The 57,671-nt window shown below is 33.9% G+C and carries 42 protein-coding genes (2 of these 42 running past the window's edge); 27 read left to right on the top strand and 15 right to left on the bottom strand.

Features of this window, described 5'->3' with window-relative positions; all coding sequences use genetic code 11:
- Positions 1-461, bottom strand: partial view of an ATP-binding protein gene (locus PQ463_RS11990; protein WP_274253911.1) — the 5' portion only. The gene continues 1,234 nt to the left of window position 1, outside the view; the window shows 461 of its 1,695 coding nt (coding positions 1-461); it begins with the start codon at positions 459-461; the stop codon falls past the left edge of the window.
- A 65-nt stretch (positions 462-526) separates the two neighbouring features.
- Positions 527-715, bottom strand: coding sequence for a hypothetical protein (locus tag PQ463_RS11985; RefSeq protein ID WP_111426756.1), 189 nt, complete (start codon positions 713-715; stop codon positions 527-529).
- A 330-nt stretch (positions 716-1,045) separates the two neighbouring features.
- On the opposite strand from PQ463_RS11985, the gene PQ463_RS11980 reads away from it, so the two are divergent.
- Complete coding sequence (locus PQ463_RS11980) at positions 1,046-2,149, top strand: hypothetical protein (RefSeq protein WP_274253910.1); 1,104 nt, start codon at positions 1,046-1,048, stop codon at positions 2,147-2,149.
- Between the two features lie 113 nt (positions 2,150-2,262).
- On the top strand, positions 2,263-2,679 hold the full coding sequence (locus PQ463_RS11975; protein ID WP_274253909.1) for a lipocalin family protein: 417 nt from the start codon (positions 2,263-2,265) through the stop codon (positions 2,677-2,679).
- A 122-nt stretch (positions 2,680-2,801) separates the two neighbouring features.
- Here the strand turns inward: PQ463_RS11975 and PQ463_RS11970 are convergent, their stop codons facing one another.
- Positions 2,802-5,264 carry a PAS domain-containing sensor histidine kinase gene (locus tag PQ463_RS11970; RefSeq protein ID WP_274253908.1) on the bottom strand — a complete coding sequence of 821 codons (2,463 nt, stop codon included), beginning with the start codon at positions 5,262-5,264 and terminating at the stop codon, positions 2,802-2,804.
- Between the two features lie 12 nt (positions 5,265-5,276).
- A complete protein-coding gene (locus PQ463_RS11965; protein WP_111378223.1) occupies positions 5,277-5,723 on the bottom strand; it encodes a response regulator in 447 nt (148 codons plus the stop codon).
- A 527-nt stretch (positions 5,724-6,250) separates the two neighbouring features.
- Between PQ463_RS11965 and PQ463_RS11960 the strand changes: the two genes are divergently transcribed.
- On the top strand, positions 6,251-7,696 hold the full coding sequence (locus tag PQ463_RS11960; protein ID WP_274253907.1) for a glycosyltransferase: 1,446 nt from the start codon (positions 6,251-6,253) through the stop codon (positions 7,694-7,696).
- 71 nt (positions 7,697-7,767) lie between these two features.
- Here the strand turns inward: PQ463_RS11960 and PQ463_RS11955 are convergent, their stop codons facing one another.
- A complete protein-coding gene (locus PQ463_RS11955; protein WP_274253906.1) occupies positions 7,768-8,481 on the bottom strand; it encodes an AAA family ATPase in 714 nt (237 codons plus the stop codon).
- Positions 8,482-8,510: 29 nt separating this feature from the next.
- Positions 8,511-9,242, bottom strand: a complete 732-nt coding sequence (locus PQ463_RS11950) for a YggS family pyridoxal phosphate-dependent enzyme (protein WP_274253905.1) — start codon at positions 9,240-9,242, stop codon at positions 8,511-8,513.
- Between the two features lie 159 nt (positions 9,243-9,401).
- On the opposite strand from PQ463_RS11950, the gene PQ463_RS11945 reads away from it, so the two are divergent.
- Positions 9,402-9,665 (top strand): DUF2024 family protein, encoded by a 264-nt coding sequence (locus PQ463_RS11945; protein WP_274253904.1) that lies wholly within the window; start codon positions 9,402-9,404, stop codon positions 9,663-9,665.
- 156 nt (positions 9,666-9,821) lie between these two features.
- Here the strand turns inward: PQ463_RS11945 and pdxR are convergent, their stop codons facing one another.
- Positions 9,822-11,231 (bottom strand): MocR-like pyridoxine biosynthesis transcription factor PdxR, encoded by a 1,410-nt coding sequence (gene pdxR / locus PQ463_RS11940; protein ID WP_274253903.1) that lies wholly within the window; start codon positions 11,229-11,231, stop codon positions 9,822-9,824.
- Positions 11,232-11,433: 202 nt separating this feature from the next.
- On the opposite strand from pdxR, the gene PQ463_RS11935 reads away from it, so the two are divergent.
- The 23 genes from PQ463_RS11935 to metQ all read left to right on the top strand — a co-directional run bounded on the left by PQ463_RS11935 (position 11,434) and on the right by metQ (position 43,465).
- On the top strand, positions 11,434-12,027 hold the full coding sequence (locus PQ463_RS11935; RefSeq protein WP_274253902.1) for a murein L,D-transpeptidase catalytic domain-containing protein: 594 nt from the start codon (positions 11,434-11,436) through the stop codon (positions 12,025-12,027).
- A 510-nt stretch (positions 12,028-12,537) separates the two neighbouring features.
- Complete coding sequence (locus PQ463_RS11930; RefSeq protein WP_274253901.1) at positions 12,538-13,131, top strand: RNA polymerase sigma factor; 594 nt, start codon at positions 12,538-12,540, stop codon at positions 13,129-13,131.
- 156 nt (positions 13,132-13,287) lie between these two features.
- Complete coding sequence (locus tag PQ463_RS11925; RefSeq protein WP_274253900.1) at positions 13,288-14,436, top strand: FecR family protein; 1,149 nt, start codon at positions 13,288-13,290, stop codon at positions 14,434-14,436.
- A gap of 173 nt (positions 14,437-14,609) precedes the next feature.
- Positions 14,610-17,924, top strand: a complete 3,315-nt coding sequence (locus tag PQ463_RS11920; protein WP_274253899.1) for a SusC/RagA family TonB-linked outer membrane protein — start codon at positions 14,610-14,612, stop codon at positions 17,922-17,924.
- A 5-nt stretch (positions 17,925-17,929) separates the two neighbouring features.
- Complete coding sequence (locus tag PQ463_RS11915) at positions 17,930-19,375, top strand: RagB/SusD family nutrient uptake outer membrane protein (protein WP_274253898.1); 1,446 nt, start codon at positions 17,930-17,932, stop codon at positions 19,373-19,375.
- Between the two features lie 15 nt (positions 19,376-19,390).
- Positions 19,391-20,161 carry a DUF4843 domain-containing protein gene (locus PQ463_RS11910; RefSeq protein ID WP_274253897.1) on the top strand — a complete coding sequence of 257 codons (771 nt, stop codon included), beginning with the start codon at positions 19,391-19,393 and terminating at the stop codon, positions 20,159-20,161.
- A 34-nt stretch (positions 20,162-20,195) separates the two neighbouring features.
- Positions 20,196-21,716, top strand: a complete 1,521-nt coding sequence (locus PQ463_RS11905; protein ID WP_274253896.1) for a PKD-like family lipoprotein — start codon at positions 20,196-20,198, stop codon at positions 21,714-21,716.
- A gap of 64 nt (positions 21,717-21,780) precedes the next feature.
- Positions 21,781-22,650 (top strand): thioredoxin family protein, encoded by an 870-nt coding sequence (locus PQ463_RS11900; protein ID WP_274253895.1) that lies wholly within the window; start codon positions 21,781-21,783, stop codon positions 22,648-22,650.
- A 6-nt stretch (positions 22,651-22,656) separates the two neighbouring features.
- Entirely contained in the window at positions 22,657-24,129 is a 1,473-nt protein-coding gene (locus PQ463_RS11895; RefSeq protein ID WP_274253894.1) for an aspartyl protease family protein, read from the top strand.
- 27 nt (positions 24,130-24,156) lie between these two features.
- Positions 24,157-25,539 (top strand): TlpA family protein disulfide reductase, encoded by a 1,383-nt coding sequence (locus PQ463_RS11890; RefSeq protein ID WP_274253893.1) that lies wholly within the window; start codon positions 24,157-24,159, stop codon positions 25,537-25,539.
- Positions 25,540-25,550: 11 nt separating this feature from the next.
- Positions 25,551-28,367 carry a M16 family metallopeptidase gene (locus tag PQ463_RS11885; protein ID WP_274253892.1) on the top strand — a complete coding sequence of 939 codons (2,817 nt, stop codon included), beginning with the start codon at positions 25,551-25,553 and terminating at the stop codon, positions 28,365-28,367.
- Positions 28,368-28,511: 144 nt separating this feature from the next.
- Positions 28,512-30,554: a protein-disulfide reductase DsbD family protein gene (locus tag PQ463_RS11880; protein WP_274253891.1), complete on the top strand. Its 2,043-nt coding sequence runs from the start codon at positions 28,512-28,514 to the stop codon at positions 30,552-30,554.
- Positions 30,555-30,916: 362 nt separating this feature from the next.
- Complete coding sequence (locus PQ463_RS11875) at positions 30,917-31,321, top strand: hypothetical protein (RefSeq protein ID WP_111426496.1); 405 nt, start codon at positions 30,917-30,919, stop codon at positions 31,319-31,321.
- Positions 31,322-31,422: 101 nt separating this feature from the next.
- Positions 31,423-33,078: a peptidase domain-containing ABC transporter gene (locus PQ463_RS11870; protein WP_274253890.1), complete on the top strand. Its 1,656-nt coding sequence runs from the start codon at positions 31,423-31,425 to the stop codon at positions 33,076-33,078.
- 2 nt (positions 33,079-33,080) lie between these two features.
- Positions 33,081-34,433, top strand: a complete 1,353-nt coding sequence (locus tag PQ463_RS11865) for an HlyD family secretion protein (RefSeq protein ID WP_274253889.1) — start codon at positions 33,081-33,083, stop codon at positions 34,431-34,433.
- Between the two features lies 1 nt (position 34,434).
- Positions 34,435-35,832, top strand: coding sequence for a TolC family protein (locus PQ463_RS11860; protein ID WP_274253888.1), 1,398 nt, complete (start codon positions 34,435-34,437; stop codon positions 35,830-35,832).
- Positions 35,833-36,056: 224 nt separating this feature from the next.
- On the top strand, positions 36,057-36,860 hold the full coding sequence (locus PQ463_RS11855) for a DUF2490 domain-containing protein (protein WP_111426492.1): 804 nt from the start codon (positions 36,057-36,059) through the stop codon (positions 36,858-36,860).
- An 87-nt stretch (positions 36,861-36,947) separates the two neighbouring features.
- Positions 36,948-38,069: an N-acetylglucosamine-6-phosphate deacetylase gene (nagA, locus tag PQ463_RS11850; protein WP_274253887.1), complete on the top strand. Its 1,122-nt coding sequence runs from the start codon at positions 36,948-36,950 to the stop codon at positions 38,067-38,069.
- A 155-nt stretch (positions 38,070-38,224) separates the two neighbouring features.
- Positions 38,225-39,439, top strand: coding sequence for a hypothetical protein (locus PQ463_RS11845; RefSeq protein WP_274253886.1), 1,215 nt, complete (start codon positions 38,225-38,227; stop codon positions 39,437-39,439).
- Between the two features lie 14 nt (positions 39,440-39,453).
- On the top strand, positions 39,454-40,458 hold the full coding sequence (locus tag PQ463_RS11840) for an NHL repeat-containing protein (RefSeq protein WP_274253885.1): 1,005 nt from the start codon (positions 39,454-39,456) through the stop codon (positions 40,456-40,458).
- Positions 40,459-40,929: 471 nt separating this feature from the next.
- Positions 40,930-41,961, top strand: a complete 1,032-nt coding sequence (metN, locus tag PQ463_RS11835; protein WP_274253884.1) for a methionine ABC transporter ATP-binding protein MetN — start codon at positions 40,930-40,932, stop codon at positions 41,959-41,961.
- Positions 41,954-42,607 carry a methionine ABC transporter permease MetI gene (locus PQ463_RS11830; protein ID WP_274253883.1) on the top strand — a complete coding sequence of 218 codons (654 nt, stop codon included), beginning with the start codon at positions 41,954-41,956 and terminating at the stop codon, positions 42,605-42,607. Before metN ends, PQ463_RS11830 begins: the two co-directional genes overlap by 8 nt.
- 45 nt (positions 42,608-42,652) lie before the next feature.
- Positions 42,653-43,465: a methionine ABC transporter substrate-binding lipoprotein MetQ gene (metQ, locus tag PQ463_RS11825; protein WP_274253882.1), complete on the top strand. Its 813-nt coding sequence runs from the start codon at positions 42,653-42,655 to the stop codon at positions 43,463-43,465.
- 381 nt (positions 43,466-43,846) lie between these two features.
- Here metQ and PQ463_RS11820 read toward each other — a convergent pair whose 3' ends face one another.
- From PQ463_RS11820 to PQ463_RS11785, 8 genes are all read right to left on the bottom strand, one after another.
- Positions 43,847-45,337, bottom strand: coding sequence for an aminotransferase-like domain-containing protein (locus tag PQ463_RS11820; RefSeq protein WP_274253881.1), 1,491 nt, complete (start codon positions 45,335-45,337; stop codon positions 43,847-43,849).
- Positions 45,338-45,632: 295 nt separating this feature from the next.
- Positions 45,633-46,904, bottom strand: coding sequence for an acyltransferase family protein (locus PQ463_RS11815; RefSeq protein ID WP_274253880.1), 1,272 nt, complete (start codon positions 46,902-46,904; stop codon positions 45,633-45,635).
- Positions 46,905-47,010: 106 nt separating this feature from the next.
- Entirely contained in the window at positions 47,011-50,007 is a 2,997-nt protein-coding gene (locus PQ463_RS11810; protein ID WP_274253879.1) for a serine hydrolase domain-containing protein, read from the bottom strand.
- A 75-nt stretch (positions 50,008-50,082) separates the two neighbouring features.
- On the bottom strand, positions 50,083-51,591 hold the full coding sequence (locus PQ463_RS11805; protein WP_274253878.1) for a sodium:solute symporter: 1,509 nt from the start codon (positions 51,589-51,591) through the stop codon (positions 50,083-50,085).
- Positions 51,592-51,943: 352 nt separating this feature from the next.
- Positions 51,944-52,771, bottom strand: a complete 828-nt coding sequence (gene murQ, locus PQ463_RS11800) for an N-acetylmuramic acid 6-phosphate etherase (protein ID WP_274253877.1) — start codon at positions 52,769-52,771, stop codon at positions 51,944-51,946.
- Between the two features lie 296 nt (positions 52,772-53,067).
- Positions 53,068-54,270, bottom strand: a complete 1,203-nt coding sequence (locus PQ463_RS11795; protein ID WP_274253876.1) for an exo-beta-N-acetylmuramidase NamZ family protein — start codon at positions 54,268-54,270, stop codon at positions 53,068-53,070.
- A gap of 255 nt (positions 54,271-54,525) precedes the next feature.
- Positions 54,526-56,262: a RagB/SusD family nutrient uptake outer membrane protein gene (locus PQ463_RS11790; RefSeq protein WP_274253875.1), complete on the bottom strand. Its 1,737-nt coding sequence runs from the start codon at positions 56,260-56,262 to the stop codon at positions 54,526-54,528.
- A gap of 32 nt (positions 56,263-56,294) precedes the next feature.
- Positions 56,295-57,671 carry the end of a SusC/RagA family TonB-linked outer membrane protein gene (locus PQ463_RS11785; RefSeq protein WP_274253874.1) on the bottom strand. 1,908 nt of this gene lie beyond the right edge of the window, so the window shows 1,377 of its 3,285 coding nt (coding positions 1,909-3,285); the start codon falls outside the window, past its right edge; it ends in the stop codon at positions 56,295-56,297.

The raw sequence follows: 57,671 nt of genomic DNA, 5'->3' as shown, positions 1-57,671 counted from the left end.
TTTAGAGGAGAAAATTTAGAAACATTATTTTCAGCATCTTTTATTGCCTCGTTGTAATAATAAATAGCATCATCATAAAGTGCGAGTTCTTTGTCTGCAATTCCGAAAAAATTATTTATGGAAACCGTATAAATATCTTTCTTTTTGACATATGGAAGAGCTTCTGTAAGTGTTTCTTTGCTTCCATAATAATCCCCATTTATCTGTTGGATAGAAGCCATCTGAATTAAATTGTAAACGATATTGGCGCTGTCTTTTAAAATTTCAAAATCTAATTTTGATTTATTAAAATTGAAAAAAGCACTGTTGTAATTTTTGTTTTGCAGATTAGTAATGCCTAAATCTCTTAATTTAAAAGCTTTCTCACGGTTGAGGTCTACTTTAGCAGGTGCAATTGTTTTTTCTTTGCAAGAAAAGAAAAAGAGAATGATTAGCAGATAAAAAAACGGGGATCGTAACATAAATCTTACTTTCCCCGAAAATAGTAATTTATTATAAACTACAGTTTTTTTTCCAAAATTTTAAATTATTTTTTTGGCGGTGGTGGCACCACAACTGGATCGTCGTCTGGTCCGGTAGCCTGCATATCTTTCGCCGGAGCTGTATCCTTTTTTACTTCCGTTTTGTCTTTAGCTGTTTCGAATTCATCAGCAGTGCAAGAAAATAATGTAGTTGTCAACAGGGTAAATGCTCCCCATAAAAAAATCTTTTTCATAATTGAATTTTTTAGATTGGTTATAGGCATTGCTGTTCAGAACTTTTCTGAATTATGCCATTTGATGGGAAGTGAGGAGTATGTAGGGCCGTAAGATTTTCATCTATACTTCCCAGATAGAATCTATCTTACGGTTTTCCATACTCGTTGACTAAACTAGTTTTGTACATTTGTTTTGACCTGCAGATCAAAGCGCTAACTAATTTTGTTGAGGCAAAGTAACAATGGTTTTGAGCCTGTGTTGATACGGATTTCCGGGATTTCCGATTAAGTTTTATAAAATCCCTATTGATCCTTATAAATCCTTAAAAACCCAAAAAAATGAAGCCTATGAATAACAATACTTTGGAAGATTTATATAAAAAAGCCATTAAAGAAAAATATGAAGAAGTAAAAAATGGTGATGACTTTTATTTTTTGAACGCTCCAACAAGAGGAAAACTAAATAAGTTATGTTGGGAAAAATTTGCGAATAATGATATGCATTCAAATGATTTGAATGTGTTCAATTCTTTACTTGGGCTTTCTTTTGATATTAGTGCAAAAAAAAAGTTTAAGCAAGAGACTGATCTATTTAGACCAGTAGAAAAATTTTTTAAAGGAGAAACAGATCCAGATAAAATCGATGTTGTTGATATGGCAGCAATTTTGGTAGATTTTAATCCTAGACCTTTTAATAAATTTAGAAAAGAAATTGATCCAGAGAATTTGAAATTGATTGAAGAGTTAAGAGACACCAAACATTATAAACCTGAATTTTCTTCTGTTGGTTTTAGTAATGATGCCGACATCGAAAAACTTCCTAGTTCGAAAAATGAGGAAGAAGAAAAAGAAAAACCATACGTACCTCTGCCATTTATTACCAACGACAGTTATGCTTTTAATAGAGTAGGACAAGAAAATGTAAAGACTACTAAATCTGAAGTAAATTTTAAAGAGATTGATGATGTTAAAAGAGATCAATCTAAATGGAATGATCCTGAATCACAGAAATCCGAAACAAAGAGAGAAAAGTTTTTTAGGAGAATGAGGCAACTCCTATTTGAAAATTTTCTAAAGCGATTAGGAAAAACAGCAATGATTACTGTTTTAATTTTTTGCTCAATTGGAGGTGTGGTCTATTTTGCCTTCTTTCAAAAACAATGTATGCAATGGTCAAGCGATCATTATGAAAAAGTAAGTTGTGATTTGGAAGTGAATGGTTTAGGAAGTTTTAATGTTGTAGAACCTTTTGATAAAACTGTTTTTGATTTAAAAAAGATAAAAGTATGTGACACGACGCCATTTTTTGACAAAAATGGAGAAGCTATTGTCTGGTATGGCAAAACAGCAAATGGAATAGACTTCTTTAATGGACATGGAAGACATCCTGAGAATAATAGCTCTTTAAAACCTGTAACGAGATATATTTTGAATAAATATGTAAAAAAGTAAAAAACTATTAAAATGCGATTTATGTAAAATATTCGCAGAATCATGAAATTTTTTGTAAGTATATACTTTTAATTTAGCATTATTGAATTAAATTAATAAAAAACAAAGAAATCATGAAAAATAGAAACTTTTTATTCGTATTAGCCTTAAGCGCGGGAATGTTCGTAACCTCTTGTAGTAACGACGATAATGAAGGAGAAACAATAGTTCCAATTCAAGGGAAATATAATCTAAGCCAGACAGGAACAATTGTTAATGGACAGGAAGTGTTAGTTGATGCTCCGCAGAATCAAGCAGGATGCAACAGAGATTATTTAGACTTAAGATTAAGTAATGCAGCAGTTATTGGTGATTATGATGGAAGTAATTGTGCTTTGACAGAAACTACGGGTACTTATGTAAGATCTCATAACGATTTGACTATTACTGTTGGAAATGTAAGTTCTACTAGCGATATCATGAATCTTACCAACAAAGAGCTAAAAATTAAAGACAAAACAACAGGTGTAATTACTGTTTATACTAGATAAAATTTGTTTTGTGATAATTTCAATTTCCTTTGAAATGGAAAAACGGAAACCGCTTATTTGCAGTTTCCGTTTTTTTATGGAATTTGGAGTTTAGAATTTGAAATTTGAAATTTGAGAAACTTTTATTTTGCAGGAATATAAATATCAAAAGAAGCTCCTTGATTCTGAATACCCGAAGCAGTGATGATTCCGTTATGGTTTTCAATAATCTTTTTCACAATTGCCAGCCCGATTCCAGTTCCATTGTAACGATCTCTGCCGTGGAGGCGCTGGAAAACTTCGAATATTTTTTTGTTGTATTGTGCTTCAAAACCAATTCCGTTATCTGAAACTTCTATGTGGCAATATTTTTTGGTAGGAATCAGTTTTTCATTTTCTAAATCTTTCCCTAAAGCAATTTTACTTCTAATTTTAATTACAATCGGAATATCAGGATTTGAGAATTTTAGCGAATTACTGATAAGGTTATACAATAGTTGTTTGAATTGAAACGGAATAATATTAACTGCAACACTTTGTTCAATTTCAATTACAGCACTTTTCTGATCCAATTCTTCGGTTAAATCTTCTTTTACCTCATTTATAATTTGGGCAAGATCTGTTTTTATAAAAATACGTTCTTGAACGTTTGTTCTAGAATAAGCTAATAAATCATTAATCAAAGTCTGCATTCGCTGTGCAGCGTTTTGCATTCTTTTAAATTTATCTTTTCCGTTTTCTGATAAATTTTCAGCTTCTTTCTCAATAATCTGAGAAGCAAAAGTCTGTATTTTTCTCAGCGGTTCCTGCAAATCATGACTTGAAATATAGGCAAAAGACTGGAGTTCTTTGTTCATTTCTTCTAACTCATTGTTTTTTTGAGCCAGTTCTAATGCATTCATTCTTAGTTTGTCTTCGTCTTTCTTTTTTTCGGTTAAATCGTGTGTTACTTTAGAGAAACCAATAACTTCTTTTTGTTTATTATGAACGGCTGTTATTACAACACTTGCCCAAAATAGACTTCCGTCTTTACGTGCGCGCCAGCCTTCATGTATAACTTTTCCTTTTTCTCTCGCAGTTTGCAGCAGTTTTTGTGGAAGATTGTTTTTCTGGTCTTTTTCGGTATAAAACACAGCAAAATACTTTCCGATGATTTCTTCGGCTTTATAGCCTTTTATTTTTTCGGCACCAGTATTCCAATTTTCAATAATACCATGGCTATTCAAATATAAAATAGCATATTCCTGAACCTCTTCTACCATCAAATGGTAACGCTCCTCACTTTTACGAAGCGATTCATTAATCTGGATTAGTTCTCTAGTTCTGGCTGTAACCTGCTGTTCAAGTTCATGTGTAAAAGCTTTCTCGGTATGAATATCAGTAAAGGCACCGACCCATTTTACAATTTTATTATCGGGGCCAAATACGGGCTCTCCAATAACTGTATGCCATCGGTATGAGCCATCTTTTCTACGCATTCTCACGTCACAGCGGTACATTTCTCCCGTTGCGAGTGAATGCTGCCAGATTTTGATATTTTCTTCGAAATCGTCGGGGTGAATCATTTTCTGCCATGATCCTTCTATTCCAGGTTCAATTCCAGTATATTCAAGCCATCTTCCAGAAGTGAAAAGAGCATTTCCATCGGCATCGGTTTCCCATATTAATTGCGGAATACTTTCAGTAAGCAATCTGAATCTCTTCTCGCTTTCTTCTACTTTTGTACGAGCCAAGACTTGAGCAGTAACTTCTGTGGCAATTGCGGCAACGCCAGAAATAGTGCCATCTGCTTCTCTTAAAGCTTCGTAAACAAAATTAATATAAGTGTTTTCGGTTTGACCATTTCTATTTAAAGGAACAAAAAGTTCTTCTGTAACGACTTTTTTGCCAGAGATAAAAACGCTTTGAAGAATTTCATCAAGTCCTTGTTTTTTCAATTTAGGAAGAGCCTCAAAAATAGGTTTGTTGATTATGTTTTCTGCTTTTGCGTTCCAAAGACGAAGCATTTGTTCGTTGGCAATTTCAACAACATGATTTTCACCTCTAAAAATGCACATTGCCACAGGAGCCTGCATAATATTATTGACAAATCGGGCATTACTTTCCTGTAAAGCATCTGCAACAATTTTCTTTTCGGTGGTTTCGATAACTGTAACGAGAATTCCGCCAATAGAACCGTCTTCTACTTTTATGGGGCTATACGAAAAATCAAAAAAACAATCTTCTGTATAGCCATTTCGATGCAAAGGAACTTTAAAATCAGGAAAACTCACAGCATGTCCTTTCATAACATCAGAAAACATTGGTCCGATGGTATCCCAGATTTCTGCAAATGTATCTTTAGAACTTCCGCCCAAAGCATCAGGATGTTTTGAAGTGCCAAGAATAGGACGAAAAGCATCGTTGTATAATTGAATGTAATTTTTTCCCCACGCAATGTACATTCCAAACGGATTGCCGAGCATCATTGCGGTCATTGTTTTCAAACTTTGCGGCCATTTTTCGGGATCACCCAAAGAGGTTTTGCTCCAATCTGTAGAACGAATTAATTCTCCCATTTCTCCACCTTCGGAAAGAAAATAATGTTCCTTTTTTTTATGGCTCATTTCCAAAGAAGATTAAGGTTGCAGTATGAAATTAGCTCTTTCGGGCTGTCTAAAGTTATTTTCTGATGCAATTGTCAGTGCTTTTTCGATTACGTTTTTAAGCTTAGAAAAATCACCCGGTTTTCGAATATAATAAGAAGCGCCTTTTTGATAAAGTTTGTTTACTATTTCACTATCAAGCGAAGTAGAGAAAATAATTATAGGCAGATTTTTTAGATTTTCGTCATCTTTTATTTCATCCAAACATTCGATGCCGTTTTTTCGTGGCATATTTAAATCCAAAAAAAGAACTTCTGGAAGATTAGAAATATTACTTTGTAAATAATCCATTAATTGTACGCCGTCATGAACCGTTAAAAGATCGGCGCTGATAGCTATTTCGTCGAGAGCTTCTTTAAAGAAAAGACAATCGTCTTCGTCATCGTCAGCAAGTAAAAGATAGTAATGCTCTTTACTCATTTTTTAATCTCCTTATTTTAAGTTTGCTTCGATAAATTTAACTTTTTTCGGCAAGATTTCCTGATTTTTTATGAAGAATGTTTTTCAAAAGCTCAAAAAAAGCTGCTTTTAAATCTATATTTCTTCCTTCTAAACAATTTTATTTCAACAATGACGTTTTATTAATTCTTACCATTTTTTCGTCAGAAAATTATTTTGAAACTTCGTTTCTTTTTCGAAAAAGCAAAAGTAAAAACGCTCTGAAGCCTTTTAAAATCTAGTCTTTTCAATTCCAAATTCTACAATTTTAGTGTATACCGTATCCAGAAAGTGTGAAATAATTACACACTATTTTTTATGCCTTTTTTTCTAAAATGCTCTATACCAGTTTGAAAACGTATTGGCACGTCGCTTGCAAAATGTGTTAATGTCAAAATCTTTGATGTGTTTGTTTTTTTATTGTTTCTCAAATAAGAGTCGCAAATAATTAGAAAAGAAAAGATTTTTACTAAAAGCCACATTAAGCAAATTAAAAAAGGAGTATAAGCATGGAAAGCGAAACAATTATCTCAGAACAATTTTACGCGAACAGCAGTTCGGCGATCAGCGAAAAAACAATAAACGGTTCTTTTTTTGGAACTAAACAAAAATCACAAAAAATACATGTAGAAAGACCAACAAGTCCGTTCGGGTTGGCAGTTCTTATCGGAACTTTTTTATTACTACTAGCAGGTGTTGGAGTAGTATATTTATTGCAAGACGATTTTGAACAATTTCATTTTGAAAGAATTGCTTCAACTTGGGGATTACCATTCTTAATCATAACTACCATTTTATTCTTTTATCAGGCAGGTGTTTTCTTGTATAGCTCTTATCTGTATTTAAGATATAAAGCAGTTCCATCAGTATCAGATGATTTGTTGCCAACTTGTACGATTATCGTTCCAGCTTATAATGAAGGAAAATTAGTTTGGGACACTTTATTGAGTCTTGCAGACAGCGATTATCCAGCAGAAAAACTACAGCTTTTGGCTATTGACGATGGAAGTAAAGATGATACTTGGTACTGGATGCAAGAAGCAAAAGCAAAATTGGGAGATCGTGTAACGATTTTTCAGCAACCAAAAAATCAAGGAAAACGTCAGGCATTATACAGAGGTTTTAAATTAGGAACAGGAGAAATTTTTGTCACTGTAGATAGCGATTCTATTGTAAAAAAAGATACTTTAAGAAACTTGGTTAGTCCGTTTGTGGCAAACAAAAAATGTGGTGCCGTTGCAGGAAACGTTCAGGTTTTGAACAATAAAAAAGCGATTTTGCCAAAAATGTTGAATGTGAGTTTCGTAATGAGTTTTGAATTCCAGCGTTCTGTTGAAAGCGAGTTAGGTTCTGTATTATGTACTCCTGGTGCCTTAGCAGCGTACAGAAGAGATGCTGTATTTAACTGTCTTCCAGAATGGATCAATCAAACTTTTATGGGCGAACCATCAGATATTGGAGAAGACCGTGCTTTGACTAATATGATTTTGAAACAAGGTTTTGAAGTTAAATTTCAAAGAAATGCAGTGGTATTAACAAATGTTCCTGAAGAATACAAAGGTCTATACAAAATGTTCATAAGATGGGCGAGAAGTAACGTTCGTGAAAACCTTATGATGGCAAAATATGTTTTTACAGATTTTAGAAAAGGATCAAAATTTGGCGCGAGAATGCTATTCTTAAACCAGTTCTTTAAAATTGCAATGACATATCCGTTTTTATTATTTATGTTTTACTTTATTGCAGTTCACCCAGTATTATTTTTAAGTTCTACATTATTGGCAATCTTAATTTTTTCAAGTTTTTCAATGGCGTTTTACGCAAAAAGATACACGCTTTCAGAATCATTCTGGGCTTATTCATACAGTGTTTTTTACACTTTCAGTTTATTCTGGATTGCGCCTTATGCCATTGCAACAGCCAACAAAAAAGGCTGGTTGACAAGAGGTTTATAAAAAGTACACTTTCACTCTATATAAAACTCCACCCAAGAAGATTCCCGTTGCAAACTTTTGCAGCGGGTTTTTTATGCGTTTTTATTTGAATCCAAAGTTGCAATAATTTGCTTTTTCATGGTCGTATTGATATAATCTAAAGCCTCAGCATAAGAAATCGAATAACGTCTTTCTATATTCTGAAAATGTTCTGGAAAACTGCTTAAAATTTTATCATAATAAATATTCAACTGTTTTTCTGAAGGCATTTCATATTTCAAGCGAAGCTGAAATCTTCGCAATAAAGCACTGTCAATTATTTCGTAATGATTAGTGGCACAAATCAATAAACTATCAGAAGGGAAATAATCAAAAAGTTGAATAATGGTATTGACCAAACGTCTCATTTCGCCTACGTCTTTATCGTCGCTATCTCGGCTTTTTCCGATCTGGTCAAATTCATCTAAAAACAAAACCGCCCTTTCTCTGATAGCTTTATCAAAAATAGCTTTCAGATTCTTAGAAGTTTCGCCAATTCTAGAATCGACAACCGTACTTAGGTTTACAATAATAATGTTTTTGCCTAACGTATTGGCAATCGCTTTTGCCGTTGTCGTTTTACCGCAGCCAGAACTTCCGTGCAATAAAATTTTATTATCAACCTTAAGATTGTATTTTTTTAATTCTTCGATATATTGATGTTCTTTGATAATCTGAAGCAAAGCGGCTTTATTTTCATCACTAAAAAATAAATCGTCTAAAGCAATTTTTTCAGTATCAATTACGGTAAGATCATTCAGGTTCATCTGCGTATTATTTGCTGCAAAATTAAGTTTTATTCTGCAATGTTTTCGTTCCAGATTTCTTTTCCTAAAAAGCGGTTTCCGAATATCGAAGTGCCAATTCGTACCATATTAGAACCCTCGGCAATGGCAAGCTCCAAATCTTGTGACATTCCCATAGAAAGCTTTAAATCGGTTAAACCTTCAATTTCTTCTGAATAAATTTCATCGCGAATAGTTCTTAAAAGTCTTAGAGACGGAATCATTTTCTCTTTCTCAACATCCAATAAACCAATTGTCATTAAACCTTTAATATTGAAGGTTTCGTAAGTTTTAATTTTTTTAATGAAAGATAAAACTTCTTCTGGTGGTAATCCAAATTTGCTTTCTTCGTAAGAGGTGTTGACTTGCACAAAAACATCTAATTTTCTATTCTGGTTCTGAAGCTGTTTATGCAATTCATCAGCAAGATTTATTCGATCCAACGACTGAATACAAGTCGCATATTTCAAAACATCTTTTACTTTATTAGTTTGAAGATGTCCAATAAAATGGCGTTCGACTGGAAGATTTTGCAAAATATCATTTTTATCTCGCAATTCTTGCATTTTGTTTTCTCCCATTAAAGTTTCTCCGGCTTCAATCGCAATTCGAATTTTTTCTGCAGGAACCGTTTTGGTCGCCAATAAAAGCTGAACATCATCAGGATTTCTGCCAACAATTTTGCAAGCATTTTCAATACGCTGATGCACTTTGATTAAATTAAAAATTATATCGTTTTTCATACTGCAAAACTATGGCTAAACTAGAAAAACCAACTGGACCAGTACATCTCAAAAAATGAAAAAACTGGATGATTTTCAACTTTTAAATCCAATGTAAATTTGCACCATAAAACAATAAACTTAGTCCCTTAGCGACTTAGTAACTTAGAAACTTAGAAAATGAAAATAGCAGTTTGGGATACTTATGTAACCCGCAAAGACGGAAAAATTATGCACTTTGATATTTTGGTTGATGAAAATATTAACGATGCAGAACAAGTATATGAGTACGGTAAAATATACTTGAAAAGTGTTTCACAGGAAGGACAGACTTTATCTTCTAAAGAATGCCGTTTCTGCCACATAGACAAAGCGCCGATTGAAGTTGAAAATCAGATTCGGGCAAATGGGTTTTCTATTATTGAAATGGAAAATTGCAATTAAATTAATTTAAACACATAGAAACATAGATTAATATATTTATTTGAAAAAGGTTTAAAAAAAAATGACTCATCATTTAACACATAGACTATGTGCTTTAATATAAGGAAACGCCTTTCAACAGTAACAAAACTATGTTTCTATGTGTTTAAAAAAAAATTATAAAAGTTTAGCAAGCACTCTAATTCCTTCTTCCATTTGTTTTTCTGAAAGAGAAGCATAACCCAGACGAAAACCTTTAATGGTTTCATCAAAACTAAATCGGCTTGGGCTCATGATCTGAATTCCTTGTAATTTTAGCTTTTCGAAAATCTCAAGAACATCAATTTCTTCTTTTGGAACAATCCAAAAAGCAAGTCCGCCTTCAGGTTTTGTAAAGGTGATTTTATCTTGAAGATATTGATTTAGCAAGCTTTCAAAATAGTCTCTTTTGTTTTTGTAAACCAAATTGGCTTTTTTAAGATGACGTTTTATTTTACCTTCGTTGATGAGGTTTAAAATTGCTTCTTCCATAATGTTATCGCCTTGAACATCAATGATTTTTCTGTGATTTCCAATCTTCTGAATATTTTCATGAGAACTGGCTAAATATCCAATACGAAGCGCTGGCGCAACAATTTTACTGAAAGTGCCAATATAAATATAGTTTTTCAAAGCCGAATAGCTCGAAATAGGAAGTATTGGGCGCTGTCCAAAATGAAACTCATTATCATAATCGTCCTCAATAATCGTAAAATTATATTGATTAGAAAGTTCAATAAGTTTTAATCTCTTTTTTAGAGAAAGCGTTACCGTGGTAGGAAATTGATGATGAGGGGTAACATAAATGGCTTTAATGTTTTTATGCTGCAGATATTTTTCGACCTGATCAATATCCAATCCGTCCGAGTTTACATTTACGGGAAGTAATGTTGCGCCAGCATTTTCAAAAGCTTCCCAAGCAGGTTTATAACCTGGATTTTCGACCAAAACATAATCGCCAGATTTTAAAATACAATGTGAAGCAAGATACATAGCCATTTGGCTTCCGCGTGTAATACAGATTTGATCTTGCGAAATACTCATACCACGTTTGAAGTTCAGCATTTGAGCAATAGATTTTCTAAATTCCAAATTTCCCAATTCACTGCTATAACCCATAATCTGCCAGCGCGATTTTCGGCTGAACAATTCTCGATACGCTCTTGCCAAATCATTCATTGGTGCAAGACGGCTGTCGGGAAGTCCATCATCAAAAACTAAGAAACTTTTAGGTTCTTCAATAACAATTTTCGGATCTATTTTATTTTCTGATAAATGATTGATGGTTGGAAGTGAATCTGTTACAAATGTTCCTTTTCTATCAATTGTTACGAGCCAGCCTTCGGCAGTTAGAACATCTAAAGCTTCTACAGCCGTATTTCGATTTACTTTCAATAACTCGGCTAGCTGTCTGCTGCCTGGAAGTGCATTTCCACTAACTAGTTTTCCGGTTTTTATAGCATCAATTACAGCATCGGCAATTTGCAGATAAATGGCTTTATCTGATTTTTTATCAAGCTGAATTTCTAAAGGCCAAGGGCGAAGCATCTGGACTGTTTGCTATTGGTGAAATGAGTTTCTTCGGTAGTCCAAAATTAACTTTTTTTAACGAAAAAACGATATTATTTGTATTGAAAAAAAATCTTATTTTATTGTTTTTTAGACTTTTACGAAACATTTTTTTAGAATTCTCATTTTAATTTTACACTGTCAAATAATTGATTTGTAATGGTTTAAAAATGGAAGTCTTATGAAAATAGTGAATATAATATTTCTGATAACAGCATGTGTTTTTGGAAATCCAAAACCAAAAGAAAAAAATGCAATAAACGGTTCTGAAGAAGAACGTTTTAATCAGGAGATAGAAAATGTTAAAAAAATGATTGCCTCTGGCGCTTATAATTCTAAAACCGCATTCTTTATCGATATGAGAATTAAATCGGGTAAAAACAGATTCTTTGTTTATGATTTAGAAAACAATACAGTAATTGATGAAGGTTTAGTTGCAAATGGTGCAGGTTCTGAAACAGGTATAAAAGGAGAGTTGAAATTTAGCAATGAGCCCAATTCAAAATGTACATCGCTTGGGCGCTATGCCATAGGAAAATCGTATAAAGGAATGTTTGGTAAAGCCTATATTTTAAAAGGATTGGATCAAACCAATAATAACGCGGTTAAGAGAATGATTGTTCTGCATTCATATTCTGCAGTTCCAGAAGGAGAACAGGACCATTATATTTCCCTTAGCCAAGGTTGTCCAATGGTAAGTGAGGTATTTTTTAAAAGGCTCGAAAAAATAATAGACAGTTCGAAGTCGAATATTATCCTGAACATTTATTATTAAGCGGAAAGAATGTTTTTTAAGGGAAACTAGATTTGAACGCAGATAAAGCAGATTCGCTATCGCGAAAACGCAGATTAACGCAGATTTTTTAAATCAGTTTTTTTCCGTGTCTTCGCGATAGCGAATCTGTTTTTATCCGTGTCTAATTTTGTGTTTTTTTTTTATTTAGGAAATTTTGAGTTAAAAAAGAAAGTCTGAAAAAACTCAAATTTAGATTTAAAGAAATTGGCTACGTCATTTTTTTGAAATTTAATAAAAATACAATTTTAACGTAACAGCAATTTAAATCTGATATTTTAAAAAATTCATTTTATTTTAATCATGAATCTTACTTAAGCTTAAAAAATAAAGAAGTTTCGTAGTTAGAATTGAAAAATATACAAAGTTATTCCACTTGTAAAATTAAGGTTTATTGCAAAGATAAAAAGGTGTTGTCGAGAACAAATTAGGATTATTAACGGAATTTATTAAGTTTGTTGCGAATTATTCAATCTCCATAAACCGCTATCATTGCCAAATTCCGTCTTAAATCAGGATCAGATATTAATCGATCGTCTTCGTGACGGCGATGAATTGGCATTGACAGAATTGTATAATAGATTTTGGCAGGCACTTTTTATGTCTGCTTACAATGTGATTAAAGACAAAGAATTGTGTGAAGATATCATTCAGGATATTTTCATGAATATCTGGCACAATCGTGAAAAAATCGAAATTCATATTTCGCTAAAAGGGTATATGTATGCTTGTGCGAGATATCAGGTTTTTAATCATTTGAGAAAAAACAAAGACAAAGTTCATGTCGAACTTTTTGATGATTTAGAAAAGCGTTTCTTATCTACAACTCCAGAAACACAGTTAATGCACAACGAATTGGTGCAACAGCTGAATTTAATTATCGAATCGCTTCCAGAAAAATGCCAGGCCGTTTATAAATTAAGCCGTGAAGAACAGCTGAGTCATAAAGAAATTGCCGAACGACTTAATATTTCTACCAAAACAGTCGAAAACCATATTACAAAAGCATTGCACACCATTCGATCTTCTATGGGGGAAAGCATGAGTATGGCGATGATTTTATGGCTCTCAAAAAATATCTTTTAGCAAAATTAAAAATGAAGTGGTTGGGTTGACGATGTATGGTTTTTCTTCTTTTTTAATTCTTTTTCAAAAAAAATCAAAAAAAATACAATTTGGACTAGGGGGTATATTCCTTTTTGGTTACTTATCTCATATACTCCCGAAATAATACAATAAAAAATGAAAAAAGAGGATTTCTTACTGTTACTAAATAGATATCTTTCCGGTGATACCAATCTCGAGGAGAATAATAAATTATTGAATTATTATGAAAGTTTTCAGACAGATAAGGATTGGGACGAAACTTTAGGATCTAAAGATGAACTTGAACTCAAAATGAGAACCCGTCTGCAAAACGCCATTCAATCTGAAGAAACTCCAATAATACCAATTCAGCCATTCTATACCAAAACAGCTTTTAAACTGACTGCAATGGCGGCGTCATTGTTATTGCTGATTTCAATTTCATTAATAGTAAGCAAAACAAATCCGCTTAAGATTGAGACTCCGCAAGTAGCGCACAAAGAAATCTTAATCGGAAGCGATAAAGCGACTCTGACTCTGGAAGACGGTTCTGTAATTGCATTAGAAAAAGGAAAATCATATACCAAAGGAAATGCTTCTAGTAATGGAGAAAAACTAGTTTACAATTCAAACGGAAAATCTGTAGCGATTGCCAATAACCTTTTGACGATTCCGAGAGGCGGACAGTTTTTTGTACAGCTTGCCGACAGCACAAAAGTTTGGCTAAATTCTGAATCGCAATTAAGATATCCTGTTGCTTTTGTTGACGGGCAAACCAGACAAGTAGAATTGGTTTATGGAGAAGCTTATTTTGAAGTATCGCCAAGCACCAAACATAAAGGTTCAAGATTTAAAGTGAAAACCCAAGAGCAGAATGTTGAGGTTATAGGAACCGAATTTAATATTAAGGCTTACAGAGACGAACCTGCTATTTATACCACTTTGGTAGAAGGAGTTGTTGCTGTGAGTAATGCAGCCAAAAAGCAAATTCTGACTCCGAACCAGCAGTCTAAAATAACTGAATATAACGGAAATATTAATGTTTCTGAAGTAGATGTTTACAATGAAATTTCTTGGAGAAAAGGCTTATTTGTCTTCAAAGGAATGCCACTAAAAGATATTGCGAGAGTATTGTCAAGATGGTATGATGTAGATATTGTATTTGCAGATCCAGCGCTTGGCAATGTTAAGTTTAATGGGGTTTTAAACAAGAATCAGAAATTAGAAGACATATTAACCACGATCAAGAATATTAATTTTATTAATGCCTATGAGAAAAAAGACAATAAAATTATAATTAAATAAAAAAGAAAAGGGATTAAAGTTTAGACCTCTCACCGTACTGCGCTTTATCCCTTTCTGTGTATCAACCAGTAAGTCAGTTTTATTAACCAACCAACCAATTAACATGTAAATTTATGAAATTTAAATTAACCAGTGCCTATTTCTATTTTAGAAAGCGGCTAATTATTAACATTATGAGAACTTTTATCTTCTTGTTTTGTACTACAATTTTTGGTTTTTCGCCCGTAAATCTATTTTCACAAAACACGAAAGTTGTAATTGCAGCTGATAAAACAGTATCTGTTGACGAAGTTTTTGACATCATTACAAAACAAACCAACTATACTTTTATTTATCAGGAAGATTTATTTAAAAAATTACCTAAAGTACATTTAAAAAAGGGAAAAATTAAAGTGAATGATTTATTGGAAGCCAGTTTTTCTAATAAGGATTTTGATTTTAGTTTTTCTGCTGGAAATACGATTATAGTAAAAGAACGAAAAGTTGAGAAAGTAGTCGTTGAATCTAAATTAATAGAAATTAAAGGAACGGTCACGAATGATAAAGGAGAGCCTATTCCTGGAGTTAACATCAGGGTAAAAGGTACAGGAGCTGCTGCTCAAACCGATTTTGATGGTAAATATAGCATCATGGCTCCAAACGACGGGCAGATTTTATTTACATATATAGGACATCGCGCGCAAATTGTTGATGTCAATAACAGAAAAGTAATTAATGTAAAACTTCAGGAAGAGCGAAAAGAACTTGAAGGAGTTGTTGTAAATACGGGAGTTACAGTTCGAAAAAAAGAATTGATAACTGGTGCAGTAACTATTTTTAAGGGAGAAGAATTAAGGCAGATTTCTACGCAAAATGCGGTACAAGCTCTAAAATCATTAGATCCGTCTTTTATTGTTATCAATAATAATATTGCAGGTTCAAACCCAAATATTCTGCCAACAATAGAGGTGAGAGGGCAGACAAGTTTAACAGCCAATCAGGTTGATAGCCAATTTAGAGATGATCCAAATCAGCCTTTGTTTATTTTGGACGGATTTCCAACCACTTTACAGCAGGTTGTCGATTTAGATATTAATAGAATTGCCAGCATCACTTTATTAAAAGATGCAGCTTCGACTGCGTTGTATGGTTCTCGTTCTGCAAATGGAGTTGTGGTTATTGAAACGAACAAACCTATCCCTGGAAAATTGCAATTTTCTTATGTATATAATTCATCTTATGAGTTAGCCGATTTGAGTGTTTATCATTTAATGAATGCAGAGCAAAAACTCGAATTTGAAAGACTTTCTGGAGTATATACCACTTCTAACCCCGCTTCTGAATTTGACTTTAAAGTACAAAAAGAATATCAAAGACGTTTGGCAGGTGTACGCAGCGGAATCAATACGTACTGGTTAAATGAGCCAATCCAAATGGGAATTACCTCTGGACATAGTTTGAATTTTGGTGGTGGAAGTGATGAATTCCGATTCAATATTGCCGGAAATTATAAAAAGCTTACAGGAACTATGAAAGGAACAGAGCATAACACTTGGGGTTACAACGCTTCTTTGACTTACCGAAAAAATAAATTGAGTATCAATGATAACTTTTTTGTTTCTGGAGGAGATAATCAAGAATCGCCTTATGGCTCTTTTGAAACTTGGGCAAAAGCAAGTCCCTATTATCCAAAATATAATGAAGATGGAATTATAACTCGTTATTTGGATGGTTCGTCATTACCATTAGAAGCAAAAAATATTGTGGTAAATCAGGCTCCTAATCCCCTTTACAATGTTTTCTTGGGAAGTTATGATAAATCAAACGTCTTCAATTTTACCAATAATTTTGCTATCAATTATGATGTAAGTTCACATATCAAAGCAACTGGAGCTTTATCGGTAACTAGAAATAGTACAATTTCAACTGTTTTTGTATCGCCAGATGACACTAGATATATTAAGGATATTGCAACTGAAAAAGGATCATACTTTAAAAATGAGGCAATTACTGATAAATGGAACGCCAATCTTGGTGCTACTTATTCTAATGTTTTTAATAATGTCCATTCATTCAATTACACTATTAGAGCCTCTGCATTAGAAACGAGAAACAATGCTTTTGGTACAACTCTAAGAGGATTTCCATTAGGTGTTGGAGGGAATCCTGCATTTGCTTTTGGTTACGAGCCAAATGGAAAACCTAAAGTATATACTGAGTTAATTCGAAGCGTTGATTTAACCAATCAGGTCAACTATGCTTACGACAGAAAATATTTGTTTGATTTCACACAGACAATTTCGGGAGCAACCAACTTTGGAACTAATAAAAAATATTCTCCATACTGGGGTATAGGTTTTGGATGGAATATTAATAATGAATTCAAAATGAACGAAAACATTGTCAATATTTTAAAACTTAGAGGAAATATTGGACAAACAGGAAATCAGAATTTAGTTGGTTTTGCTTCTTTTGATGTTTATAGTTATGATATTAATACTAATATTTTCGGTCCTGGATTAGCCATTTCTCAATTGGCAAATCCTAATCTGGAAGCGCAGAAAACGAAAGATTTATCAGTTGGATTAGACTTAGGAATGTTCAGAAACCGATTGACCGCAACATTGGGGGCTTACAGACGTAAAACTTCTCCACAAATTGTGGCTATCGACATGGCTGCTTCAACAGGAGTAAATTCATATCCATTAAATATTGGTTATTTAACTACAGAAGGAATAGAATGGAAAGTGAACTATAACTTTATTTATGACCTTCAAAAGAATTTTATCTGGGGTATTGGTATAATGGGAGCTTCGGGCGACAATAAATTAGGAGGTTTTAATAACGCTCTTTCTTCTCTAAATGAGGCTGCTCAAAAAACAACAAGTCTTACACGTTATTATGATGGGGCAAGTAGCAATGACCTTTGGGCTGTTCCTTCACTAGGAATTGATCCTGCAACAGGAAGAGAAGTCTTTTTGAAGAAAAACGGACAATCGACTTTTACATTAGACAAAAAAGACGAGGTGGTAATGGGGAATTCAAGAGAAATTGCTACTGGAGTTGTTTCGACAAACGTGAACTATAAAGGTTTCAGTTTCGGATTATTTGTACGATACAGTTTTGGTGCAGAAAGATTTAACAGTGCCTTATACAATAAAGTAGAAAATATTTCGAAGGATAACATTTTTGATAATCAAGATGCGAGAGCTTTTACAGATCGTTGGACTACACCAGGACAAATCGCACAGTTTAAAGCTATTGGTTTGACAAATGCTACTCCAATATCTTCTCGTTTTATTCAAAAAGACGATTATATCGCAGGAGAATCTATTCGTTTAGGATATCGAGTAACTGATAGAGCTTGGTTAAAAAGAGCAGGATTAACAGGATTAGGATTTAATGCTATTGCAAACGAGTTTTTCCTAGTGTCTTCTATGAAAGCAGAACGCGGTATCGATTATCCTTTTTCAAGAATTTATTCACTTAATCTAAACTTATCATTTTAATTAGTATGAAAAAGTATATATATAAAATTTCATTCCTTTTTCTAGTATCTCTTATAGCTGTTGGCTGTAGTGATTTTCTAGATGTGGTACCTCAGGATAAAATCTTAGAATCACAGATGTACAGTTCAGAAACAGGTGTTCAGAATGTGCACAACGGACTTTATCTGCAATTGGCTTCTAATAATCTTTATGGCAAACAGCTGACTATGGATGCCGTTGAGATTTTGGCACAGCAGTATAATATACAGTCAAATCATGACAAATATACTATGGCGAGTTATAACTATGCAGAAAAAACACCTAAGGCAACTTTCACGAGTATTTGGGAAACAGCATTTACAACCATTTTATCAGCCAATAAATTTTTGGAAAGCATAGAAGAGCATGCGGGTGTAATTTCTACTGATAAAGCGGATATGTTAAAAGGCGAAGCGATTGCGATTCGTGCCATGCTTCATTTTGATATGCTGCGTCTTTATGGGCCTATTTATAAAGTCGCTCCTGCCGATCCGGGAATACCTTATTATGATAGATATGTCACAACCAACAACCCAATTTTGCCAGCTAAAGATGTAATCACAAAAGTGCTTGCAGATCTTGATCAGGCTTTAACTCTTTTGGCAAACGATCCTATTTTGACTACTGGAAGATATGTAGGTTCAGGAGCTTTTGGAGGTAATCCGTATTATTCTGTAAACAGAGGAAACAGGATGAATTATCTGGCAGTAAAATGCTTAAAAGCTCGTGTCCTATTGTATTCTGGAGATAAGACAGGTGCTTCGACTATTGCAAATGAAGTGATAAATTTTACAAAGTCAAATACTCTTTTTCCGTGGACAACTTTTTTAGATGCAACTAATGCATCAGATCCTGACCGTACTTTTTCTTCAGAAAATTTCTTTGCTCTAAGCGATTATACTTTGTACACCAAACAAAAAGATTTGTTCGATTCTAGTTTGGCAGATGGTAAAATATATTCTCCGTTATTAACTAGGATTAATGCCGTTTTTGAATCTAATGATAACGATTATAGAAGTCTTCCAAGTTGGAAAATTCCAATTGTTGGAGGTAAAACTCAGAAAACATTCTTCAAATATGAAGATGTTACTGATAAGACTAAAGTGTTTCGTCTGCAGATTCCGATGTTTAAGCTTTCAGAAATGTATTTAATAGCCGCCGAAACTTCAACTGTTTCTGCAAACGGAATTTCTTATTTAAATACACTTCGCTTTAACAGAGGTCTTGGGAATTTGGCAGCAACAGCCGTTTTAGCAACTGAAGTTACAAAAGAATACCGAAAAGAATTTATTGGAGAAGGACAGTTGTTTTTCTATTACAAAAGAATCAATTCTGCAAATATACCAAACGGTGCTGCGGCATCAGGAAATTTGACTATGAATGCCACTCAATATGTAGTACCGTTACCAGATTCTGAAATTAACTTTCAATAATTTAAAAGATTAAATATGAATAAGATATTGATTTTAAGTATAATCTTCGTTTCTTTTTTAGGATTTACATCTTGCGAGAAAGAAGAAATCGAAACATACCAAGAGACTGATAATATTTATTTTTCTAATGCCTTGTATGCTCCTAATGGAATCAGCGAACCTGTTCGTGATAGTACAGGATTTAGTTTCAGTTTAGATAGACCAGCTATTACAGGAAGAATTTTCAAAATTCCAATTAGGGTTCAAGGAAACCTAAGCGATGTAGATAGAAAAGTAAAACTTACTGTAGATCCATCAAGCACAGCGATTGAAGGAACTCATTTCTCTCTTCCTAAAGAAATTTACCTTCATGCAGGAAAACATGTGGATACAGTCGATGTTACTTTTTTTAGAACTCCAGATATGAAAACCAATCAGTATACATTGGTTTTAAATCTTGAAGAAAATGAATGGTTTACCACAAAAATGCAGACAAAAGTGGTGAATTCTATTACAGGGAAAACCATGAGTTTTATTCGATCTAAAATAACTTTCGATGATAAATTAACACAGCCTCCAGGATGGTTTGCCGCTTATTTGGGGGTTTTTACCGCCAAAAAATTCTTTTTAATGTGTGAGCTTATGCACTTGGAGCCAGAAATGTTTGCCCAGAAATTGGGTTCTCCTGGATTAACGGTTCCAGATGTTACGTATTATCAAAATTTTATGAAACGTTATTTAGCAGATCAGAAGAAATCTGGAAATACAATCTATGAAGAAGATGGCACAGAAATGTTCCTTCCATAAATTATCAAATTCATTTCATATAAAACATATTAAAATGATTAAAAAGATACAAATTAAAATCGCTGCGTTGCTCCTATTAATCTTAGCGAACAGCTGTGTAAGCGATGAAGGCAATTACGATTATACTGATATTAATACCTTAAATGTAACTGGTATCGAAAATGAGTATACTGTTTATACTGGAGAAAATTTTAAAGTATCTCCAAATTTGAATCCTACCAAAGATGATGGGACTGATCCTAATCGCTATACATTTGAATGGGTTGCGTTAAAAGGAACTAGAACCGTTATAGGAACAACAAAAGATTTTGATGCCACAATAAAATTGTCTCCTGGACAGTACAAGATTTATTACCTAATTACAGACAAAGTTACTGGAGTTACTTGGCAACAGGATTATTTAGTTACTGATAAAACTACTGGAGTTAAAAAGCAACAGGACTATTTTACGTTAAATGTAGTTTCGGCAATTTATGAAGGCTGGCTTGTAATAGGCGATGCTGATGGAAAACCTAGATTAGATATGGTTTCTATAATACCAAATGGTCCTACACGCATTATTAATGATGTTTTAGACGCTGTTGGTTCAGATCTAAAACTTGGTGGGAAAGCCGTTGATGTAGAATGTTTTGGGTCTGCCCTTGCAACTTCCAATGCTTACGGAATTTATGTTACTTCTACAGAAACAGGTACAGCAAGATTGGAACCAGATTCTTTTGCTTGGGAACAATCTCAAAATATTGCTTACGAAAGTGTTGGCAGTGCTTTTGATACCAATTTTGGCGTTGATTTTATGAAATCGGCCGGTCCTGCGGAAAATCTTATTTACAGCAAAGGAAATGTTTATAGTTACGTAAAAGTGCAGCAAGTTAAATATGGTTTGCCTAATAATATTTTTGATACAGAAACGAAACCATTTTATGCAGCACCCTTTATAGCAGATAACCAAGGATACGGTGGTCCGCCAGTTTTATTTGATAAAGATTTGCGTCGTTTTGCCCGTTTGAATGTTGTTAAAGGAAATTGTTCTATAATGCCTCCAGTTTCTGGTTCTACAACTGTTTTGGATTGGAACAATACCAACTGCGATTTAGTGTTTATGACAACTTCTGCATATAATTCTTTTGAAAATTTTGCAGTTCTAAAGAATGTTACAACAGGTAAATACCATTTACTGCGATTCAATAAAGCTTTAGCGCAAACTTATTATAAAGAAATCTTGAACGCACCAGATTTTGATAAAGCTACAAAATTTGCTGTAAGTCCAGATTCTGGTTACTTGTTTTATGCAGTTGGAGGAAAACTATATGAATACGATAACGGAACGCAGTCTGCAAAATTAATGCTCGACAAAGGCAGTGAAGAAATCACTTATCTAGATTGCAATGCAAGAGCTAATAAGTTGTACAATAAAAAAATAATTGTTGGAAGCTACAATGGTTCATCAGGAAAATTAGAATTATTTACAGTTCCTCCTGTAAATGGAAATTTGATACTTGACTATAGCTACTCTGGTTTGTGCAGAATTGTTGATGTTGCTTACCGAGCGAGATAATTAAAAATTGTTAAATCAAAGCCGAATGAATTTCAAAATTCATTCGGTTAAATAACCACATTTTATGAAACGATTTATTAGAATCGCAAGCGCAGTTTTGCTGCTTGCCTGTCCGTCTATTGCCGTAAAAGTACAAGCGCAATCGACCCAAGAAAGTTGGGAACAAGCCAAAAAGCAAGCACAAACAGAGAAAAAATTAATCTTTGTCGATTTGTATTTTACAGGCTGTATGCCATGCGCACAAATGGATAAAGAAGTATTTCCAGATCCAAAAGTTGCAGCAGTTTTAAATGCTGATTTTGTCACTTTCAAATCAGATATTTTGAAAGAAGAAATTGGTAAAAAGCTATGCATGAAATATGGCGTTACAGGGTTTCCGACTTTTTTATTGATGAATGCAGAGGGAAAAGTAATTGATATTGCAGGCGGTTTTCATAACGTAGAGCAATTTACAGCCTTGCTTCAAAACGCAAAAGAAGCGGCTAAAAAAGGAAATTTCAAAAAGTATACCCCAGAAATTCAGGAAAAAGAGTATCCTGATTTTTACAAACAAGCCTATCTAGACGGAAAAAGAAATGTTCCATTTGATGTTATCGATACATATTTAAAATCTGGAGCAGCTTCTGACGAAATTTCTTTCGTAATTATTACAGGTTTAAGAGTAGGGAAACAATATGATGATGCATTTCTTTTTAACAGTAAAAAATTAGCAAAAGATTACGGAACATGGAATGTGACAACTCATGTATTCGGTATTTTACAGCGCAAGAAAAAAGAGTTCGAAAAAAAGAACGATTTGAAAGGATTTACAGAATTGGTAAATGATTCGAAAGAACTTTATACGCCAGAAGAGTTTGCCAAATATTCGGGTATTTTATTAAAAGATTTTGGAGTAGAAAAAGTTGTAGTGAAACCAAATGCAGCACAAAAGTAATTCGAAATGAAAAAGATACTATTCTTTTTAATGCTGATTTTTGGCTGTACAATTCATGCTCAAAATAACATTCAGAAATCTATTAAAACTTTCGAAAAAGCTTTTCAGAACAAAAATTATAATGAAATGAAAGATCTTCTAGCGCCGCAGTTTACTGTTGGCGTTGGAGATTCTTCTTCAAACGAATTTTATCTGAATGGTATTTTTAAAGCATTTCCTGCTTTAGACTCAATTCAGATTGGAAAGTCTGTGGCGATTAAAAATGAAACTTTTGTCTTGGTAGATTTTTGCTTTAATGGAAAAGAAAAAAAGCCCTCTCAAATTGTTTTCAACTCAGAAAATAAAATGCTGTACGTGACTTTTTTCGATTCTTTATACAGAGTTGACCGACACGCACAAGTAAAAGAAGTAGCAAGCATTCCGTTTGAAATTATCGAAAACGGAATCGCCATTAAAATAAAACTAAACAAAGCTGATCGTGAATTTTTAATGCTTTTTGATACTGGTGCAGACGGAATGGCGCTTAATCCAGATAGCGCATACAAAGCTGGAGTTGTGGTTACCAAAAGCAAATCGGCTTCTGTAGTTGGCGGAAGTCAGAAGGTAGATTATTCTGCGGATAACACTATTTATATTGGCGATCAAGTTCTGAAAAATCAAGGTTTGGTTATTTTTCCAAAACATGGAGTTTACGACGGATTGTTTGGTGCGAATCTGCTTCGCAATTTTATTACTTCTGTCAATTTTGATACGATGACGATTGACTTGTACAATTTCGGAAATTTTAAGTATTGGGGAAAAGCAAAGCCATTGGTTTTTGATTATAAATCGGGACTTCCGGTAGTAAAAATGAATCTGACTTTTGAAGATAAAAAAACAGTCGAAGGCAGTTTCACTTTTGATACTGGAGCAGGTTACGATTTAATTGCTTATGGGCCTTTCAACCATAAAAATAATCTCGAAGCAAGTCTAAAGACCGAATATAAATCAGTCAATTTCAGTTTAGGGAAACAAACGGGAATTGTTGGTGGCGCTATTCCAAATGTTGGTTTAAACGGAAACAATTTTCCAAACGTAACAATTGCTTTGCAAGAATATGACGAAGCCAATAAAAATTGGGCTTTCGCCGATGGTTCTCTCGGAATTGACTTAATCAGACGATTCAATTTTACAATCAATTTATTGGATAAAACGGTTTATCTAGAACCCAATAAAAATTTCAAAAAGACTTCTTCTTTCTATTTAAGCGGACTCATTTTAGATTTTGACGAAAACCAAAATCTTCTGATAAAGAGAATTATCGATCAGGAAAATGAAGATTTGAAGAAAGTCAAAATTGATGCAAAAGTCACACAAATCAATGATTTTGAGACCAAGGATTTATTGAATCCTGAAAATATTAAAAAACTGAAAGAAACTAAAGAAAGCAAAGATTTTATTATCGAACAAGGAGATCAATCCATGAGAATTTCAATTTAAAACTATCAACCAAAAAACAAAGAAACAATGAAAAAACACATTTTTTATTTCATTTTAACCTTCATCATGGTTCAAATGAGTTTTGCTGCAAACCTTTCAGAATATGCAGTAATTAGAGGAACAATTTCAATTCCAGATTTCAAAGCAAAAGAAATTACACTTTACAATGTTGAAGATGGAAAGCCAGCTGTTGCTGCTACCGCAAAAGTTAATTCGCTGGGGGAATTTGGCTTTATGACACCAGTTTCAGCTGCTGGCTTTTATTATGTAGATTACGGTCAATTTAAAAGTAGAAACCAATTAATTCGTTTGTATTTAGAACCTAAATTAGATATTAATCTTGTAGTTAATAAAACAAATTATGTTTTAAGCGGAAAGAATATTGGACAAAATGCTTTGGTGCAAAAAGCAAACGAAATTTACAATGAGTTTGCTCCTTTTGCCCGTTTGGGTGAAAATATAACGTATTTGCAATTTTACCCATTTATTGATAAAGGTCTTGCCAAAGCAGATGAATTTTCAAAATCTATTAAAACGAAAGATGCTAATTTCAATAAATTATTAAAATTAGCCGTTGCAACAGATGTCGAAGAATTAACATATACTTTTTTCAGAATGCCAAGAACCGCATTCCCAGACAAAGACGACCGTCCAGCAGTAATCAAAACATGGATGACAGACAAGAAATTTACAGATCCAGATTTGTTGAAATTAGCGAATGGAGTTTCTTTAATGACAAATTATTTTTTCTACGTAACCATTAATGGTGGTGAGAAACCAAAACGTCTAGATTTAACAGAATCAATTACGCATATTACAGATCCAGCTTTAAAAGATGTTTACCTTCGTGAAGAAGTTGCCACTTCAAGAATGAAAATTGAAGAATACGAAAAAATTGCGCCAAGCATTAAACCTTTCATGATTTCTGATGCAAGCAAAGCATTTTTATTAGAATATGAAAAAGTATTGCATAAAAATGTAGGACAGAAAGGTTTAGATTTTACATACAATGACATTAATAATAAACCAGTTTCTTTCTCAGATTTTAAAGGTAAATTTGTGTACATCGATTTATGGGCAACTTGGTGCGGACCTTGCAAAGCAGAGATTCCTCACATGAAAAAAATCGAAGAAGATTATCACGGAAAAAATATTGTTTTTGTAAGTCTTTCGTTAGATAAGCCAAAAGATGCTCAAAAATGGAAAGATTACGTTACCAAAGAACAATTAAAAGGAATTCAGTTAATGGCTGATAAAGATTTTAGTTCTGATGTGGCTAAGAATTATGATGTAAATGCAATTCCGAGATTTTTATTGTTTGATCCAAAAGGAAACATTATCAATGCAGATGCACTTCGTCCGTCAAATCCAGAGTTGAGAGAGCAACTGGATAAATTATTGAAGAGTTAATTAATAGCTTTATGAAATACAGCAAAAAAATATCAGTTTTACTGCTTTTTATCGGAAGTTTAACTTTCGCGCAAGCACAAAACTTTAAAGCAACAGATCCGATTGCAGTCAACCAAAAAATAAAAAAAGGTGTGCTGCCAAACGGAATGACGTATTATATTTATCCGACAGATGTCAATAAAAATACGGCAAGTTATTATATCATTCAAAACGTTGGTTCGATTTTAGAAAATGACCAGCAGAAAGGTCTGGCGCATTTCTTGGAGCACATGGCGTTTAACGGAACGAAAAATTTTGAAGGAAAAGGAATCCTGAATACGCTTCAAAAACAAGGTGCTGTTTTCGGGAGAAATATCAACGCATATACAAGCACAGATGAAACCGTTTACAACCTAGACAATATTCCGTCAAAAGATGGCGGAGTAGTTGATACTTGTTTATTGGTTTTGCACGATTGGTCTAATTTCTTATCGCTTACAAATGAAGAAATCGATGCCGAACGTGGTGTAATTACCGAAGAATGGCGTACGAGACAAAATGCAAGAGCTAGAATTTACAATCAGCTTGCACCGTATTATTATAACAATTCGCTTTATGCAGATCGTATGCCGATTGGCGATATGGATATTGTAAAGAACTTTAAATATCAAGTTTTAAAAGATTTTTATAAAGATTGGTATCGCCCAGATTTGCAGGCAATCGCCATTGTAGGAGATATTAATGCAGACGAAATTGAAGCAAAAATCAAAAAGCTTTTTGCAGATATTCCGACGCCAGTAAATCCTAAAAAGCGTTTTGAAATTGCGATTCCAGAAAGAGTAGAACCAACTTTTAAATTGGCTTTAGACAAAGAAATTTCGGCTTCGAATATTAGCTATATGATTCGTCATACAGCTGAAAAATCAACAAATACTTATGCTGAATTAGAAAAATCTACCCAAAGAAGTCTTGCTTTTTCTATCCTAAATAATCGTTTGGCAGAACTGGCGCAGAAACAAGAATGCCCATTTAAAAGTGCCTCAATTGGATATCAAAACTATACTCGTTTAAATGATATCTGGATTTCGAGTGTTTCTCCAAAACCAGAAAAACAAGCCGAAGCTTTTGCAATGGTAATGAACGAATGGGTTAGAGCTTATAAATTTGGTTTTTCTAAAGGAGAAATCGAAAGAGCCATTACAGAGACTATTTCGGGCTACGAAAATTATTTAGAAAAGCTAAATGAGATTTCGCATAAGCAAGTTATCGGAATGGTAAAAGATGATTATTTGAACCATGAGGTAATTGCCGATCCAAAAGCAGAATTTGAAATGGTAAAAAATATTTTGAATAATGTTGATACAAAAATTCTTCAAGAGCAAATAAGTAAATTATATACCGCACAAAATCGTGTTGTAACCGTTACAGGTGTAGAAAACGAAAACAATCTAACGGAGGAAAAAGCTTTTGATATTATTCAGAAAGCAGAAAATGATGCTTCGTTACAGCCTTATGTGGACACTTTTGAAGGAAAAACACTTTTAGGGGATCTGAAAATAAATTCAGGGAAAATTGTTTCAGAGAAAAAAGAAAAGGCAATCGATGCGACAACTTTTGTATTGAGCAATGGCGTAAAAGTGCATTATAAATTTGCTGATAAAAATAAGAAACAAGTTTTGCTGCAAGCAAAAAGTCTTGGAGGATCTTCTCTATATGAAGCTAAAGATTTACCATCAATTAACTCACTTTCAGATTTCGCAGCAATGTCAGGAGTTGGAGAGCTATCTAATGTAGAACTGTCAAAAGTATTAAAAGGGAAAATTCTTGGGGTATCTGCAGATGTTTCTAGCTTAACCGAATCAGTTTCTGGTTCTTCCAATACTAAGGATATAGAAACATTTATGCAACTGGTTTATTTAAAATTTGCAAAACCAAGATTTGATGTCGATCAATACAATTTGCTGAAACAGAGAATGCAAAATTCTTTAAAAAATAGACAAAACGATATTTCATCTAAAATGAAAGATAGCCTAACTTTTGCAATTTATGGAAAAAACAATCCAAAAATTCGCATCATGAATCAGCAGTTCATTGATGATTTGTCTTTTGAAAAAATGAAATCATTTTATTTAGATCGTTTTTCAGATGTCTCAAATTTTGAATTTTTTATTGTTGGTGATGTAACTCCAGAAGTTTTAAAACCATTGCTGGAAAAATACATTGCAAGTATTGAAGGAATAAAACGTAAAGAACGTTTTAAAAATGATACACCAAATTGGATTGCACCTAAAATTGACAAGGATGTTTTTATTAAAATGGAAACACCAAAAAGTTCTGTTCGAATTGCATTTTCTAAAGAGTACGCTTTTAGTCAAAAAAACAGAATTCTGACTTCTTATTTGGCTGATATTTTAACCTTGCGTTATACAGAAAGTCTCCGCGAAAAAGAAGGCGGAACTTATGGAGCGCATGTATCGGCAAGCTTAGAAAAATTCCCAATTTCTAAAATTGGAATGAATGTTATTTTTGATTGCGATGCAGATAAAGTAGAACACTTATTGCCAATTGTGTATCAAGAAATTGATAAAATCAAAAAAGGAGAAATTCCTGCAGAAGATATTGAGAAAACCAGAACTAATTATTTGAAGTTAAAAGAAGACAGTAAAAACTTTAATACTTACAGCTTGAATCTTCTTCAGAATTATTTTGAGAATAAGTATGACATGAATGATCCAAAAAATTACGAAGACATTGTAAAAAGCATTACTGCAAAAGACATTCAAGAATTTGCCAATTCATTTTTGAACAAAGCAGATTCTTATGAAGTAGTTTTTAAACCATTAAAATAATCTGACCCTTTTTATTTACTAGAGTTTAATTTGTATTTCCCTATCAAATAATTATTTTGGATTAGTAAGCAATTTAGTTTGTATAGCGGATTACTTAGAGGGTTGTTTTTTGCTATTCAACCCTCTTTTTAAAGATTTTTACCCATGAAAAAGAATATTTTTTTACTGGGCTTTTTCCTGCTGTTTTCCATATTCGTAAAGGCTCAGATATACAATCCCATAAAATGGAAAACCAGTGTCGAGAAAATTTCTGATACTGAATACGAATTGCAGGCAAAAGCCATTATAGAATCGGGCTGGCATTTATATAGTCAGGAAGTTGCAGACGGAGGTCCGATTCCAACTCATTTTAATTTTATTAAAAGCGCAGATTTTCAGTTAACGGATGCTGTAAAAGAAGAAAAGGGGAAAACGGTTAATGATCCTGTCTTTAAAATGCAGATTAAGTTTTTTGAAAAAGAAACGACTTTTAGACAGCGAGTTAAGATACTTTCGTCCAGACCTTTCAAAATCAAAGCTGAGGTTGAATTTATGGTTTGTAATGATGAAAACTGTCTTCCGCCAAGTTCAGACGAATTGGAGTTTACCGTTAGCCCTTCCGCGAAAGCGAAAACTTTAATAGAAGCAGCAGTAAAAGAAGAAATAAAAACAGCTGTAATTGATTCTTCGGTTACCGAAATAAAAGAAAAAACAGAAGAAATTGTTCCTGCTGAAACTGTAATAACACCTCAAAAAGAAATCAAAAAAAGAGAACCAAAAACTGAATCTAGAAGTTTATGGACGATTTTTCTATTGTCATTTTTCTCTGGATTTGCGGCATTGCTAACGCCTTGCGTTTTTCCGATGATTCCGATGACGGTGAGTTTCTTTACCAAACAAAGTAAAACTAAATCGCAGGGAATAAGAAAAGCCGTTTTTTACGGAATCGCCATTATTGCCATTTATATCTTTTTGGGTGCTGTCGTAACTTGGGTTTTTGGAGCAGATTCGCTTAATGCGCTTTCTACAAACGTTTGGTTTAATTTGATCTTTTTTGTGCTTTTAATGATTTTTGCGTTTTCATTTTTGGGCGCATTCGAAATCATGCTTCCAAATGCATGGGCAAACAAAGTCGACTCGCAAGCTGATAGAGGCGGAATCGTCGGAATATTGTTTATGGCTCTAGCTTTGGCAATTGTATCTTTTTCTTGTACAGGACCAATTGTTGGCACTTTATTGGTTGAGGCAGCTTCTCGCGGAGGAATTGCTCCGTTTGTCGGAATGTTTGGATTTTCTCTGGCTTTGGCTTTACCATTTACTTTATTTGCCGCTTTTCCGGGCTGGCTGAATTCGCTTCCAAAATCGGGTGGCTGGTTAAATTCGGTTAAAGTATTTTTAGGATTTTTAGAAATGGCTTTGGCGTTTAAATTCCTTTCTAATGCCGATTTGGTTCTGCAATTGCATTGGCTGGAAAGAGAAACGTTCCTGGCAATTTGGATTGCTATTTTTGGAACACTGGCTTTTTATTTATTCGGAAAAATTCAGCTGCCGCATGATAGTCCGGTTTCCAATATAAGCGTTGGAAGACTAGGATTAGGAGTTTTGGTTCTAGCTTTTACCATTTATTTAATTCCAGGTATTTGGGGCGCGCCTCTGAAAATGATTAGCGGTTTTCCTCCGCCAATGCATTACAGCGAAATTCCGAATGGTTTGAATAATGTTTCTTCAAGCGAAATAACGCAAAATCTTCCAGAAGGAGCAGAGCTTGGACCGCATAATATTATGGCTTTTACTGACTATGATTTAGGTATGAAATATGCCAAAAAAATAGGAAAACCAGTTATGATAGATTTTACAGGTCACGCCTGTGTAAACTGCCGAAAAATGGAGGACAATGTTTGGTCTGACGAAAAGGTTCAGAAAATATTAAAAGGAGATTTGGTTTTAATTTCACTTTATGTAGATGACAAAAGAGAACTGAATCCGAGCGAACAGATTACTTCTCAGATAACTGGGAAAAAATTAAAATATATAGGACAGAAATGGAGCGAATTCCAAACGCTGACTTACAAAACCAATGCACAGCCTTTTTATGTTTTAGTAGATCATAACGGAGAAACGCTCAACGAAACTTCAGCTTATAATCCAGATATTGAAGAATATTTGAATTGGCTTAAAAAAGGGGTTTCTAATTTTGAGAAAAGCTAATATTTACGTTTTATCAATAAAACATTCCTATGGAATGATTCCTTGCCGTAAGGCAAAAAAGCGGTTATCACAAAATGTGATAACCGCTTTTTTGCATATTTCCATGTTCCGTTAGTAACATTTCATTGGTAGAAAATAGAATTGCCATTGATCTTTACATAATACCGATAACCCTGTAAGAATGCCTTGTTAATATAATTTTAAAGTTTTGAATGATTCTAAATTCTAATGTTATTTTAATGTTCCAGAAAAAAATTGGGTATAACTTGCGCGCTCATAAAAATTACAGTAAATGCCTTAAATCATTGGAGATTTTGATTCAAAACGATGTGATTTAATTAAATTTTTAGCCTTTTTAGAGTATGTTGAACAAAATTAAAAATAGCTTTTTATGTAAATGCCTTCAGGCGTTGCTTGTAGGCTATTTTCTAATTAGTAGTTTAAATATTTCTAATAGCGTTGGGAGAATCTTAAGCGATAATGCTGAAACTTATACCGTAAAAGGCATTACTTGCAACTTCTTGAAAAAAATCTTTAAATGTGACGGAATCCCAGAAGAATTGGACGATTACAAAACAAAAGATACTAAAACGGCTAAATTGGCAAAAGGAATTCCTTTAATGGAATATCTGGTTTCATCAGAATCGCTAATGCCTAATTTTTATTTTTTAATAGAATCTGAAGGGAAAAAGTATATTGATAATACAATCTTCTCGTTTGGGTTTCATGGTAAAATAGACATACCGCCTCCTCGGTTGAATTCATAAATACTTGTTTTTTAAGGATTAGGGTAAAAATCTTAATCCATTAATGCGGTTTTTGCCGTATATTTATTCTATGTAATAATCTTGTATTTATACTTAAATTCATGACACCATTCAAACGATTTTACAACTTATTGCAGCTAGATAAGCGCGATGTGTATCAAATTATCTTCTATGCTGCGTTTGCAGGGTTAGTAAATCTTTCTCTGCCTTTGGGAATCCAAGCTATTATTAATTTTATTCAAAGCGGACAGCTGAGCGTCTCGTGGATCGTTCTTGTGTTTCTAGTGACGGTTGGCGTTGGTTTTGGAGGAGTGCTGAACATTTTACAGCTGCGTATTGTGGAGAATCTGCAGCAGCGAATTTTTGTTCGTTCTTCATTTGAATTTGCTTATAGGATGCCCTTAATCAAATTTAAAGAAATGTACTCAGAGTATGCTCCCGAAAAAGCCAATCGCTTTTTTGATACGCTTATGGTGCAGAAAGGAACAGCCAAACTTTTATTAGATTTCTGTACAGCATTTCTTCAGGTTGGTCTGGGGATCATTTTATTGGTTCTTTACCATTCTTTCTTTATGGTAATCGGACTCCTTTTTATTGTCATATTATATGTCATTTTTAAATTTTCGTACAAAGACGGTTTAGAAACTAGTTTAAACGAATCAAAGTTTAAATATAAAGTTGCAGCATGGCTTCAGGAAATTGCAAGAAATAGAGAAAGCTTCCGCAGAAAAGGAGCTTTTGAATATGCCTTGGAACGAAATGATGGTTACGTAACTAACTATGTCAATTACCGTGAAAAGCACTTTCAGGTAATGAAAAAACAATACATTCAGCTTACTATTTTTAAAGTAATTGTTACTGCTGCCTTATTATCGATCGGTGGTTTTCTGGTAATTCACCACCAAATGAACATAGGGCAGTTCGTAGCAGCTGAGATTGTAATTGTATTATTGATCAACTCGGTAGAAAAAATCATCTTCGGATTGGAGTCTTTCTATGATGTATTGACTTCTGTTGAAAAAATAGGGCAGGTGACCGATATGGAAATTTCGTGCATTCCGCAGACTTCAGACAAAACAGAAAAAGGAATCAATATCGAAACCGAAAGCATCAGCTACATTTATCCAGAACACAATAAAAAATCGCTTAAGAATATTAATTTGAAAATTTCTCAAGGAGAAAAAATCATTCTTACAGGAACAAATGGTGCAGGAAAAAGTACCTTGTTACGACTTCTTTCGGGTGTATTAGAACCAGAAAGCGGAGCCATGTATGTGACTGATAATTATATGAATCGTCTTAATGAAGATACGTATAGAGCACAAGCAGGAACATATTTGCAAGGTGATACACTTTTTGCAGGAACCATTCGCGAGAATATTGTTTTTGGAAATGAAGAATTAAATAGTGATGATTTAAAATGGGCTTTAGATAATGTTGGATTAACTCCGTACATTAAAACTTTTGAGAACGGACTGGAGAATCAAATCCATCCCGGTGGTCGAGAACTTTCTGCTTCTGATGTTCAAAAGATTCTTTTGGCAAGAAGTATTGTAGGGAAACCAAATATCTTATTCTTAGAAGACCCAGTTGATAAAATGGACGAAATTACTTCGAGTAAAATTGTTGATTTTTTACTTTCTGATGAAAATGACTGGACAGTTATTGTAACTTCTAAAAATGATGTTTGGAAAAGCAAATGCAGTCGTATGATTACGATTGATGACGGAAAAATTATTAACGACATAAAGCTTTAATCATGCTCAACCTATCTAAAGATAACAACGTACTTATAACGCCGGGCAAATACAAATCGATTACAAGCGTTGCCCGAAGACCTCATTATGAAATTTTAAATAAAGTTATAATCGGATTTTTGATTTTTTGTGTTGCATGCCTTTTTCTGCCTTGGACACAGAACATTTCGGGAACAGGTTCTGTTACCACTTTAAAACCAGATCAAAGACCGCAAACGGTGCATAATGCCATTGCTGGACGAATCGAAAAATGGTTTGTTAAAGAAGGCGATTATGTAAAAAAAGGAGATACGATACTTTATATTTCAGAAATCAAAGAAGATTACTTAGATCCTAATTTGGTTGACAATACCAAACAGCAGGTAGATGCCAAAAAAATGGCAGCAGAATCGTATAGCGATAAAGTAAATTCTCTTGATGTTCAGGCGCAGTCTTTAAACGCAGAAAGACAATTGAAACTGCAGCAGGCACAGAATAAAATTCGTCAGTCGCAGCTTAAAATAAAAAGCGACAGTATGGATTTGGTTGCGGTAAAAACACAGCTTCGAATTGCAAAAACGCAGTTTGACCGTTCGACTGCTTTAAACAAAGAAGGTTTAAAACCAATGACAGATGTTGAGCAGAAAAGATTGAAACTGCAAGAGTCTGAAGCGTATGTAATTACTCAGGAAAACAAATTGCTGAGCAGTAAAAACGAATTGATAAACGCAAAAGTAGAAATCAGTAGAATTACGGCTGAATATGCTGAGAAAATATCAAAATCGAGAAGCGATAAGTTTACCGCTTTAAGCACGCAATACGATACAGAAGCTCAGGTTAACAAACTAGAAAACCAATATACCAATTACAGATTAAGAAATGGGTTGTATTACATTACAGCGCCACAAAGCGGATATGTAAACCGCGCTTTATTGGCTGGTCTTGGAGAAACAATCAAAGAAGGAACTCCTGTAGTAAGCATCATGCCATCTAAATATGATATTGCGGTAGAAACGTATGTAGATCCAATCGATTTGCCACTGGTACATAAAGGTGCAAAAGTTCGTGTTTGGTTTGACGGTTGGCCTAGAATCGTGTTTTCTGGATGGCCAGGATTGTCTTACGGAACTTACGGAGGTAAAGTGGTAGCGATAGAGAACTTCATTAGCCCGAACGGAAAATACAGAATTTTGGTTTCGCCAGATGGAGAAGATCGCCATTGGCCAAAAGAATTGAGTATTGGTGCAGGAGCACAAAGTATTGCATTGTTAGAAACCGTTTCGGTATGGTATGAGATTTGGCGAAACTTAAATGGTTTCCCGCCAAACTATTATAATTCAGGAGAAAAAGAAGAAAAAGGAAAGGAGAAAAAGTAAAATGAGAAATCTTGTAAAATTGTTTTCTTTCTTATTTCTATTGAGTTTTTCTACACTGCAGAGCCAGAATTTTAATCAAGAGGAACTTACTTTTATCGAGTATTTGGGATATGTAAAAAAATACCATCCGCTGGTAAAACAAGCCAATCTTGAAGTCACAAATGCTCAGGCAAAATTGATGCTGGCTCGAGGCGGATTTGATCCAAAAATTGAAGTAGATTACAATAAGAAAGAATTTAAAGGCACAGAATACTATTCGTTATTAAACAGCAGTTTCAAAATCCCTACTTGGTACGGAATTGAAATTAAAGCAGGTTTTGACGATACAGAAGGGCAATATTACAATCCGCAGAACAAAACGCCAGAAGCAGGTTTAACTTCGCTAGGAATTAACGTTGCTTTAGGTCAGGGAATGTTCATTAACCAAAGAATGGCTGATGTGCGTGAAGGAAAGCTTAATGTAAAACTAAGTGATGCTCAAAGAAAACTAAGAGCTATCGAAGTTTTGTACCAAGCAAGTGAAGCTTATTTTGAATGGAGAAAAAGTTATAACGAAGCCGAACTGTATAAAAACTACCTAGGTTTTGCCAGCACTCGTTTTGAAGGAGTTAAAAAACTAATCGCTGCTGGAGACGCACCAGCAATTGACAGCGTTGAAGCCAAAATTACGGTACGAAACAGAGAACTGAACGTTGAAAACGGAAACCTGAAATTAGCAAAAGCAAAACTGAAACTGGCTAATTTTTTATGGATTGAAAATGTTCCAGTTGAGTTAGGAGATTTGGTGAAACCAGAGCAGAATCTAATTCAGACTATAGAAGAAACTCTAAAGACAGATGCCATGATGGTCGATGTGGAATCGTTAGATTCGCATCCAAAAATTCAGTCTTTAGAAACAAAAATGGATATTCTAGAAGTTAATCGCCAGTTGAAAGCCAATTCGTTGCTTCCGAAAATAAATGTAGGTTATAACTATATTTCAGAACCCAATTATTGGAATAATTTCAATGCCGATGATTATAAGTTTAATATCGATTTCAGTTTCCCGATTTTCTTAAGAAAAGAACGCGGAAGCTTGAAAATGGCAAAACTGAAAATTCAGGATATGCAGTTTGATATTGGACAACAGCGCTTGGAGCTTAAAAATAAAATTAAAGCACAGCAGACCGAAATTGCATCATTAAGAAAGCAGAAAGTTGTAATTGACAATCTTGTAAAAGATTATATGACAATGCTAAACTCAGAAGAAAAATTATTCTCGTTTGGCGAAAGTTCAATTTTCTTGATCAATTCAAGAGAAAACAATTTGGTCAGCGCAAAATTGTCGCAAATAAGTTTAGAGAATCAGTTTTATCTGTCGAATGCCGAATTGTACAAAATATTGGCAAATCCAGATTAAAAAAAAATATGTAGCCTGTACAATCTGCATCATATTAATTTTCAGAATTTGAGTTTAAAAAAAGCTTTAGATATTTTTCTAAAGCTTTTTTGTTTTGAAAAAATGTTTAAAAAGCGGTTTCATATTATAACATGAAACCGCTTTTTTTTAAAGTAAAAAACATCTTTATTTAAATTTGATAGACTTTCTTATTTCGAAGCCGTGTAATTTAATATTGACGAATTATGAGTTTATTAAAAAAGAGTTTTCTTTTATTCTGTTGCATCATCCTTTCTCAAGTTTTAAAAGCCCAAGATGCTCCTTACACAATGGGATTTATTCCAGCATCTATAAGCGAAGTTGATGTTGCGTTTCCGTTAATAGAAAAATGGCATTTGAGCGGTCAGGCAGATATGCAGCTCGTTACTCAAGGCGCTTACACAAACGGCAATCCTTTCGAATATACACAGCGAAAAGTAATAAGACCGTGGATTGTTTATTCTGGTTTAAAAAATATGAAGCTTTGGCTCGGATATGCACACAATCAGAAATATGCAATAGAAGAAGCGGGAAATTACAAAACTTTAGAAAACAGGCTTATTGTTATGGGAACCTATACACAGGAAATGCCCAAAGGATCTCTTTTTGAACAAGTGCGATTTGAAACCAAGTTTTTTGATGACAGAAACGGCAATCACCAGACAATACCTAGAATAAGAGCACGTTTTGGAGTCAATCATTATTTAAGACAAAGCAAAGAAAAACCAATTTTTCTAGCGCCAAATATTGGCTATTATACCGAATTGATGCTGAAATTTGCCTCTAAAGATTATGCCGACGAACATTTTGACATTTTTAGATTATCGGTTTATTATACTGCTGGAATTACGCCAAATATCCACTTCTTAGCAGGCGTGATCGGACAAATGCAGCTAAGAACCAACGGAACGCAATTTGATGTTTACTACGGACCAATGGTTTCATTAAAATATAGCGTAAAACCAAAAGAGCGCGAAACATTTGATAGCGTTGACGGAGGCGCAGATTAACCAAATTATTTCTAGTGATTTTAAAATAGTTTATTTTGCTTAAAGCTTATAATATTTAACTTTGGAACGTTATAAGAAATAAACAAAATGAAACAAGCGATTATAAATGCTGTCGTACATACAGGAGAAGAAATAGTAGAAAATGGAGTTGTAGTTGTAGAAAACGGAACTATTATTTCGGTTCAAAAAGAAATTCCAAATGATGTTGAAATAATTGACTTAAACGGAAATCATCTTTCAGCAGGATTTATAGATATTCAAATTAATGGCGGGGAAAAATATTACTTCAGCCAGACTCCCAATGAAGAAACCATTCAGGATATTTACGATGCCAGTATGAAATACGGCACAACGCATATTTTACCTTGTTTGATATCTTCTTCAAAAGAAACCATTTTAGAAGGAATTGAAGCGGTTCGTTCTTATATGAAAAAATACAATAATGGCGTTATCGGAATGCATTTAGAAGGTCCTTTTCTAAATCCGCAGAGACGTGGTGCACATAGCATCGATCAGGTTAGAAAACCTACTGATGAAGAACTTCAAGAAATTATAAGCAAAGGGAAAGACGTTATCAAAGTCATTACGATAGCTCCAGAATGTTTTACCGAAAAACAATTAAATATGCTGATTGAAAGCGGTATCACAATTTCAATCGGACATTCGACAATATCACATAAAGAAGCACAGCCATATTTCGCAAAAGGAATTAATCTTGTAACACATTTATTCAATGCGATGACACAGTTTGGGCATCGTGAACCTGGTTTAGTAGGAGCAGTTTTTGAGAACGAAGAAGTTTATGCTCCAGTAATTTTAGATGGTGTGCATTGTGATTATGCTGCTGCTAAAATTGCATATAAGCTAAAACAAGAAAAATTCTTCTTAATCAGCGATGCTACATTTTTAGGACGAAAAGTAGCCAATTTTAAATGGGATAATTTTGATGCTCATTTAGTAGACGGCTTTTACAGAAACGAAGATGGAAATCTCGCAGGCGCTTCAATCTCAATGACAGAAGCTGTACAAAATGCTTATAATCGTCTACATGTTTCTACCGATGAAGCAATAAAAATGGCAACCACAAGAGTTGCCGCTGCAATTGGCATGAAAGAAAAAGTAGGAAAAATCAAGATAGGTTTTCCTGCAAGTTTTGTACAATTTGATTCTGATTTAGCTACAATCAAAACTTTAGATTTTAGGGAATAGAAACTTTAAAACCTGACCTTTAAGTATAGTGGGAGTTTATTAAAAAATATTTTCAGTAAACTTTTGATTGGTATTTTTCTTGCAATTTCCTTGTATATACAAAGTATGTTTATAGTTTTGCACGGATATTTAACCCCAAACCTACTGACATACTGATGAGAAAAAACACTCACTTTTTTGTATTTGCCCTATTGGCAAGTATTTTTTTGGGCTGTAGTGACGATGCAGATTCGTACAAGCCGAATTATCTGCCAACTATAGATGCCACAACTTTACCTGCAGAAAATAAACCTATGACTATGTTTGAAGATGACGAAAGTCCTTCAAAAATGTATGACAAAGCTGATCGATGGTTTCGAGTAAACGAACCGCTTCAGGTTATCCAGAAAGGAAAAGATTCTGTACAGATTTCTTTGTATTCTCCAGTCGGACTTACAAATGTGAAGATCTATGCGAAACTGCCAAATTACGATAAAAAATTTGTGCTTTATACCTTTTCTAAAATACCAGCTTTTCACCGTTCGTTTCATAAACTTCCTTTAACAGAAAAAGCAAACGATTATTTATTAGAAACAGGAAATACGGTGACGATCGAAAAAATTGAAGGATTTTCTTCTGGAGCAATTCAATTCTCAGTTGAATCGGATGATCCTTTATTTCAAAAATTCAAAAAGATAAAATCAAATCATTTAGTTCAATTTCATGATGGATACCATATTAATGAACTAGGTAAATTTCTTCCGATGAATCCCGCTTTAGCAAAAGAAGCAATCACAATGATTATCAACTATTCTTATGCTTTGAGCCATCCATTGTATTACAGCACATTCACCAATTTTGATAAATACAAACAAGAACAGGCAGCTGCAGCTGGAACAGGAATAAACGGCGCGTTAAACTGGCACGGAAATGCTGATGATGTAGATGGTGTTTACGATTATTATTCTAAAGAAGAAATTGAAAAAATATACTGGAATTATCTAGATAAAAGAACCGTTTACATGGCAATGGTTGGAGGAGATTCTGCTTGGGGTGGAGGAAATCTGGCATCGCAATGGGAATCGGGCTACGTAACTGGACATTGGGTTGGAGAAATGTCGGTTTGGTCGCATGAATATTCACATCATATTGGTTTTAGCCACAGCAGTAACTTGGCAAACAGTGGAGAAGGCGGAGGCCAACAGGGAATGCTGACTGATTTTTATAAATATTTAATTCATTTGAATGATCTTCCTTTTACAGATCCTGACGTTTTAAAAACGTATGCGAAAACAAAATATGTAACTGGAACTTATAAAAAACCAGTATTTAAAATAGACCCGAAAAATCCATTTTTAGTCAAATACAAAGGCGAAGGAAAATGGAATTAAAATATAAAACAACGATGAAAAATATTTTGCCACTGATATTTGCTCTTTGCTTTTTTACCAATTGCAGCAAAGACGACAATGAGACCAAAGATTATAGCTATTATTACCCAACTGATGAAGCTTCGATAACAGCAGAAAATATTCCTGGAAGTACCGAGGCTTTTGATCCAAAAGGAATTGCAGTTGCAAACGAAAAACTATATGTTATTAACGGAAATGTTTTAGAAGTTTTTAATGCTCTTACATTAGCGCATATTAAAACAATTAAAGAATATACAAAAGGAACAACTACAATTCCGCTTACAAGCTTGACTTCGGTTGCTGTTGATAACGGCCGTATTTATGTTGGAAGTACAGAATCTAGATTATTTGTTTTTGATGAAACTACAAATGCTGGAATCAGTACGGTTGGAAACGGACAATGGTGGCAGACTTTTGTGCACGTTTTTGGCGTTGCGGTAAAAGACGGATTGATATTCGTAAAGGAAAAAGAAAAAAGCATTAAAGTATTTGAAACTTCTCAGATTACCGAGACAAGCAATTGGAATTTAGAACCAATCGCTAAATTAAATACCTTAAATGGCTACACAGAAGTATATTCTATGGATGTGTATGGCGGAAATCTTGTGGTTGCAGGAAGAGATGCCAAAAGTTATTTGTACTATGATATTGCAAACATTAAAGCAAATGCTAAGAACTCACTAACAACCCCGATTGAGCCTGATAAATTGCAGTTTGTAGATGTGAAGCCAATTGCAGTTTCTTTCAGTAAAGATTGGGCAGTAACTTCAGAAAATGAAGGAAGCACATCGTATTTAAGATTGTATCCAAAAGAAGAATTTATCAGAAAGAATTACAAAGCGGTTTTAAATGCTTCAGATATTTTTGGCGAGAATAAGTTTGGGACTATCGTAGGAACTGCGCAGCTTGATGATCGTATCTTCTTATCAGATAATACCAATAAGAAAATTAGAATCGTAAAACTGAACAAATCGACAATCGCAGAACAAAACAACTAGTTCTAGATTCCAATTTTAAAAATTCCAAATTCCAATCCCGAAGTTTCGGAACAAATTGGAATTTGGATTTTTTTTTAATTGAAATGAAATTTGGAATTTGGATTTTTCAAAATTGGAATTTGGAATTTAGTGATTGGAATTTAGTGATTGGAATTTAGTGATTGGAATTTAGTGATTGGAATTTAGTGATTGGAATTTAGTGATTGGAATTTTAAAATAACCTACTACATTGATAGGGAAATAAAAGTTTTAAGGATTTATAGCTAAAAATTAAAAATAACTATTTAAATTTGCACTCGCTATGAAGAAAGATAACCAGAAAATGAATAATTATTATCGTTACAGCATGATGTGCTGTGCTATTGTAATGGTATTTATTGATCTGGCTTAATATATAAAATGATAAAATTTATTTCGAATAAGCCTTTCAACTAATTAATGGAAGGCTTTTTTGTTTTTAAACTGTAAAGAATGATTGAATTAAAAAATGTAACCAAAACTTTTCATCAGAAAGACAGAATTGTTGCTGCTTTGTCTGATGTCTCTTTAAAGGTTCCTGAAGGGAAAATTTTTGGTGTAATTGGAACTTCCGGAGCAGGAAAAAGTACGCTGATTCGCTGCGTGAATTTGTTAGAAAGACCAACTTCTGGCGAAATTATCGTTGACGGAAAAGCTTTAATGCAGTTATCAAACGCAGAACTGGCGATTGAAAGAAGACAAATCGGAATGATTTTTCAGCATTTTAATCTGCTTTCTTCGAGAACGGTTTTCGAAAATGTTGCTTTTCCTTTAGAATTGGCTGGAACTTCAAAAAGCGAAATCAATACTCGTGTTTTAGAATTATTGCAATTGGTTGGATTGGCAGAAAAAGCCAACGATTATCCAGCAAGTCTTTCGGGAGGTCAGAAGCAAAGAGTAGCGATTGCAAGAACTTTAGCCAATAATCCGAAAGTTTTATTGTGCGATGAAGCTACAAGTGCGCTAGATCCTGCAACAACTAGATCGATTTTAAATTTATTAAAAGACATTAATAAACGCCTTAATATTACCGTTTTGCTGATTACGCACCAAATGGAAGTCGTAAAATCTATTTGTGATGAAGTTGCGGTTATCAGTCACGGAAAATTGATCGAGCAGGGAAGTGTTGGAGAAATTTTCGCCGACCCAAAACATGAATTGACAAAAGAGTTTATTTCTTCTTCGCTTCATATCGAAGTTCCGTCTGTATATCAAGACAAACTACAAAAAGAAGACAACGGAAATCTGAATCCGTTATTGAAATTGGAAATGACAGGAAAATCGGTTAACGAGCCTGTTATCTCAGAAGTTTCAAGACTTTTTGATACCGATTTTAAAATCGTTAGCGCACAAATGGATCAGGCAGGCGAAGTTAATTTTGGTGTAATGCTGATCGAATTATCAGGAAAACGCGAAAATTACGATGCTGCCATTCAATATTTTAATTCAAAACACATTAAAACAGAAATTATAGGTTATGTCTGATTCTCTTATAGATTTATTGTTAAAAGGAACATGGGAAACCATTGTTATGACTTTTGTATCGGGCTTTTTCGGTTTTTTGTTAGGACTTCCAACAGGAATTTTATTATTCTTAACTCGTAAAAATCAAATTCTAGAACAGCCCGTTTTAAATAGAATATTATCAATCGTGGTAAACGTTTTTCGTTCTATACCATTCATTATTTTAATCGTTTGGATGATTCCGTTTACACGTGCCATAGTTGGAACATCAATTGGTGTGAGTGCGGCTTTGGTTCCGTTAAGCATTGGTGCGGCGCCATTTATTGCTCGTTTGGTAGAAAATAGTCTGTTAAGCCTTCCATCAGGATTAATTGAAGCAGCAAGAGCTTTAGGAGCAACTCCTTTGCAAATTGTGTACAAAGTATTGTTGCCAGAAGCTTTACCTTCTTTAATCAATGCAGCTTCAATTACTTTAATCACTCTCGTAGGTTATTCTGCAATGGGCGGAGCTGTCGGTGCAGGCGGTTTAGGACAAGTTGGCTATCAATACGGTTATATTGGTTATGATGCCGTAACAATGAACTCAGTTTTGGCTTTATTGGTCATTTTAGTATTCGTGATTCAGTTTGCGGGCGATAGATTATCAAAACGATTCGATCATAGATAATGATCAATTAACAATTTATAATTAACAATTTACAATTAGAAATATATGAAACTTAATATTTTAAAAACTGCTGGAGTTTTGGCTTTGGCGCTTGTTTTATCCAATTGCGGAAAAAGTAAAAATAACGATCCTCATTTTATAAAAGTAGGGGTTGCTTCTGGGCCAGAATTGAAAGTGGCAGAAGCGGCTAAAAAAGTAGCAAAAGAAAAATTCGGATTGGAAGTAGAACTAGTTTCTTTTAACGATTATGTAATTCCAAACGAGGCCTTAAGTCAAGGAGATATTGACGCAAATGCGTTTCAGCACAAACCTTATTTAGACGAGCAATCTAAACAAAGAGGCTACAAATTGGCTATTATCGGGAATACATTTGTGTATCCTATTGCTGGTTATTCTAGAAAAATAAAAAGCCTTTCTGAATTGAAAAACGAAAGCACGATTATTATTCCAAATGATCCAACAAACGGCGGACGTTCTTTATTGCTTCTACAGAAAAACGGATTATTGAAATTAAAAGAAAATGTTGGTTTATTGCCAAAAGTAACAGACATTGTGAGCAATCCTAAAAACTTGAAAATTTTAGAATTGGAAGCGCCTCAATTGCCAAGAGCTTTGGATGATGAGAATGTTTCTATCGCTATTATCAACAATACTTTTGCTTCTGCAGCTGGATTGGTTCCTTCTCGTGATGCCTTGTTTATTGAAGATAAAGATTCTCCTTATGTGAATTTGGTGGTAAGCCGTGAAGACAATAAAAATGAAGAAAAAGTAAAACAGTTTTTACAAGCTTTTCAATCTCCAGAAGTAGAAAAAGCAGCCGAGCAAGAATTTAAAGGCGGAGCAGTAAAAGGCTGGTAAGAAAATAATATTTCCAATTAAAAGATCTCATTTGTTGAGGTCTTTTTTTTTGCAAAAAAATATGGGCAAAGAACAGCTGAATATCGCAACCGTTAAAGTCAATTGGGGGTTGATACTTGGTTACTTTTAAATCGAATAATCCAGCTGAATATGCCAATTACACCACTGATAACCCCTGAAATAAGTGTATTGAGTGGCGAAATTGGTACTTCTTTACCCATACTATTTTGATATTCCATAACAATAGAAGATCAGTAATCACATAAAAATTCAATAAGTCTTTTTTGAATAAAAACTCTATATCAAAGTTACTTTCAACAGCTCTTTTTTCTGTTATAGGATTAACTTTACAATTTATATAATTGTCAGTAAGATAAATGTTTATTGTTGTGTAATAATGGCAAGACATTCGCTTAAAATAGGGACTGCTTTTTCCATTTCTTCACGTTCTAAATTCCCAAATCCTAAACGGGTTGCAGTAAGGTTTTTGGTTTGGTATAAAATGGTCTTTGGCAGAAATAAACCCTGTTTGGAACATTCTTTTTGAAACTGAACCAGATTAAAATGATCCAGCCATTCGACCCAAATTGCCAATCCTCTTGGTGGCACTTTAAACTTGATTTTGCCTTTAAGTTTTTCGTTTAGAATTGAAACAAAATAATCGCGACGTTCTTTATAGATTTTTTTATTTTTTTTAGAAAGACGATGCACTTCGCCTTCTGTAATCCATTCGGTAAGAACCTGCTCTTTTATGACATCAATTCTGGGTTCTAAGATGTTTTGATGCTTTTCGAGTTCTTTGATAAATTCGGCAGGTGCGGCTACAAATCCGTAACTGAATCCTGATGGCAATGATTTTCCGAAAGAACCAATATAAACCACTTTCTGATTGGAATCAAAAGCAGCCAAGGGCAAAACAGGATTATTATCGTAATGAAATTCAAAATCGTAATCGTCTTCCAGAATCACAAATCCGTATTGATTGGCCAAATCCAAAACTTCCATTCTTTTTTTAGCACTAAGGGAAATAGTGGTTGGATAATGATAATTGGATGTTAGATATAAAACCCTGATTTTGGTTGTTTCGCAAATTTCCTTCAAACGCTTGGTGTCAATTCCGTCTTCATTTACTGGAATAGAAATAATCTGCGCTCCGGTATTGGTCAATGTCATGTTTGACATATAATATCCCGGCGATGCAACTACTACTTTATCGCCTGGAGCAATAAGTACTTTTGTAACCAGATACAGAGCAATTTCGTGACTGCTGGCTGTAAGAAGGTTTGAAGTCGAAATACGAATTCCTCGGGTAAGATTCAGATAATTGGAAAAATGAGTTTTAAAATTAGAATGCGAACGCAATTCTATCTGCTCGTAGGTTTTGGACGTTTTTCGTCTTTTTAATTTTGAAACATATAATCTAGCCAAAACATCGGTTTGAACCAATCGTAAATCGGGCATTCCGTCATTAAATTGATACGGCAGATTACTGATTTCAATCGGACTTTCAAGAATAGTAGATCGCTGAAAACTGAAACCAATATTGTCTGGAGTGGTATTTTGTTCTTTCGAAACGGTAAATTCAGCTTTGTTTTTTTGTTTTTGCTGTGATAAAATAAAAGTTCCTTTATTCGGAAGTGTTTCAATCCAACCCTGCGATTCTAAATCCTGAAAGGCTTTGATTAAAGTGTTTCGGTTAACAGAAAGCACTTTACATAAAATTCTGGTACCGGGAAGTTTGGTGCCTTCGGGAAGAAAGCCTGTTTGTATGGCTTTGATAAATTCAAAAACAAGCTGCAAATAAATAGCAGTGCTTTCTTCGGGTTTAAGCTGAATAAAGCTTTTAAAAGGAATTTCAACCGGACTATCCATAATTTATAAACTGACACTTTTGTTGGTACGGCAAGATACTGCTTTTCTTAAAATTTTTAGAAAAAAAGAAAAATGATCTTTACATAAGTGTTAGAACGATGACCAAATCAAACTATTAAGTCCGGCTGAAACTGAATATAATTTAATTTTAACACATAGAGACATAGTTTTTTGTTTCGAAAAAAAGATGGCAAAAGAAACAAGTTTCCACACATAGCCAAGCTATGTTTATTTAAATTAGTGAAACGCCTTTTTAAGTTTGCAAGACTATGTTTCTATGTGTTAAAAAAAATAGTTAGACTTTAAAAATCAGTTTCTTTTTGTAGAAAATCCATAAGATAAATGACCAGAAAACAGCATAAGATAAAGCATAAGCGAGTGATGCATTTAATGGGTTTTCAAAACAAGGAACAATTCCGTGGTTATAAATATATGCTTGAAGTCCAATTTCTTCGCCAGCTTTTTCAGGATCGGCTACTTTTATACCGCTTAAAACTCTCGGAATTATTCCAGAAAAGAAAAACACAATCATCGGGTTTACGCCCCAGATCAGGAATAATTTCGTCCATTTTTTATGCCCTTTAATATCGATTATATAATACAAAAGCGTTAAACACAGTGTTGCAATTCCAGCTGTGTATAAAACATAAGAACTTGTCCAAAGTGATTTGTTAATAGGGAAGAAGATGTTCCAAATTAAGCCTCCAATTACTAAAGCAGTTCCTGCAATGGCGGTCTTTTTTACGATTTCCATTTTATCAACCGATAAATTTAACAGCTGACCAATGTACATTCCTAAAATTCCAGTTCCAATGGCTGGCAAAGTGCTCAAGATTCCTTCTGGATCCCAAGTTTTAGAAGATGCCCATAAATGTCCGTTTAGAAGTGTATCGTCTATCCAAGCGGCAAGATTCGTTCCTTTGTCGAAATTGGCAGCGCCAAATCCAGGAACGGGAACAAAAGCCATTACAAGCCAATATCCAACTAAAAGCGTAGCTAAAACCAAAAGCTGTGTTTTTAAATTGGTCTTTAAATATAAAATTGAAGTAAAGAAATACACAATCGCAATTCGCTGTAAAACGCCTGGGATTCTGGTATCTTCAAAATGTTCAAGTCCGCTAAATGATAATGAAATCAGGATTAGAAATACGCCAATAGCCAGAATGGTTTTTACTTTCATTGAAAAATTTCCTAAAAGGGCATAAGCAACGGCAAAAGCAATTACCAATCTTAATCCTAATAACGGAATTCCTTCTAAACCAAATAAATGGATTCTACTGAAAACACTTAAAAATAATCCTAAACAGAAAATTCGAAGCGAGCGAACTAAGATTTTATTGAAAACACTTCCGTCAAAATGTTTTACAGGCATTGCAAACGGAATTGCAGTTCCCATAATAAAAACAAAAAACGGGAAAACTAGATCAGTAGGCGTGCAACCATGCCATTCGGCGTGTTCTAGGGGCGGATAAATAGATGACCAGCTTCCCGGATTATTGACAATCGTCATTAAGAGAATGGTAAATCCTCTAAAGACATCGAGTGAAGTTAAACGTTCTTTTGTCATTGGGTTTGATAGTTTATGGTTGATAGTTTATGGTTTATGGTTTATGGTTTATGGTTTATAGTTTTTGGTTTATTGTTTGGAATTTGGAATTTAAATTTTGGAATTTTTATTTCATAATTGCATCCTGAATTATTTGCTGAATTTCTTCTCTGATTTTTCCTTTGGCTAATTTGTTTTCGTCATTTACTACTTCTGGATAGGTTCTGTTGGATAGGAATACGTAAACAATTTCGGTTTCTGGATCTGCCCACGCCATGTTGCCTGTAAAACCTGTATGTCCAAAACTTGCTTCAGAAACACAGTCGCAAGTTGGCCCGCCTTTGTGTACTCTTTTGTCAAATCCTAAACCTCTTAGAACGCCTTGATTTTTGTAATAGCAGGTATTAAAAGCATCAAAAGTCTGCGGAGAAAAATATTGAATGCCGCCGTAATTTCCTTTTTGTAAAAACAGCTGCATCATTTTGGCTACATCCATGGCATTAGAAAAAATTCCTGCGTGACCTGCAACTCCGCCTTCCATTGCTGCGGCCATGTCGTGTACATAACCTTGAATAACCTGATGTCTGAAATAGTTGTCAATTTCGGTTGGAGCGATATTGCTTTTGTCAAATTTATCTAAAGGACTGTAAAGCGTATTAGTCATTCCTAATGAACTGAAGAAGTTTTCTTTACTTAGGTCTTCTAGTTTTTTATGTGTTTTTCTTTCTAAATATTCTTTTAAAATGATGAAAGTAAAATCACTGTATTTATATTCTTTTTTTAGAGCTACTGGACTTTCAGCAATGATTTTCATAATCGTGTCATGATAATCATTTCGAATATAAAGACTGTCCGCTACCTTTGTTGTAAAACCGTTTTCGGCTATTTTTCGATAATATTTCTCAGAAGGTTTGTTGTTTTTGTCTAAAGTTGCTTTGTAAAACGGAATCCAAGCCTGAAGTCCTGCGTAGTGATTTAACAGATCTTTGAAAGTGATGTTTTCTTTGTTTGTTTTGGCAAAAAAAGGCAGCATATCTTTCAGTTTTGTGTCCAGCTCTACTTTGTTTTTATCGTACAATTGCATCACATTTGGCAATGTCGAAATCATTTTTGAAATTGAAGCCACATCGTATAAATCGGTATCTGCGATTTTTTTTCCGTTATCGTAAGTTTGCGCTCCATACGATTTCTGAAAAATAACATTTCCTTTTCTGGCCACTAAGACCTGCATTCCCGGAGCCATTTTTCCATCAATTGCTTTTTGTGCTACGGCATCAATTTTAGATAATATTGCCGGATTCATATTTACATTTTCTGGAGCTGTAAAAGCCAGACGATTTAGTTTCTCGGTAGTCAAACCATCATTTACATGGAAAGCATCATTTATAGAAACAGGTAATTTTCCTTTGGCTTCGATGGCACCAAAAAGCAATCCTGCCGAAACAACCTGACTAATATCTGAGTTTTGATAGGAAACTACCAATCCTTCAATATCATCAAAATTATTAATAGATAATAACGAATAAGGTTTTGCAAAAATGTCTAAAATTACATTGTTGTGTTTTGCAATTTCTTTCAACCAAAGCATTTCTTGTAATGTAAATTCTTGTTTTTCCCAAGCTTTATTTACTTTATGATAGCTGATAATAACCTTGTCGAATTTTTTCAATTCTTTGTTTAGACTGTCCAGATTGGTGTCTTTCACTTCGGTGATTTCAGTATACTTTTTTAATGTTGAAACAAAAGCGCTGTTGGTATCTTCACCTAGTTTTATGTAGGCAATTTTTTCGCTTAAATCTTTTATCGGAAGAATTTCTTTTTCATTTTTTAAAACTGTAATGGCATTTTCATACAGTTTATAATGTAAAGCATCATTTTGCGACGGATTCAAATTATTGTACAAATTATTTAAATCAATCGGTTTGTATTTGTTCAGTCCTGCTTTGTATTTAAAATGAAGAATTTTTTTAACCGAATGTGCTAATCGTTCTTCGGTAATTACTTGCGCATTGTAAGCCTCTTCCAATTTCTGAAAAGCAACTGGTACATTTTCTGGACAAAGCAAAATATCGTTTCCGGCTAAAATAACAGCGATTTCCAAATCTCCAGGGCCTTTAAAATTGGCAGCACCTTTCATCGCCAGACCGTCTGTAAAAATTAAGCCATTAAAACCTAATTCTTTTTGAAGCAGATTGGTTACCACATTATAAGAAGCAGAAGAAGGGCAGTTTGGCTGTGATTCTAAACTCGGAATATTAAGATGCGCCACCATTACAGAAGCCAAACCTTCGTCGAATAATTTTTTATATGGATATAGTTCGACCAATTCCATGCGTTCTTTAGAAAAATTAACGGTAGGTAAAGCATGATGCGAATCGGTTGAAGTGTCGCCATGTCCAGGAAAGTGTTTTCCGGTACAGAAAACGCCATTTCCTTGTATTCCTTTCATTAAAGCAAGAGCTTTTTCGGTTACATTGACTTTATCTTCACCAAAAGAACGATTTCCGATAATTGGATTTTTCGGATTGGTATTAATATCTAAAACTGGTGCAAAATTGAAATGTACGCCGATTCGTTTGTTTTCGGCTGCCATATTTTTCCCCACATTTTCAATTAAGCTTAAATCTTGAATCGCGCCCAAAGTCATATTCCAAGGATAACGATACGTTGAATCTAATCGCATCGCCAAACCCCATTCGGCATCGATTCCGATCATCAAAGGAACTTTAGCTTTTGACTGATATAAGTTGGTCAATTTCGCTTGACGAACTGGCCCGCCTTGAAAGAAAATAACGTTTCCTATTTTATAATCTTCAATCAATTTACTAATCTGATTAACGTGTACAGAATCTTTGTTGGAATAGGCAGAAACCATAAACAATTGCCCGATTTTTTCCTGCACAGTCATTTTGTTATAAATGCTGTCAACCCAAGCCGTTTCTTTATCAGAATCTTTAAAGAAAGTTTTTTTATCTGAAGTATTTTTTGGTACGTAAACAACCGTGTCTTTTAAAGGAATATCCTTTTTAGCGTCTGTCGTTCCATTATTTTTTTTGGATGCGCAATTGGTAATTAAAAATATAAAAGCGGCGTATAAACTGATTTTTATGAATGGATTTTTCATATCATTTTTTTTAAGAATCAATTTGAGTTTAATGCATTTAAATTCAAATTGATTCATCAATAGTATTAAGCTGAATTAAAAACTTATTTCTTTCTCACTGCGTGAACTGGTTATAAATAATCCTAAATAAGTAATTAATCCGTTTAGTATAATTAATTCATTGTCAAAAACATATCCTGCAAATAAAACTTTAGAATATTCATTGATGAAATAGGTAAATAATGGAGAAAGCAAACAGATAAACGGAACCAGTTTATCATTTACATGTCTCGATTTTTGGAATAAACCAAAAGCGTATAATCCTAATAATGGGCCGTAAGTGTACGAAGCGACTTTAAAGATCATTCCTACCACAGAACTGTCATTTATTGAGTTGAAAATAAGGATGATAAAAAAGACTAAAACCGAAAAACTGATATGCACTAAATGTCTAATTTTTACGGTGTTTTTCTTATGGCTGTTTTCGGCTTTATCCATACCTAAAAAATCAACGCAAAAAGAAGTTGTTAAGGCTGTTAGAGCAGAATCTGTGGTTGCAAAAGTGGCAGCAATAATTCCCAATAAAAATACAATTGCAGGAACAAGTGCTAAATGGTTTAAGGCAATTTCAGGAAAAAGTAAATCGGTTCTTGGTTTTCCTGTAATTAAATCGGTTGGAACAGCAATTCCGTTTTTATTGGCATAGATGTATAACAACGCTCCAACACTCAAAAAGAAAATATTAATGATAACAAAGATTCCTGTAAAAGTGAACATATTTTTCTGTGCTTCGCCAATGTTTTTACAGCTCAAGTTCTTTTGCATTAAATCTTGATCTAGACCAGTCATAGCGATAGTTACGAACATTCCGCCCAAAATTTGTTTTACAAAATGGAATTTACTTCCCATAAAATCATCAAAGAAAAAGATCTTAGAGTAATTACTGTTTTTTACTTCTTCAAATGCGCTGATGGCAGTTAAATCCATACGATCACAGATGAAATAAATAGTAAGGAAAACAGAAGTAACCAAAAAGAATGTCTGTAACGTATCTGTAATAATAATTGTTTTTAATCCGCCTCTATAGGTATAAGAGAAGATTAACAGCAGCGAAATTAAAACAGTAAACGCAAAAGGAACATGATAAAAATCGAACACAAAACGCTGTAAAACGATCACAACCAAATACAATCTGAAAGCAGAACTTATTGTACGGCTAATTAAGAAAATAGAAGCTGCTGTTTTATAGCTGAAAAAACCCATTCTTTGCTCGATATATCCATAAATCGAAGTCAGATTCATTCTGTAGTATAAAGGCAGCAAAAGCTTTGTAATGACAATAAATCCAAGCGCATTTCCTAAAACAAACTGAAAATATTTAAATTGTTCACCACTTGGTGCGCCAACTTCTCCAGGAACAGAAATAAAGGTTACTCCAGAAAGAGCAGTTCCAATCATTCCGAAAGCGACTAAATACCATTTTGAGTTTTTATTGGCTGTAAAAAAAGCTTCATTTCCGCTGTCTTTTCTGCTGACTCTGTGTGATATATAGAACAATGTTCCGAAATAAATAATAATAAGGAGAAGGATGGTACTTGGTGTCATTTTATAGTTTTGGTAATTTTTGGTTTTTATGAATTATTTAAAGCTATTGGCTGCAATTATTTTAACACATAGGAACATAGTTTTTTTTCAAAATTTTAAAAAAGGCGTTTCACTAATTTAAATAAACATAGGCTATACTATGTGTGGAAACTAGTTTCTTTTATTTTCTTTTTTTGACGCAATCCTGAAGCCTCGGAACTATGTTTCTATGTGTTAAATATAAACTGGAAGCTGTTTTTTAATTGACCTGACGGATTTTAGTCTGTCAGGTCGGTGTTAAAAACTCCAAAAAATGATTTTATTCAGCTTTTGAATTTGTATAAATCTATAAAAAGATTTTGATAGTGTGTTTTTAGTTTTCCTGGTTTTTGTTGTGAGCAAGAAGTACACCTCTTACGCTTTTATGTTTATGCAGCAATTCTTCGGCAACTTCATATTCAATGGCAAGTTCTTCCATAATCATCTTGATACCGCGTTTAACCAATTTTTCGTTAGATAACTGCATATCAACCATTTTATTGCCTTTTACTTTTCCTAGTTTGATCATTACCGAAGTAGAAATCATATTCAAAGTAAGCTTTTGAGCTGTTCCTGCTTTCATTCTTGTGCTTCCTGTTAAGAATTCAGGTCCTACAATCAATTCAATCGGATAATCAGCTTCTTGAGCGATAAGTCCGTTGCTGATGCACGAAATACTTCCCGTTTTAATATTGTGTTCTTTAGCTTTTTTAAGGGCTCCTAAAACGTATGGCGTATTACCAGAAGCAGCAATTCCGATAATCATATCTAAGCTCGAAATTTCGAATTTTGCCAGATCTTTCCAAGCTTGTTCGGTATCATCTTCTGCATTTTCTACTGCTTTTCTGATCGCAGTGTCTCCGCCAGCAATAATTCCGATAATCATATCATGCGGAACACCAAAAGTTGGTGGACATTCAGATGCATCTAAAATTCCGATTCTCCCAGAAGTTCCGGCTCCGATATAAAATAATCTTCCGCCCAGCTGCATTTTTTTTACAATGGCTTTAATCAGTTTTTCTATTTTAGGAATCTGTTCTTCAATAATATGCGGAACTTTTTTGTCTTCTGTATTAATGTTTGTAAGAAGTTCTTTCACGCTCATTTGATCCAAGTCTTTGTACAAAGATTCTTGTTCAGTTTCAGGATTTTTATTTTTCATTTTTCTTTTTTTTGATTTTTGAAACTAAAATTTTTCAATTTCAGGATCTCATTTTACATTAATAGTTTGCTGTTTTTATCTTGAATGGAATTTAATTTTAAAACATAGAAACACAGGTTTTGATTTTTGTTTAAAAAGGTAACCAATCTTTAAAAAAACAAACCAAAGAGAACTACATTTCTGCTAGCAATATATATGTGTGTGTTTATGCTAATGGAACGCTTTTTTGTAGGTCTATCAAATTCTATGTTTCTAGTGTTTAAAAAATTAAGTCTAAGAGAACTGAATTAGAAATATTATTTATAAATCAGGTATTTTGTTCGCATTTTTTTGAATGCTTCTAGATCTTTCTGCCATGTTTTTCTGATCTCACCTTCAGAAACACCACTTTCAATTTGCTGCTGTAATTTTTTTGTTCCTGCCAGTTTTATAAAAAAGGCATTGAAGAATTTTGTTTTATCGCTCGTATTCTGATACGCTTTAATAAGCCATTTCAGTTCTAATTGTTTCAATTTAGGGTAAGCAGTCAAATCTTCGCCAAAGCATTCTTTTCCATTGTATAAAGGATCTTTTGCGCCAAAATTGGGTTTCGGAGTAAAACTGAAATTGGTTTTGGTTAAATAGGGAGAACCGTAGATTTGAAATTGTTTTTCGGTTCCGCGTCCCATACTCACATTTGTTCCTTCAAAAAGGCATAAACTTGCGTATAAATTTATAGACTGGTCATTTGGCAAATTTGGAGACGGTTTTACCAATAAACTGTATGGCATTGTTCTGCTGTAATCTACGCAAGGAATAACGGTTAGTTTACATTGAGCGCCATCTTTCAGCCATTTTTCTCCATTTACCATTTGAGCATATTCACCAATTGTCATTCCGTGTAGGAGCGGAATAGGGTGCATGCCGACAAAACTGGTAAATTCTTTTTCTAAAAGTGGGCCGTCTACGATAGAGCCATTTGGATTTGGACGATCAAAAACAATAAGCGGAACGTTATTTTCTGCACAAGCTTCCATTACATAATGTAAAGAAGAAATGTAGGTGTAGAATCGTGCTCCTACATCTTGCAGGTCAAAAATCATGACATCAATTCCAGATAACTGCGCTGGTTTTGGCTTTTTGTTGTCGCCATAAAGCGAAATAATCGGCAAGCCTGTTTTCTGATCTTTTCCATCAACAACATGTTCGCCGGCATCGGCTGTTCCTCTAAATCCGTGCTCAGGAGCAAAAATAGTCTGAACAGCAATATTTTTCTCCAATAAAAAATCAACAACATGGGTTTTGTTGGATAAAATTCCAGTCTGATTGGTTACAATTCCGACTTTTTTATCTTTTAATAGCGGAAGATATTTTTCGTAATTGTCAGCTCCCGTTTTTATAACAGTGTTATTGATTTCTGCTGAAATAACTATTGTATTGGGCTGAATGTTTGCCGAATATGACGTAGCATGAAACAGAAATGCTGTAACAAAAGCACTTTTTGCTATAAATTTTATCATTTTAAATACAGTTATTAGTTAAAGACGAATTGGACTAATAAAATTACTATTTTATTGGAGTATATGAATGTTTTAGGCAGATTTGGGGAATCTAAAAACTAACAAGATATAACCTGCATGAATCAGGATTAATTTTTCTACTTGGTCTTTTTATTGGTCACAATGCGTCTAAAAAGAGTATTTTAAAATACTGCCTCCGAAAAGTCTCACGTCGGAGGCAGTTGTATTAGATGTGGTATTTTAGTTTTTACCGAATTACCAGCCTGGATTTTGTTTTAATTCTACACCTTCTGCAGCGTATAAATTGATATCATTTGTCGGAATTGCACTCAAGTAATTTTTTGGCGATATAAATAATCTTGACACACCAGCTGCATAAGGAATTACATATCCTTGCGCGTTTACTTTTGTTTTAGAGTTAGTTCCTATTAAGGCCATTATTCTAGCTCCTAAAATAACATCTGGATTAGAATTAGTATCTAGATAATCTCCTTTTTTCCAACGCATAAGATCTTCTTTTCTCATTGTTGTCCAAGCCATAAACTCGATTCTGCGCTCACGACGAATCTCCCATATAATTGGATTAACAATTCCCGAAATTTGCTCTAATGCAGTTGTTCTTTGCGGGTCATCTATCTGAACGCCGTTTGCACTTGCATTTGCACCATCTGTAGTCAAAGTTGCAATTCCAGCACGTGTACGAACTTTGTTAAGTGATAAATTTAAATCTGCAGTAGTGATTGTACCTAATTCAGCACATGCTTCAGCATAATTCAAATAAACTTCGCTTAGTGTGAAAACTGGAGCGTCAATTTGATTTTGTCCAATTGTCGTAACCTCTGTACCTGTTGTAGCAGGATTATTATACAATTGAAATACATAACCCGTTATAGATGTTAAACCGTTATAAGGTTTGTCAGAGTAAGCATAGTCTGCTGTGCTGAAAGCTTTAGCAAATCTTGGATCTCTGTTAGCAAAAGTATTTGCAATAGTGTTGTCTCCTAAATATTGAGCATTACCAGTTTGTTTAATTGGCAATCCGTTAGTAGTTACATAACTTTCTGCAGCAAATTTTGTTAATCCGTTTTGAACAGTAGATGTATTAGTATAGGCTTGGATTCCATTTCCTAAAACACCTTTGATGTATCTTTTTGTTAAGATTACTTCAGTATTTCCTAATAACTCAACAGAATTGTAAAGAGATTTCCAATCTGTGTTTAATTTATAAGCGTTGTTATTCATTACGGCTAAAGATGCATCTTTAGCTTTCTGAAGATACGCATTTCCATTCTGAGCCAAATTGTATTTTCTGTAAGTACCTTCACCCAAACATACTCGGCTTAATAATGCATAAGCAGTATATTTATTTACAGTTACATTGCTATCATCAACGTTTAATAACAACGGAATCGCTTCTTCTAAGTCTTTAATTACATTATCTATTACTTCTGCTCTCGATAAAGCAGGTTTATAAACATTTGCATCGCTTTGAGCTAAATATTGGTCTGTATAAGGAACATTACCAAACTGCTGTGCTAAACGAAAATAAGTGTGAGCTCTAAAGAATTTAGCAACACCAATATAGTGATTTTTCTTAGTCTGATCCATTGGAACATTTGGCACTCTTTCTAACATAAGATTGCAACGACGAATCAAAGTGTAATATTCATTCCAGTTTGAGTTAGTCGCATTTGGAGCTGTTAGAAAGTTAGTGAAAACGTTCATCGCCAAGTTGTCATCTATTAAACCTGTTGCCGAAGCATGGAAATAAAAATCTGCCGTAGTACCAGCATTGTTTCCGTATCCATTAAAGGTATTATAGTTCAACCAAGAAAATGTTTTTACGTTATTTTCTGAAGTCCAAAAATTGTTGTCAGTGAATACATCTTCCGGAGGTGTATCCAAAAAATCTGAACAGCTAACAGTTAGACTTGCAAAAGTAAGCAAGGCAACTGATAGTTTTATCTTAGAGTTTATGATTAATTTTCTCATCTTAATTAATTTTTGATTTTTAAATACCTTTATTAAAACGCAAGTTGTATACCAACCGACCATGTTTTAGAGTAAGGGAAAGTTCTTCCCCACATTGATTCACTTTCATTAATTTCTGGGTCTACTGGTAATTTGCTGCTTTTCCAAGTAGCTAAGTTGAAACCTGAAACGTATGGTCTAATTTTATCAAATCCAGCTTTTTGTGAAATACTTTTTGGGAAAGTATATCCAAGAGTCATCGATTTTAAACGTAAATAAGACATATCTAATAAATAACGAGTTTGCGCCACAAAATTGTTTGATCCAGGAGCATAAGTTCCAAAAGCATTAGTTGCATGCCCAGGATATGGATTAGGGAAATACGCATCTGTATTTTCTGTTGTCCAGTAATCATTTTGGTTCTCATACATAGCATCTGTTCTGTTGTAGAAAGGCAATACTAAGTCTGAAGTTGTCCAGTAATCACGTTTTCCAACTCCTTGGAAGAAAGCATCTATATCAAATCCGTATAAAGCACCACCTAAACGTACTCCATATTGGTAGCGAGGTGTAGTGTTACCAATAACTTTTAAATCTCCAGGTTTAAGAGCAGTTCCATCTCCTCTTGAGATTACTCCGTCTCCATCCAAATCTTTATACATTACATCTCCTGCGCCAAATTTAAACGCTCCACTTCTTATATTTTTATAATCAACACCGTTTACTATTAATCCTGTAGCATCAACTTGATCTGTTGTTTGAATTAATCGGTCTGTTTCCAATCCCCAGATTTCACCCAATTTTTGACCTGAGTAAAAAGACGAAGTACTGATTAACTTAGCAGAGTTGTTCCATTCTGTTACTTCTGTAGTATTGTCTGAAAGCGTAAGATCTGCATAAACACTGATGTCTTTGTTGATTTGTTTATTAAAGTTAAGTGCAAGTTCCCAACCTCTTGTTCTTAAGTTTCCTGAGTTTGTGTTGGCAGCAGCCTGACCAAATGAACCCGGAAGTGTTTTACCTGGAGCTAACATTCCTTTAGTATCACGTTGATAATAATCAAAAGTTAAACCTAACATGCTAAATATTCTAATATCAATACCAATATCTTGAGTAGTTACCTTTTCCCAAGTTAAATTCGGGTCAACGTTTGTTGGCTGATTAACAGTAGGAGGAATGGTTGTACCGCTACCAATCCAATAAGGGTTAGGATTAGTAGTAACGTTAGTCATAACTGGTAAAAAGGCATTGTTAGCAATATTTTGATTTCCGATTGAACCAATAGATCCACGGATTTTCAAATCATTTAACCAGCTTTTTGTTCCTTCCATGAAACTTTCTTCAGAAATTCTATATCCAACAGAAGCAGAAGGGAAGAATCCCCATTGCTCATTAGTAGGGAATTTTGACGAACCATCATAACGTCCGTT

The sequence above is a fragment of the Flavobacterium sp. KACC 22763 genome (assembly GCF_028736155.1).
Classification (GTDB): domain Bacteria; phylum Bacteroidota; class Bacteroidia; order Flavobacteriales; family Flavobacteriaceae; genus Flavobacterium.
This window is presented reverse-complemented; position numbering and strand designations above follow the sequence as displayed.

Bases quoted from the DNA above. Each gene is read 5' to 3' on its own strand.
- PQ463_RS11985 (WP_111426756.1), bottom strand. From the start codon at position 715: ATGAAAAAGATTTTTTTATGGGGAGCATTTACCCTGTTGACAACTACA.
- PQ463_RS11980 (WP_274253910.1), top strand. From the start codon at position 1,046: ATGAATAACAATACTTTGGAAGATTTATATAAAAAAGCCATTAAAGAA.
- PQ463_RS11975 (WP_274253909.1), top strand. From the start codon at position 2,263: ATGAAAAATAGAAACTTTTTATTCGTATTAGCCTTAAGCGCGGGAATG.
- PQ463_RS11970 (WP_274253908.1), bottom strand. From the start codon at position 5,264: ATGAGCCATAAAAAAAAGGAACATTATTTTCTTTCCGAAGGTGGAGAA.
- PQ463_RS11965 (WP_111378223.1), bottom strand. From the start codon at position 5,723: ATGAGTAAAGAGCATTACTATCTTTTACTTGCTGACGATGACGAAGAC.
- PQ463_RS11960 (WP_274253907.1), top strand. From the start codon at position 6,251: ATGGAAAGCGAAACAATTATCTCAGAACAATTTTACGCGAACAGCAGT.
- PQ463_RS11955 (WP_274253906.1), bottom strand. From the start codon at position 8,481: ATGAACCTGAATGATCTTACCGTAATTGATACTGAAAAAATTGCTTTA.
- PQ463_RS11950 (WP_274253905.1), bottom strand. From the start codon at position 9,242: ATGAAAAACGATATAATTTTTAATTTAATCAAAGTGCATCAGCGTATT.
- PQ463_RS11945 (WP_274253904.1), top strand. From the start codon at position 9,402: ATGAAAATAGCAGTTTGGGATACTTATGTAACCCGCAAAGACGGAAAA.
- pdxR (WP_274253903.1), bottom strand. From the start codon at position 11,231: ATGCTTCGCCCTTGGCCTTTAGAAATTCAGCTTGATAAAAAATCAGAT.
- PQ463_RS11935 (WP_274253902.1), top strand. From the start codon at position 11,434: ATGAAAATAGTGAATATAATATTTCTGATAACAGCATGTGTTTTTGGA.
- PQ463_RS11925 (WP_274253900.1), top strand. From the start codon at position 13,288: ATGAAAAAAGAGGATTTCTTACTGTTACTAAATAGATATCTTTCCGGT.
- PQ463_RS11920 (WP_274253899.1), top strand. From the start codon at position 14,610: ATGAGAACTTTTATCTTCTTGTTTTGTACTACAATTTTTGGTTTTTCG.
- PQ463_RS11915 (WP_274253898.1), top strand. From the start codon at position 17,930: ATGAAAAAGTATATATATAAAATTTCATTCCTTTTTCTAGTATCTCTT.
- PQ463_RS11910 (WP_274253897.1), top strand. From the start codon at position 19,391: ATGAATAAGATATTGATTTTAAGTATAATCTTCGTTTCTTTTTTAGGA.
- PQ463_RS11905 (WP_274253896.1), top strand. From the start codon at position 20,196: ATGATTAAAAAGATACAAATTAAAATCGCTGCGTTGCTCCTATTAATC.
- PQ463_RS11900 (WP_274253895.1), top strand. From the start codon at position 21,781: ATGAAACGATTTATTAGAATCGCAAGCGCAGTTTTGCTGCTTGCCTGT.
- PQ463_RS11895 (WP_274253894.1), top strand. From the start codon at position 22,657: ATGAAAAAGATACTATTCTTTTTAATGCTGATTTTTGGCTGTACAATT.
- PQ463_RS11890 (WP_274253893.1), top strand. From the start codon at position 24,157: ATGAAAAAACACATTTTTTATTTCATTTTAACCTTCATCATGGTTCAA.
- PQ463_RS11885 (WP_274253892.1), top strand. From the start codon at position 25,551: ATGAAATACAGCAAAAAAATATCAGTTTTACTGCTTTTTATCGGAAGT.
- PQ463_RS11880 (WP_274253891.1), top strand. From the start codon at position 28,512: ATGAAAAAGAATATTTTTTTACTGGGCTTTTTCCTGCTGTTTTCCATA.
- PQ463_RS11875 (WP_111426496.1), top strand. From the start codon at position 30,917: ATGTTGAACAAAATTAAAAATAGCTTTTTATGTAAATGCCTTCAGGCG.
- PQ463_RS11870 (WP_274253890.1), top strand. From the start codon at position 31,423: ATGACACCATTCAAACGATTTTACAACTTATTGCAGCTAGATAAGCGC.
- PQ463_RS11865 (WP_274253889.1), top strand. From the start codon at position 33,081: ATGCTCAACCTATCTAAAGATAACAACGTACTTATAACGCCGGGCAAA.
- PQ463_RS11860 (WP_274253888.1), top strand. From the start codon at position 34,435: ATGAGAAATCTTGTAAAATTGTTTTCTTTCTTATTTCTATTGAGTTTT.
- PQ463_RS11855 (WP_111426492.1), top strand. From the start codon at position 36,057: ATGAGTTTATTAAAAAAGAGTTTTCTTTTATTCTGTTGCATCATCCTT.
- nagA (WP_274253887.1), top strand. From the start codon at position 36,948: ATGAAACAAGCGATTATAAATGCTGTCGTACATACAGGAGAAGAAATA.
- PQ463_RS11845 (WP_274253886.1), top strand. From the start codon at position 38,225: ATGAGAAAAAACACTCACTTTTTTGTATTTGCCCTATTGGCAAGTATT.
- PQ463_RS11840 (WP_274253885.1), top strand. From the start codon at position 39,454: ATGAAAAATATTTTGCCACTGATATTTGCTCTTTGCTTTTTTACCAAT.
- metN (WP_274253884.1), top strand. From the start codon at position 40,930: ATGATTGAATTAAAAAATGTAACCAAAACTTTTCATCAGAAAGACAGA.
- PQ463_RS11830 (WP_274253883.1), top strand. From the start codon at position 41,954: ATGTCTGATTCTCTTATAGATTTATTGTTAAAAGGAACATGGGAAACC.
- metQ (WP_274253882.1), top strand. From the start codon at position 42,653: ATGAAACTTAATATTTTAAAAACTGCTGGAGTTTTGGCTTTGGCGCTT.
- PQ463_RS11820 (WP_274253881.1), bottom strand. From the start codon at position 45,337: ATGGATAGTCCGGTTGAAATTCCTTTTAAAAGCTTTATTCAGCTTAAA.
- PQ463_RS11815 (WP_274253880.1), bottom strand. From the start codon at position 46,904: ATGACAAAAGAACGTTTAACTTCACTCGATGTCTTTAGAGGATTTACC.
- PQ463_RS11810 (WP_274253879.1), bottom strand. From the start codon at position 50,007: ATGAAAAATCCATTCATAAAAATCAGTTTATACGCCGCTTTTATATTT.
- PQ463_RS11805 (WP_274253878.1), bottom strand. From the start codon at position 51,591: ATGACACCAAGTACCATCCTTCTCCTTATTATTATTTATTTCGGAACA.
- murQ (WP_274253877.1), bottom strand. From the start codon at position 52,771: ATGAAAAATAAAAATCCTGAAACTGAACAAGAATCTTTGTACAAAGAC.
- PQ463_RS11795 (WP_274253876.1), bottom strand. From the start codon at position 54,270: ATGATAAAATTTATAGCAAAAAGTGCTTTTGTTACAGCATTTCTGTTT.
- PQ463_RS11790 (WP_274253875.1), bottom strand. From the start codon at position 56,262: ATGAGAAAATTAATCATAAACTCTAAGATAAAACTATCAGTTGCCTTG.